We start from the raw sequence: 57,671 nt of genomic DNA on the forward strand, positions 1-57,671 counted from the left end.
CACCAGGTCCCGGCCGCGGCCCCCTCGTCTTGCGAGTCGGCCTGGGCGGAGACCCCTCCTTCGAGGACGCGCTCCGACGAACCGGCCGCGCCCTCCGGGAGGCGCGCAAGTTCGGGCGCGTGCCGTTCGCCACCCTCGTGGAGGCGCTCCAGCCACCGAGAGACCTCAGCCGCACGCCCTTCTTCCAGACCCTGTTCCAGTTCCGTGACGCGCGCGAGGCGCTCGACCTGGTCCCCGGCCTGAGAGTCACGCCACACGTGCCGCGCGTGGGGACCACCCCGGTGGACCTGACGCTCGCCGCGACCGCGACCCAGGAGGGACTCCACCTGCGCGTGGACTACAACACCGACCTGTTCGACGCGAGCACCGCGCGGAGGATGCTCGACCACCTGCGCACGCTGCTCGACGGAGCGCTGACCACTCCGACCAGCACCCTCTCCGCGCTGCGGTTGCTGCCGGCCGAGGAGTGGGGACAGGTCCTCCATGGCTGGAACGAGACGGCCCACGCCGCTCCCTCGGAGAAGTGCCTGCACGAGCTGGTGGAGGCGCAGGCGGCGCGGACCCCGGGGGCCTGGGCCGTCACCGGTCCTGGCGGGGAGCGCACCTACGCGATGCTCGACGAGCAGGCCAACCAGCTCGCGCATCACCTGCGGGGGCTCGGGCTGGAGCGCGAGGACCGCGTGGCGCTGTGCCTGGAGCGCTCGGTGGAGATGGTCGTCGCCATGCTCGCGGTCCTCAAGGCCGGAGGCGCCTACGTTCCGCTGGATCCGGAGTACCCCACGGAGCGGCTCACGCACCTGCTCACGGACAGCGGCGCGCGGGTGCTCATCACCCAGCGGTCGCTCACGGCGCGGCTGGGAACCTCCCCGGCGAAGCGGCTCCTCGTGGACGAGGACTGGCCCGCCATCGCGGCGAACCCGCGCTCGGCCCCGCCCCGGACGACGACGCCCGCGCACCTCGCGTACCTCATCTACACCTCCGGCTCCACGGGGACGCCCAAGGCGGTGATGCTCACGCACCGGGGCATCGTCAACAACCTCACCTGGCGACAGGCGACGTGGCCGCTGAACCCAGAGGACCGCGTCCTGCAGAACCACTCGTTCAGCTTCGACCCCTCCGTCTGGGCGACGTTCTGGCCGCTGCTCGTGGGCGCGCGCACCGTCGTCACCGCCGCGGGGCAGGCCACCGACAGCCGGTCGCTGGTGGAGCTGATGCGCTCCCAGGGCATCACCGTCTACGGCGCGGTGCCGTCCCTCAACTCGGTGTTGATGGAGGAGCCGGATATCGGCCGGTGCACCCGCCTGCGCTACGTGCTGAGCGGGGCCGAGGCCCTCACCGGCTCGCTCCAGCGCAGCATCTTCTCGCGCGTGTCAGCCACGGTGGCGAACCTGTACGGCCCCACCGAGACGACCATCGACGCCACGAGCTGGACGTGCCCGCGCGTGGATGAGCCCGAGGCGGCCCCCATCGGTCGGCCCATCGGCAACACGCGGACCTACGTCGTCGACGCGCACCTCCAACCGGTGCCCGTGGGCGTGCCCGGGGAGATCTGCATCGGCGGCGCGGGACTGGCCCGCGGCTACCACGGGAGGCCCGGCCTGACGGCGGAGCGGTTCGTGCCAGACCCCTTCTCCAGCGAGACTGGCGCGCGGCTGTACCGGACGGGTGACCTGGGCCGATACCGGGCGGACGGCGCCATCATGTTCCTCGGTCGCGTGGACGACCAGGTCAAGGTCAGCGGCTACCGCGTGGAGCTGGGCGAGGTCGAAGCCGCGCTTGGCCAGCACCCCGACGTGCGCGAAGTCGTGGTCGTGGCCCACGCCAGTGGCCCGGACATGAAGCGGCTCGTCGCCTACATCGTGCCCGCGGAGAACGCCGCGCCCCAGGCGCGCGCCCTGTCGACGTACCTGGAGGGACACCTGCCGACGTACATGGTGCCCACCCTGTTCGTCATCGTCAGCGAGCTGCCCCGGACGGCCAACGGCAAGGTGAACCGGCAGGCCCTGCCCGCTCCCCAGGTCGAACGAGCGGAGCCGCTGGCGGACTCCGCCATGCCCCGCTCGCCGCTGGAGGAGGAGATCGCCGCGGCCTTTGGGAATGTGCTCGGCACGACGAGCGTGGGCATCCACGACGACTTCTTCGGCGTCGGCGGCACGTCGCTCATGCTGGCGAAGCTTGCGTCGCGGCTGCTCAACCGCTTCGAAATCGCCATCCCCGTCCACCAGTTCTTCAAGGTGCCCACCGTGGCGGGCGTCGCGAACGTGGTGGAGACCTTCCAACGCGAGGGGCTCGAGGCGGTGCTGATGAATCAGCACGCCACGCGGCTGGACACGGACGCCACCCTGCCCGCCGACATCTCGCCTGAAGGTCTACCCGAGGCGGACTTCCTCGACCCGTCCGCCGTCCTGCTCACGGGCGCCACGGGCTACCTCGGTGCGTTCCTGTTGGAGCAGCTCCTGAAGTGCACCCGCGCCACGGTCTACTGCCTGGTCCGCGCGGACACGCCCGCCCAGGCGATGAAGCGCGTCCGGACGACGATGGAGCAGTACCTCGTCTGGGACGAAGCCCACGCGGCGCGCATCCGTCCACTCGTCGGAGACCTGGCCAAGCCCCGCCTCGGCCTGGACGAGGCGGAGTGGGACGCGATGGCCGGGAAGCTCGACGCCATCTACCACAACGGCGCGTTGGTCAACTTCGTCTACCCCTACTCCGCGCTGCGAGGACCGAACGTGCAGGGCACCCAGGAGGTGCTGCGGTTGGCCTGCCTGCGAAGGCTCAAGGCCGTGCACTACGTCTCCACCATCGACGTGCTGCTGGCCACTCACATGCCGCGGCCGTTCCTGGAGGACGACTCGCCGCTGCACAGCCCGGTGGAGGTGCCCGGCGGCTACACCGGGAGCAAGTGGGTCGCGGAGAAGGTCGTCGACATCGCCCGGCAGCGCGGCATCCCCGTCGGCATCTACCGGCCCGGCCTCATCCTGAGTCACGAGGAGACAGGCGCGACGCAGACCAACGACTACCTGCTGGTCGCGTTCCGGGGCTACGTCCCCATGGGCATCCTCCCGGAGTACCCGCGCATCTTCGACACCATCCCCGTGGACTACGCCGCGAAGGCCATCGTCCACATCTCCCTGAAGCGGGAGGCGTTCGGGCGCTTCTTCCACCTGTTCAACCCGGCGCCCGTCTCCCTGCACCAGTTCTGCGAGTGGATCCGCTCGTACGGGTACGAATTCGACATCGTCCCCTTCGACGAGGCGCGACGACGGGCCCTGGAGGTCGACACGTCCCACCCGCTCTATCCGCTGGTGCCGCTCATCCGCGACGCGGAGGCGGAACCCACGCCGGCGCTCGACCCATCCGTCATCGGTGAACTCCAGCCCGAGATGGAGTGCGCCAACGCGCTGGAGGTGCTGGCGGGAAGCGGCATCCGCTGCCCCCCCATGACCGAGGCCCTGGCGCACCGCTGCATCCAGTACCTGGTCGACGTCGGCTTCCTCCCACCCCCCGAAGCGCTGCGCACCGCCCGCTCGCGACAGGTCGCCGGAACCTGAGCGGCCACGCCCCATCCCTCTCACCGCAAGAGACGAGTCCCAGAATGATCCACCACGTCGAACTGACCCAGCCTGTCCTCCAGTACGTCCGTGACAACTCCCTGCGCGACAACCCCATCCTGCGCGACCTGCGCGAGGAGACGTCTCGCCTGCCGCTGCGCACGATGCAGGTCCCGCCCGAGCAGGGGCAGTTGCTCCACCTGCTGACGCGACTGCTGGGCGCGCGCAAGACGCTGGAGGTGGGCGTCTTCACCGGCTACAGCACCCTGTGCACCGCGCTCGCGCTGCCCGCGGACGGCCGGGTCGTCGCGTGCGACCTGAGCGAGGAGTGGATCTCCGTGGCTCGGCGCTACTGGAAGCTCGCGGGCGTGGAGGAGCGCATCGACGTGCGTCTCGGGGATGCCCACCACACCCTGGAGGCGCTGGTGTCCAGCCCCGAGCGGGGGACGTTCGACCTGGCGTTCATCGACGCGGACAAGGAGAGCTACGAGCACTACTACGAATTCGCGCTCCGGCTGCTGCGCCCGGGCGGACTGGTGGTGCTCGACAACACGCTCTGGTCCGGCAAGGTCGCGGACCCGGCCGTCTCGGACCCGGAGACGGACTCGCTGCGTCGCATCAACGCGAAGCTCCTGCACGACGAGCGTGTGGACCTGAGCATGCTTCCCTTCGCGGATGGGCTGACCCTCGCGAGGAAGCGCTGAGCCCACGGCCCGTCCCATGACCCCGCCTTCCCGCCCCATCGCGAAACGCTCCCCGGAGCCCTCCATCATCCCCGGCGGGCCTGGCGTCGTGCTCGCGTTGGTCCTGCTGGTCGGCGGCAGTTGGGCGGCCCTGGCGCCCTACCAACCGCCCGCGCCTGTTCCCGCCTCCGCGTCAGCCGAGGACTTCTCCGCGGAGCGGGCGTTCGCCCACGTCCAGCGCATCGCTCGCGAACCCCATCCGGTGGGCTCGGCGGAGCATGCGCGTGTGCGCGAGTACCTGCTCGCGGAGCTGGCGGGGTTGGGCCTTTCGCCCGAAGTCCAGCGGGCCCCGAGCGTGGCGGAGTTTCCCACCCCCTTCGGGGTGACCTACCGGTCCGCGGCCGTCGTCCAGAACGTGCTCGCCCGCGTGCCAGGACGCTCCAGCGAGCGGGCCCTCCTGCTGATGGCGCACTACGACTCCGTGCCGGCGGGCCCGGGCGCCAACGACAACACCGCCGCGGTGGCCACCCTCCTGGAGACGGCGCGCGCGCTGACCGCGTCCGCCCAGAAGCCCGGCCACGACGTCTTCTTCCTGTTCACCGACGCGGAGGAGGTCGGGTTGCTCGGCGCGCAGGCCTTCTTCGCCCAGCATCCCCGGCGCCACGCCGTGGCCACGGTGCTCAACTTCGAGGCCCGTGGCAGTCATGGCCCGGTCCTGATGTTCGAGACAGGGCCGGACAGCGGCTGGCTCGTCGACGCGCTCGGCTCGACGGTGCCCACGGCGCTCGCGAGCTCGCTGTTCGACACGGCCTACCGGTACCTGCCGAACATGACCGAGTTCACCCTGTCCAAGGCCGCCGGCATCCCCGGCCTCAACTTCGCGTACATCGACGGCCTCACGGCCTACCACGGAGCGCTGGACCGTCCGGAGAACGTGGACGCGCGCACCTTGCAGCATCAGGGGGAGTACGCGCTGCGCCTCACCCGGCGGCTGACGGACGGCACGCTGTCGCCCCAGGGGACCTCCAGACTGGTCTTCTTCAACGTCGCGGGGCTGGGACTCATCACGTACCCGGAAGGGTGGAGTCCCTTCTTCGCCCTGGGCGCGACGCTCTTCTGGGCGGCCCTCGTCGCGCGAGGACTCCGGGAGAAGACGCTGTCGGCGAGGCAGCTCGCGCGCGGACTGGGCACCTTCCTGCTCGTCTGCGGGGGTGTCCTCGCCATCGCGCTCGCCATCAGCCTCCTGGCTGGCGCGACCCATCCCGAGTCCCGCCGCGCCGGCGACACCTACGGCAGCGGCCTGTACCTGGGGGGACTGCTCGCGGTGACGACCGCCGTGGCCGCGCTGTTCGTCGTGAGGACGGGCCCCCGCGTCGGCGTGCGGGCCCTCACCCTGGCGGCCTGCGGGCCCTGGGCGCTGCTCGCGGTGCTGACCGCGTTCCTCGCGCCCGGACTCAGCTTCCTGTTCACCTGGCCCCTGGCGAGCACGGCGCTCGGGCTGGCGCTGCTCCCCTCCGCTCCCGGCGCGGCGAACTGGCGATGGCCGACGGCGTTGACGTTGTGCGCCATCCCGCCGCTGCTCATCGTGGCGCCCCTCCTCGTCCTCACCTTCGTGGGGCTCACGCCGCGGCTCGCCGTCGTGACGGCGCTGCTCGCCGTCCTCCTCTGCGGACTGCTCGTCCCACTCCTCCACGCGCTGACGGCACTCCGGACCTGGCCGCTGCCGGTGACAACCCTCGCCACGGGGCTTGGACTCGTGGTCCTGGCGAGTCTTCCACGGGCGCCCACCCCCGAGCGCCCCCGGGCGAACAACGTCGTCTATGCGTGGGATGCGGACAGCGGGCAAGCCCTCTGGTTCAGCAGCGACGAGCAGTTGGACGACTGGACGCGGCAGTTCTTCCCCCGGGACGCGACGCGAGAAGGGCAGCTCCCCGCCTTCATGCCGCGCTGGGGCCAGGACTTCCGGTTCGCGCCCGCTCCGGTGCTCGACGCGCCAGCGCCCCTCGTGGAGGCGCTCGAGGACACCGTCACGGCGGACCGGAGGACGCTGCGCCTGCGAATCACCTCCCCCCGGGGAGCGCGCAGCGCGTTGGTGTCACTCCATGGCGCGCCCGTGCTCGCCTATGCCGTGGATGGCGCTCCTGGCCCCACCAGTCCCGCCCTCGCGGGCGACGCGGCATGGACCCTGTGGCTCGAAACCCTGCTCCCCGAGGGCAATCTCCTGCAGGCCACCTTCCCGGCGGCCCAACCCCTCACCATTCGCGTCATGGACCGCACCGACGGCCTGCCTTCGCTGTCAGGCTTCACGCCAACGCGAAGACCCCCGTACATGATTCCCGCACCCTCCCTGGACGTGGAGAACTGGGGCAATGCCACCTACGTCAGCCACGCCCTCCATATTTCCGCCCACCCGGTCGGTTCCACGGCACGGCAATCATTGCCGACCGCCGCGCAGCCCCCAGGGAATGATTGACATTAACGCCTGGATTTACAGGAAAGACCCGAGTAGGTTTTCGAGCAATGCCTCTCACCACGCGTTCGAACAGGATGACGTTGGGAGCAGCCTTCCTGACGCTGACGCTGACGCTCTCGCCAGCGCAGGCGTCGGACGACGCCGCGTCCACGCCCGTGGTGGAGCTGGTGCAGGTGCTCTCCCTTCGCCTTCGGCTGAAGCGGCTGGAGCCACAGGAGCGGCGCGACCTGGAGGAGCGACTCGCGCGCGGCGAGACTCCGTCCCGCATCTACGAGGAGGTCCTGGACCGCTGGTTGACGCGGGACTTCTACCGGAAGCTGTCGAGCGCGTTGGCGTTCACTCCGGCGGCGACGAACTTCTTCGTCGGGACGCTGTCACGCTTCCGTGAAGACGGGCAGTGGGTCTACTACCTGCCCCACACCGTGGGCGCCTCGCGTCCGGAGGGGACCGCGCCCTGTGCGCCCGCCGAACGCAAGTCAGCGCCAGCCTGGTGGGGGCGCGGACAACGCATCTCCATCTGTCAGGACAGCTACCGCCCGGAGAACGCCTTCGACGCGGTCGGCTACTGCGGTGGACAGCCCGAGCCCACCATCCCCACGCCCCCCAGGCCGGGCTGCGGTTGCGGTCCCCTGCTGTTGGGTTGCCTCCCTCCGGACGAGGAGGCGCCGCGCATGGACCAGCGCTTCGTGGAGGCGATGATGAGCGAGGTGACCGAGACCGGCGCTGAGCTCATGTCGAAGGGGCGCCCCTTCGACGAGTTGATGACGACCTCCTCCACCTGGCAGTCCGGCCTGACGCGCTTCCTGTACCTGCGGCGGGAGATGCTGGCGAAGGTGTCCCAGAAGCCCTTCTCCCCCGCGCGGGAGCAGGAGCTGGTGCGGATGCTGGCCACGGTGGACCTGGAGGCCCCGGGCCAGTTCGTCGAGCGCAAGGGCGAATACCAGGGCAGTGGCCTGTTCCTGAACACGCCCGTCATGGCCGCGTTCGTGGGGACCTCCCGCGCGACGATGCAGTTGATGTTGTCGCAGTTCCTCTGCGTGGACTTCCCGGCGAACACCGTGGACAGCGAGACGCTCCTCACCGTCACCGGCGGGCAGCACGAGGGCGTGCGCTTCGAGGTGTACGAGTCCCCCATGCGCAACCAGGGCGCGTGCAGCGGATGCCACGCGCCCATGGACTCGGGCTCGGGCTTCCTGGTGGGCTTGCGTCCGCCCATCTTCGGCTCCATCCCCACCGGCAGACAGGTGGAGGGGGCGCTGTACGTCCACGGCGCCGAGGACTTCCGGGGCAAGGGCAAGGGCACCGCCGCGCTGGCCCGGCTCCTCACCCAGCAGCCCGAGTTCCCCCGCTGCGCTACCTCCCGCATGTTCACCTTCCTCGTGGGGCGACCGCCCCGGAAGACGGCCGAGGAGCGGCGGCTGCTGGAGGAGCTGACCCGGACCTTCGAGCAGAACGGACGGCGGGTCGATGTCCTCATCCGCGCCATCCTGTGGAGCAAGCCGCAGACGGAACCGATGGTGCTCGCGCAATGACCTCCCTCGGTCTGCTGTTCCTCGTCCTGGCGGCGGCGCCGGCGCGTGACGCCGCCGAGGTGCCCCCCAACGTGGCGGTCCTCCTCCAACGCCACTGCGCCGGCTGTCACGATGAGGACAGCTCGCTCGACCTGCGTCAGGTGCCTGGCCCGAGCGACCTGGAGACGTGGCGGGACATCCACAAGGCCGTCGAGACCGGCCGCATGCCTCCCTCCGCGAAGGACGCGGAGGGGCTGTGGAAGGGCCCTGGGACTTCACCCGTCCCGCTGGGGCCCGGATACCGGCAGGAGCTCGCCAGCTCCATCGCCGCGCTGCTGGAGGCCCAACAGCACCCCGCCCCGCCGCGCACGGCCATGCGATTGTCCCTGGACGACTGGCTGCTCATCGTCCGCGAGGTGGCGCATCCGTACATGAGCGCGGGCGCGCTCGAGGCCCTCGTCGCTCCTCGGCTGGAGCTCGAGCCCTCCGCACGCCATCCGCTCATCGCCATGGACGTCTGCACCCGGGTCATCGACACGGACCTGGGGCGCCCCGCCGGAAAGCGGACCCTGGTGGACGTCGCGGAGGGACCTGCCTCGGAGAAGGCGACGGAGGCCATCACGCAGCGCCTTTTCCGGCTCGTGTACCAGCAGGAGCCCAGCGCCGCGGACACGAAGGATGGACAGGCACGCTTCCGCCGCTTCCAGCGCATCGCGCCGGCGACACGCGACGCGGCGGCGGCGCTGTGCACCAGCTATCTGGCCGGCATCCGGGTGCTGCGGCTGGAACTCGCCCCCGCCCCCACGACAGCGAGATGACGACCATGGCCCGTTCCTCACGACGCGAAGTCCTCCAGGCCCTGGCTGGCGTCAGCGGGCTGGCCCTGCTCCCGGCCTGTGGCCTCCACCGCGCGGGCGCGCCCGACGTGAAGTCGACCTCCACGCCACCCGTCGCCCTCCCGCCGCCGTCCACCGCGCGGCCCCACTACTTCGTCCGCATCACCCTCGACGGTGGCTTCGACAGCGTGATGACCGTGGACGCGAAGGACCCCGCCACGGCCGGAGAGGTCGACACCGGATACCGGGCGGCCGAGCGCCTCCAGGGCACGCGCCGCCTGTTCGGGCCGCTCATCGGCGGGCTGCTGCGCCACGACGACGCGCTGTGCCTGGTCCACGGCGTCCGCTACGACACCGTCGCGCACGAGACGGGCGAGGCCATCCTGCGCGCGGGCCACCAGCGACATGGCGCCAGCACCCCGCCCTTCGGCGACGTGCTCGGAGGCCTGTTGCCGGGCAGCGCCCCCATCCCGCACCTCCACATCCAGACCGGCTTCCCGCGGCCACCGCGCCCCCTGGACGCGCTGCCGCTGCCCGGCAATCCGGAGGGCCGCGCCATCCCTTTCGCGGGAGGACTGAGCATCGACCCCGCGACGGTGGAGCTGCTCACGGGCGAGCCTCGACAGGGCCTGTTCGACACGCCCCCCTGGTTCGAGGAGATGCAGGCCCTGCGGCACGAGGAGGCCCGCCAGTGGCTCGGCGGGAGACCGGAGGAGCTCGCCGCGCACGAGCAGACGCTCCAACAGGGCCAGCACCTCCAGCGCCTGCTATCCACCGCGGACCGCCACACGGCGCTTCGTGGAAGTCCGCTGGGGCCCGGCCTCCAGCTCGCCTTCCATGCCGTGCGTGGCAATCACGCCCGCTTCGTCACCGTGCGCTCGCCCCGCGTCTGGTTGGACACGCACACCGACAACGTGGCGCTCCAGTCAGCGCGCACGCGCCCCATCTTCGACGACATCGCCGGCTTCCTGGACCTGCTCCAGCGCGAGCGCAACGCGTTCGGCACGCTCCTGGAACAGACCACCATCGTGATCGCCTCCGAGCTGGGCCGCTTCCCCAAGCTGAACATGGTGCGGGGCAAGGACCACTGGCCCGAGAACAGCTGGATTCTCCTGGGGCGTGGCATCCGCGCGGGCGCGACGGTCGGACAGACGGACGCGAGGTTCCGCGGCGTCTCCATCGACTATCGCAGCGGCAGCACCACCGAGGGGCAACGGCGCCCGCTCGAAATCGACGCGCTCTTCGCCACCCTGCTGCACCTGGCCGGAGGAGATCCGCTCCGCCACGACTACGGGCGGGACATGCTGCTGCACGGCATCCTCGCCTGACGAAGACGACGAACCCCGACAGCTCGCGCGCCCTCCCCAGTGGGTCTCGTCTTGCCTGACGTTCGCTGAACAGAGCCCGAAGTCCACCCGCTGCCCCAACCTATCCGGAGACGTTCATGCAAGGAGCCAAGCAGCCCATCGCGAAACACCTGAAGACCCTGACCGGCCGTGTCGCCGTGGTGACCGGCGCCAGCCGCGGCGCGGGTCGCGCCATCGCCCTGGTGCTCGCCGAAGCCGGCGCCACTGTCTACGTCACCGGTCGAAGCGCCTCTGCCGGACAGACCACCGAGGGGCTCCCCGGCACGGTGGAGAACGCCGCCGAGGAGGTGACGCAGCGAGGGGGGAAGGGAATCGCCGCTCGGGTGGACCACACGAACGAGCAGGACGTGGCCGCGTTCTTCGAGCGCGTCAAGCGCGAGTCCGGGCGGCTGGACCTGCTCGTCAACAACGTCTGGGGAGGTTACGAGCAGTATGACGGCCCCGACTTCGACCTGCCGTTCTGGGAGCAGCCCACGGAGAAGCGCTGGCAGGGCATGTATGTCGCCGGCCTGCGCGCGCACTTCCTGTCGAGCCGGTTCGCCGCGCCGCTGCTCATCGGGCGCAAGGCCGACGCGCCTCCGGGCCTCATCGTCAACACGGTGGGCTGGGCCTACGGCGAGTACCTGCGCAACCTGTACTACGACGTCGCCAAGTCCGCGATCATCCGCATGAGCTTTGGCATGGGGCTGGAGTTGAAGAAGCACCACGTCGCGGCGGTGGCCCTGGCACCGGGCTTCATGCGCACCGAGCGAGTGATGGCCGAGCACGCCAAGGGTCCCTTCGACCTGAGCGGCACCGAGTCGCCCGAGTACGGAGGCAGGGCCGTGGCCGCGCTGGCCGGGGATCCGCGCATCATGGAGCGCAGCGGGAAGCTGTTCACCTCCGGCGACCTGGCGCGCGAGTACGGCTTCACGGACGTGGATGGCAAGCAGCCCGAGGGCTTCCGCATCCCGCCCTACGGGGAGGACGAGGCCCCCCAGAGTACGGGGACCTGAGCACTTGCTCCGTGGGCCCGCCCCGCCATGACGGGACGGGCCCGCCTCCGAGCCTCAGGACTCCAACGCGAAGTCGAACCCCAGCAAGGTGCTGCCCGCCTGCGCGAACCATCCATCCGTGGCGGAGGCGTGCTGGGTGAGCACATGGATGTCGCGGAAGCGCCGCTGGAGGGTGGAGCCGTCCCGGACGGGGCTGGTGCCGCTAGCGCGATAGCAGGCGCTCACCACCTCGGCGGCGGTGTCCACGAGCCACGCGGTGGTGCTTAGAATCTCCGGTGCGAAGCCGGAGGCGGAGTCCGGCGCCTCGACGCAGGTGGTCCAGAAGCGCCCCGAGAGTTCCTGGAGCAGGGCGCGCGCCGCGCGCAGGTCGGATTGGGCTCGCCCCAGCCGGTGCTGGAACTGGGGTGACTCGCGCAGGGTGTGGCGCGCATACAGGCGCTTCTTTCCCGCCTTCGCCAGGGCGACCACGTCGTCGAGCGCAGCCTGCGCGATTCCGACCGCCACCGCGCCGATGTGCAGGCTGATCTGGAGCGGAGGGGCCACGAAGTGGGGGCTGGGGTGGCAGGGGCGGGCCGCGGCGACGTCAAAGGCATACGCCTCCGGCACGAAGACATCCTCGACGGAGATGTCGTGACTGCCACTGCCACGCATCCCGAGGACCTGCCAGTTGTCGAGGATGCGCGCGGAGGAGGCGGGCACCAGCACGGTGCGCAGCGCGGGTTTGCCATCCGTGCCCATCACAGGCTTTCCCGATTCGTCCTTCAGGGCGCAGCTTCCGTAGAACCAATCACTGTGATGGCATCCCGTGGCGAAGTTCCACCGCCCCGTGACGCGATAGCCTCCCACCACCGTCCGCGCCTCTCCCTGCGCCGCCATGGCGCCCGCCGCGACGATGTCCGGGCTCGCCGCGTGGATGGCATCGAACTCCGAGCGTGGCAACACCGCGAACAGATGGGGGCTGCCCACGCCAATCATGGTCGTCCAACCGAGGGAGCCGTCGATTCGACCCAGCTCCTCCAGCACTTCCAGCCCCTCCAGGAGCGACAGGTCGAGTCCGCCATGACTGCGCGGCACGAACATCCGGAACACCCCCGCTGACTTGAGCAGGCCAATCACATCGGCGGGAATCCTCCTCGCCAACTCGATTTCCGCGCCCCGCGCGGAGAGGGATGGTGCGAGTTCGCGTACCGCCTGGAGGACCGCGGACCGACTGTTCGTCTTCACGTGCGACTCCCGGGAACGAGGGACACGAGGCCTTCCACGCAGCGCTCACCAGGGACATCTCCACACCTGGCGCGTGCCTCTGACGCAACTCCTATCATAGACGAGACTAACTAGTAATTCCACCCAAACAGACAACGGCAGCAAAACATTGCCATGTGGGCATAGCCCCATTCCAGATAGACGGGCCCCAACACATGGGACCGGCCATGAAGGTCCTCACTCGTTCTCAGACGTGTCTCCACCCCACCCGTACGCCTCCCATCAGGGCCTGCTCGCCCAGGTCGTTCAGGTCGCCGTGCTCTCCACTCCCGGTGCAGGATGGGGCATGCATGTCACCGAGGACGCACTCCGAAGGTTCGTCGTCTCCCTGAGGAAGGGCGCAGCCGGGACGGAGTCCTCTCCCACCGTACGGGACTTCGCCGAGCGCGCCCACAAGCTCGACCCGCGCAGCCTGGTTCGTGAAGGCACGGCGCTCCTGAAGAAGGAAGAGGACGCCGCCATCGCACGCGTGGTGCTGCGCGCACTCCGAGGCCTGCGGGGAGACATCGAAGAGCATGGCGACCACAGCGAATTCGCCGACGAGGCCTCCTTCGTGAGGCGCGCTGTCTCCACCTGGGAGAAGCGGGTGGATGACGACGGGGAGGACGTGCTGCTCGCCGACAACCTCGAGTCGTCCCTGGTGGCGGTGGTGCCGTCGTCCAGCATCACCCCCGCGGAGGAGAAGGCCTGGAAGGTGCTCGTCAAGAGCCGCCGCCTCGCCACGGCGCTCATGGCCCTCGTGAAGAAGCCCGTCACCCCGTGGTTCGCCGAGCTGGCGGCGGCGTACATCGGGCGCGAGGTGACGCACATCGCGAAGAGCTCGCGCGCCGAGTCCTGGCAGTCAAAGCTCGACGACGTGCCGGTGCTGCTCGGTCTGCTGCCCGAACTGGGCAACCCACCCATCTTCACCCCTCGCGTGCTGCGCGCCGCCAACCTCGTGCTGCTCTGTCACAAGCACGCACCGACGCGTGAGGCACTGGCCGCGATGGGCACACTCGGGCTTCCGCCGCGGACACGGAGGGCGTCGCGCGCATCAAGCGACGGGCCGCGGTGATGGAGGCTGCCCGCGCCGCGAATGCGCGACGGACAACGAAGGCGGCGCCACCGGACAGGAAGACGACGCCACTGGCCAGGAAGACGGCGTCACGGGCCAAGAAGGCGGCGCCACCAGTCAATCAGGCGGCGTCACCGGCCAGGAAGACGGCGTCACGGGCCAAGAAGGCGGCGCCACCAGTCAATCAGGCGGCGCGACGGAAGACGACTCGCGCCTCGACGCGTCCGGCGCCCCGATAAGAGTGGGCCAGCTTGCGAGGCGGGTGGCCACCGCGTGAGGAATCAGGGCGATTCGCGGCCAGCCGCTGTCGACGCCCATGGATGCCCCGAACGCCTCTCCACGGGAGCGGCACACCGCCGCCCTGCCGAACGGCGAGGAAGGGGTCACCCGCCTGCGATCAACCCAGCCGCTGTCAAACCTCATCAATTCTCAGCAACGAGACTCGGTACCCCATCCGCTCCAGGCGGTCATGTGCGTAACTCAGATTGAGCTGACTGAAGAACGGGAGGGAATGCGGCCACTTGGGGTTGCTCTTTGTGATGACCGCGAACACAACTTCAAACTCCGCCGGATTCGGGCGCTCCTGCGGGATCAGACTCTTCAACGTCGGATGGATCTTCAGTACATGATTCCGGGCGTGGTTCCTGAATTCTTGATCCATCCAGAACGCATCCGCCGAGACAACGCCTTGAGAAAAAAGATGGCTGAGTGTCGAGGACCGTGTCTTCCGCTTCACGTGCACGAACTGCCGATCCTTCGTGAGCAGGTCGCAGACCTCGATCGACGTCTTGCCCTCCGCGACATATGAGTTCTTCTTGTCCATCAAGATGAACCCTCGCGACTTGGCGACGTTGAAGTTGTAGTCGTCCTCCCGGTCCGTGCTCTTCGCGGCAGGAAGAATGAGCGTCGACTTCTTGATGGTTCCGACCCGGTCTCTCACCTCATCAGCGAAACGCTTGGCGACTCGGAACCAATCGCCCCCGGAGAGCACGAAGACCTCTCCCTTTTCCTCCGCCTCGAACACAATCGAGTCATACACACTCCACTTGGACACGGGCGCATTCGCCGCGCCAAAGTGAACCTGAACATGGTCTCGCTTGAGGTCGGCGACCGACACCGTTTCATCCTTCGTCTTGAGATAGTCCTCCATCAACAGGTCATGGCGCGGCGTCGGGTCCGCTTCCGTCGAGAACGAAAGCCCCGATGATTCACTCCAGTCGATGACCTCGGGCGTGGCCAGATGGAGGGCGTCGGCTGAGCCTGCCTGAATCTTTTCGATCAACCTGCGATTCAACTCCCCCATCACTGCCTGGTCTCGAACCGACCGGAGATGATCGAACCAGGGGAAGTGCTTCTTGTACTCCTGGCTCTGATAGGCGGCGAAGAGCTCCTCGCTCTTCTCCCCAAGCTGTTCGACCTCCACTTTGGCGCTCAGCGAAAGCGAGTCAGAACCGACTATCAACTTCGCGAACTCCTCACTCTTGGGCTTCCCCGCGATGACCCGGAGGATGTCCTGATTCAGATTGAGAGCGAATGCATCCAGCGGTGAGTTTCGACTCAGTTGCTTTCGCGTCTGCGTCGTCAGGTCCTCGACCTTGCGAGCATCCACGCTCCGCAACTGGGTAGGATCGACCGAGTTCAAGACCACCTTGAGGCCGAAGTCCCGCTCGAAGCAGTCGGCTCGAAGGAGGTTCCGGCCATGTCCTTGCGCGAAGGCGACGATCCTTTTCTTCAGCCGGACAAAGAATACCCCGCACACGTTCTGGTTCTTGAGCGTCGGCAGCTTCTTCGCCACGATCGTCTCCAGGAACTCCATCCACGGAGGTGAGCGCGCCTTCTTCGCCTGGAGGTAGAAGTCAGCCGAATAGGAAAGCCGCGCTGACAACTCCACCTTCTCCACCGCGCTGACGTCCTTGAGACAGTCCTCGGGCTTCTTGAATTCGTCCTTGATCAGCAGCGCGGTCAGATGCCTGACACGTGCCCGACTCTTCTGCATAGGCATACGTCCCCCTATCTGGCGCGCCGCACCTCGACGCGCCAGTTGCACTCGTCATGAACCGAGAAGCACCACGCGGCGAACGCCACGCTCCGTCAACACGACCTCACCCGGCGGGAGTGGACTCCTGAGCCAACTCCCGCAGGTCGAACTCCTTCATCCCTCTCAGGGTGCGATAGCGCTCCGGAAACGCGGTCAGGATGAGCACCTGCAGCGACTCCCCCACCTTCTCAATCAACTCCAGCGCGCGCCGATGGCGGACCGCGTCCGTGTTGACCAGGGCATCATCCAGGACCACGAGCTGCGGCTCCGGCTTCGTCCCTTGCTTCGACAGCATCTCCCCGAGAGCCAGGCGCAGCGCGAACAGGGTCTGCTCCTGCATTCCCCATGAGAAGCTCGCCAGCGACCTCGCCCCGTCGGGAGTCTCCATCGCCGCGTCGATGAACTCCGGCCCCAGCGAGAGCACCTCGTTCCGCCCATCTCCACGGATGTGCTCCAAGCGCGCATGAACCGCGTCCTGGATAGGTGCCACGAACGTCCGGTTCACCTGCTCCTGCCAGTGGCCCACCAACTTTCGGAGAATCTCGGCCGCCTCGGCCCGGGTCTTGAGTTGCAGGTGCTCCTCCGTCGCAAGCACCAGCCGCTCCTCCGCCTCCCCCAATCGCGAGTACACCCCTGCCTCCGCCGCCCGCCCCAGCAACGTCTCCGCGCGGATGATTCGCTCCTGGGCCTTCTTTTCCGCGCCTACGACTCGCTCCCTCGCCTCGTCGAGCTGGCGGCGCTGCGTGGCCGCCCGCTCCTCCGGACGGGGAAGCCGCGCCCTCAACCCCGTCACCATGTTCTTCAGGCGCTCCAGCTCCCCATGAGCCCGTTCGACCTCCGCCCCCAGTTGCTCCAGCGACATGCCCAGCGCATGGAGTTGGGCCTTCATCGTCAGCTCCAGCTCTCGCGCTGTCTGCATCGCGGAGTCCCGCTCCTGGGCCAGACCCCGTACCTGCCTCTCCACCTGGCGGTACACCGCCTCCGCGTCGTCCTTCGCCTTCTCCCGCTCCTTCACCTCCTGCTTGCGGAGCCTCAGCTCCTCGGAGAGCACGACGAGTTCGGGGGTCGGGTACGTGGCCAGGGCGGCCACCGCGAGATTGAGCTGCCCCGCCAGGGTCCCCACCTTCCCCGCCTGCTCGCGACGCTTCTCCCGGAGAGCCTCCACGCTCTCGAAGCCCGCGGCCTCCAGAAACGTCTCCAGCGCGCCTTCGTGCTTCGCCTGCTCCTGGAGTACCGCTTGCTGTGATTCCCACTCCACACGCAACCGCTGCGGACTCTCCACACCATGCTCGTGGAGCCGGCGTGTCAGCTCCTTGCGGAACTTCTCCACGTCCGCCTGGAGGTTCCCGATCTCCTCGGCCCCGGTGCGAACGCGCACCTCCCCGACGCCCTTGATGCGCAGGCTTCCCGCGCTCACGCCCGCGAACAGCTTCTGCTCGGCCTTCGCCAGTTCGTGCCGCTGGACCTGTCCCTCCGCCTCCCACTCGATGCTCCGAGACCCTTCCGCCTTGAAGACGACCTCGATTCCCCGCGCCTCCAGTTTGTCCTGCGCCTGCCGCAGCTTGCGCTCGACGTCCTCCGCGCGCTTGACGTCGGATTCGGACAGCGTCTTCAACGCCGCTGTTCTTCGCCGCAATCCCTCCACGGCGGTCTCCAGCCGCTCCCCCTGCTTGAGCTGTCCATCCAGCCGCTGCTGCTCCACCAGCGCCTGCCGGGCCTTCTCCAGCAGACGTCCGCGCTCCTGCCGCTGCTCCGCCTTCTCCTGCTCTCCGAGCTGCGCCTGGAACAGCTCCCGGGCCTGTCGGAACGACGCTTCCTGGCCAATCAACCCCTCTCGCGCCTTCTGGAGGACCGGCTCCTTCTCCGCCACGACAGCCTGATGCCGAGCCACGTTCTGGCGAAGCGCGAGCAGCTCTCGCTGCTTCCCATCCAGGTGCTCCCATTCCTGGTGCTGGCGCTCCACATCCTTGTCCCGGAGAGCGATCTGCTGCTCCAGCTGCGTCTCCGCCTCCACACGCGCCTGAAGCGCGGAGAACCGCGCCTCGAGGGCCCCCCGCTCCCCAGCGAGGTCGCCCAGCGCGCTCCTCGCCTCCTCCATGTCCCGGGCGTGCTCCGCGCTCGCCTCCTGCTGGGCGCGAATTCCCCGCAGCTCCTCCTCGAGAGACGCCACGAGCGCCGCCTTCAACTCCAGCTCGCTGCCGGTCACCACCTTGCCTTTCTTCAGCGTGAAGAACTGGCGATAGGCGTCCTCCACCCGCTTCAACACCCCTTGCTCCTGCTCGCTCAGCACCGCGACGCCCACCGCCTCCATGAGCCGAGCCTTCAGGGGCGTGTCCAGACCGGGCAGCACATGACGCTCGGCGGATTGACCCAGCCAGAGCAGGCGGGCCAGTCCCCACTGGCCCGGCTTCGTCGCACCGGCCTGCGCTCCTCCGGAGAAGAGGAACCCTCGCGCCATTTCGTCTGCCCGCTGCGAGTCGGCGAGCCGCTCGAACCGCGTCCCCGTCCATTCGTCCAGCAGGCTCGTGGCGTCATCCAGGAACGCCTTCTCCAACCGATAGCGCTTGCCACCGGAGTCCAGCTCCAGTGTCACCCGCGGCGACAGCGTCGTCCCCCAGGGCCGCAGGTTCTGTATCTCCCGGTCCCTCGTCGAGTTCCGGTCGAACAGTGCCCGCGCGAGGGCCAGGACGAGACTCGACTTCCCTGTCTCGTTCGGCGCATGGACGACATGGATGCCCACCCCCAGCCCGGACAGCTCCACGGGATTGCGGAAGCAACGGAAATGCTGAACTCGAAGCCTGCGCAGAATCATCGCCACGCCTCCATCACCAGCTCCGACAAGAGACACCTGGCCGCGATCCGCCCCGCTTCCGAGGCGTCGACCAGCCCGGGAGACAAGGGTCGCGACAACTCCTCCAGGAGCGAAGCCACCAGGGAGCTGGAGGCGACCACCTCGGCGAGCCGTCCCTCCACCTCCGCCTTCGGAATGTCGCGACGCTCGACGGAAACATGCAGGAACGCCCGCCCCAGCAATCCTTCCTTGAGACGGTCCACGACCGGTGTGGCGGCATCCGAGGAGGCGCCCGTGGTGCGAATCCGCAGCAGGGTCCTGGCCGGCTGGGCCGCGTCCTTCATGAGCCCCAGGACACGCGCCGCCTCCCGCTCCGGGTCCTGGCCCAGATCCAACTCCAGGGTGCGCCACACCAGCGAGCCGGTGGGAACGGGGGTCAGCCGAGGCACGTCGCCCCGCGAGGCAATCTCCACGAGCAGCGCCTGCCCCGAGCCATCCTCACCGAACTTCGTCGTCTCATGCGCCCCCGCATAGGCGGTGCGCTCCTCGTGGACGTATTGCCCGTGCCAGTGACCCAGCGCGAGATAGTCGAGCCCCACTCGCGCCACCGCATCCAGGGCAATCGGGAAGTCGTCCAGGGCGTGCTTCCCCTCGATACGAAGGGAGCCATGGGCCACGCCAACGCGGATGGCGTCCACGTCCGCGCGGGCCCGCCACTCGCCCGTTGGATCCTTCATTCCCTTCTTCTGTCGAAGCGGGGCGGCGAGCAGCACCGCCGCCGTCCCTGGAATGGGAACCGGCGCATCTCCATCCAGCATGCGGACATGCGCGGGCCGCTGCTTCCAGGAAGCGCGATGGTAGACGGCGTCAGGCGTCAGCGCGTCATGGTTGCCCGGCAGGACGAACACCGGCGCGCGCGCTCCCTCCAGCACCGCCACCACCTGATGCACGAGCCGGTCCTCGACCAGGTTGTCCTCGAAGATGTCACCCGCGAGCACGACGGCATCCACCTGATGGCTGTTCGCCGCCTGAATGACATTGCGTGCCGCCTCCAACCTCGCCTCGCGCACCGCTGACGCAACCTGGGCGACGTGTCTCGCCCGAAGCCCCATCTGCCAATCCGCGGAATGAAGAATCCTGACCATGACTCACCGATGTGCCGCGAAGTCCAGACGCGGCGGAAGGAGTGTCGCCCCGAACTCGAGCGCGCTCTCTCCACACACCGTACCGACGCACGGGATGGCCAGGACATACCTCCCGAGGAGTAGGCGCCCCGTCCCCGCGACCCACCGGATGAGTGAGGACGCACCCACCCGGGTAGTCAATATCAGACGCATCAATCCATCCTGAGGGCGTTTCATTGTCCGGTCGGCTCCGCTAGGATCGACACCCGCAAAGGCTCACCGCCAGAGTGCCTCGACTCCGACCTGTCCGGCGGAGCTCGGTCCCTTCGCGCGTCCCGAGCCTGGGAGGTAGGGCCTCGGGCAGCGAGGGCACCTACCACTGGAGTGGTAGGGACAGCGTTCTCTCTCTTGTCTATTGAGAGGGCAGACGGTCTGGGCAATCGCGGGGCGCGCTCCCGCATGCAGGGGGATGGACATGGTTTTCGACTCTCGTGAATTCCTGCTGAGGGACAAGGTCATCGCGGCGCTCAACAGCTCCCTGAACCTCTCCGAGGTCATGGAGAGGGTCCGCGGCCTCTTCCTGGAACTGATTCCCGCGGAGTACATGGGGCTGTGCATCGTCGCCCCTGGCCAGCCCATCCCCTACCGGTGGCTGGTTCCCGGCCCTCGCGTTCCGCTCCTGGAGCAGTCCGAATACGACAAGGTGGCCGACGACGACTTCGTGCGCAGGGCGCTGTTGCGCCAGCTCGACACCGTCCTCCGGGACTCGGAGATGGTGTCGCGCAGGGAGCTGGAAGCAAGCCAGCTCTACCAGCGCAGCCAAGAGCTGGAACTGCGACTGGAACACGTCATGGCCGTTCTCATGAACGTGCGCCCGGGCGTCTTCGGCGGCTTCACGCTCTACCGCGACCGCCGACACCCGTTCTCCGAGCGCGCCGTCGCCCTGCTCACCAGCCTCACGCCGCACCTGGCCAACACGGTGCGCAACTGCGGCGAGATGTGGGTGGCCTCCACGGGCGTGCGCCTCCTGGAGCAAATCCACGAGAATGACCGCTCCGCGTTCATCGTGGTGGACCCGCCCGCCCTCGAACGACTGCGCTCACCCCGGGCCACCACGCTGCTCGAGCAGTGGTTCACCCGCTCCGACCTCCACGGTTCCGGCCTGCCCGAGGTCCTCGTGGACCGGCTGGTCGCCCTGACTCGCATGTCCCCGGACGAGCGGCTTCAGGCGAACGTCTGGGTGAGGTCACTCGATGACTCGCACCGGGTGGTGAAGTTCATCGAGCTCCCCGAGCCCCAGGGCCCCAGCCCCTGGGCGCTCATCCTTCACGAGATTCCCCACTCGATTCCGCTCCCCGAGCAGATGAAGCGGCGGCTCACCAGTCGCCAGGTCACCATCGCCCAGGCGCTGCTCAGGAACTGGTCCAACGAGCAGATTGCCCGTGAATACGGCCTCTCCATCGACACGGTGAAGACACACATCCGGGACATCTTCAGCACGGACCGGCTGAACTGCGACAGCCGCGCCGATTTCCTCTACCAGGCCGCCCGCCTGATGAAGCCCATCTGACCCACCACGGGCGGACCCGGCCCTTCCTCCGGACCCGCCCGTGGCGCCCCGTGTCCCTGGCGGCTCAGAACTCCGGCAGGGACAGCAGATTGTCGAAACGACTGCCGTTCGGCACCGACCGCAGATAGGGCGGTCGCGCATTGACGACCTCTACCCGCGCCTCCACGGGCAGGGCCTGAACCCTCGCGTCCCCACCGTCATCAATCCATTCCACCATCTGCTGCCGCGTACTCGTCCCCGTCATGAGGCCCTCACGCCAGCGAACCAGCGCGATGTGCTCGAGTCGTCTGCCGCCCTCGAGGTGGATGTGAGTGATGTAACGCATGAAGCGCCCCCTGGTGTGGATGCCTTGTGTCGACTGGGAGAATGGCGCTGGCCAGGAGGGTCGTCTCTACCTCGCCAGGGGTATGGGAGTTCACCGCTCGCGGAAGAAACCTGGATACACGACGCGCGTCGTGCGAGCAGACAACAGCACGGCGGACTGTTCCTCCACATCCGTCAGCGTCCGGAGCACGGACGTCAGCTCCGCCACATGGTCTTCATCCAGACCTCCGTGGCCGCGCAGGAACGTCACCGCCTTGCCGATGTTCGCAATGGCATCCGCCTGAATCAGGTGCTCCGCGGCCCCGGTCGCGCGCGTCACGGAGAGGTATTCCAGGACATACGCCGTGCCCAGGAACGCGGTGGGAATGCCCGCCCGGGAGGTGAAGAAGTTCCAGCTGGTATAGGCCTCCACCGCCGGAGACGGGCCCGTGGACAGGACCCGCTCCTCCGAGCACCCCAGGTTCTTCAGGTCCGTCAGCAACCAGCGCTCGTGGCCGCGCTCCTCCTCGGCCTTCTGGAGCAGCAGGTCCGCCAGCCTCGGGTGCCGCCCCAGGTGCTTCAGGCGCGTCCCCGCGCCCTTCAGCAGCGGCAGGCTCCAGCGGACGTAGTGATACGTCTGCACCAGGTAGTGGACATAGCCCTCCCGGTCGAGCGTGCCGGCGAACAGGCGGCTTGCGTCAGGATGCGCATCCAGCGCCGCCACGAGCGCGCGGCCCTCCTGCTCCAGCAGGTCCACCCAATCCATCGACTTCGGGCTCTCCATCGTCGTCTGCACGGACGTCTCCTGTCCGGGGCGTGGGCTCCCGGCTGTTGCGCGTTGAAGGTGAAGGAAGAAAAGCGGGTCGCCCTGGGGCTAGCCGGCGCGACGCACGATGCCGTCGAGCGCGCGGAACCGCTCCAGGGTGCTGGCGGGAATCTCGTCGAGCGCGGCGAGGAGCGGCAGGGTGAAGCGGCGGAAGCTCGCGTCGTAGAGTGGCTCCGCGATGAACCGCGCGCCCATCTTCCTGGCGAACAACGAGGGCGCCCTCGGCATCCGCAGCCCGCCCAGGTTTCCCTGTCCCGCGCGCTCACGCTCCATGGGCGTATAGAAGGGGCTGCTGGGGAGGACCGGAGACTCCGAGGGCTCGGAGACCCTCACCCGCCAGCGAGGGCTCACCCAGCCCCGGTGCGCCGCCACCCGGGCGATGAGACTCGCGTCCTCCCTCGAATCCGTGTCCAGGTTCGCCGCGGCGATCCAGTGCGTCACGCCGCGTCCGCGGCTCTCCGCGTAGATGCCCGCCTGCAGGTGCGCCACCGCCTCGGAGTGCCTCCAACGCTCGAGCACACAGAAGCGCGCGGTCTCCGCGAACACCATCCCAGGTCCGCCCAGACCCGACAGGTCCAGCTTCTGCTCCAGTTCGATACCCAGCCGGCCCCCCGTGGCGAGCGCCACCTCCGGGCTCGTCATCAACATCCGCAACGTCGCCACCGGCTCGCGGTCCGCGTAGACCACCAGATGCACCGTGGTCTCCAGCGTGTCGAAACAGCTCACCTCCCGCCTCGACGGCGGCGCCTTTCCGGAAATCAACCTCAGTTCCCCCCCAAAGACAGCCCAGCGGACACGAAGCGCGTCATCGAGCTCTCGCTGGGTGGTGGCTACTCGGCAGTGCATGGACGTCATGGGTTCCCTCTCGAACTCGGGTCGGTCGCGGCGACTCACCGTCTCCTGTCCATTCATTCGTTGCCGGGATCCAAAGTGCGCGGGGCGTTCATTTTCTCCTCTCGCGCGCGGCGGCATACCACCTGGGAGGTACAGACTGACGGACTGATCTCCAGCAACCTTTCATGGAGATGCACAAACCCGCCTCCGTCGAACTCACCAGGGTGGGAACGAACATACATGTCGCAGTCAACCCGAGAGCGGGCAGGAGTTTCCCGGTGAGGAGTGGGGATGAGTTTTCCATCACAAGCGGAGGAACAGGCACTTCATGAGCGCGTCCTTAAAAAGAATGAGTCACTGGCCTCCCAGGACGTCTTCAGGGTCTTCATGGCCCCCATCACCCGAGTGCTTTGCCGCAACCGGAGAAAAACCAAAGAGGAGGCGCACGACGCGGTCTGCGACGTCCTCATGGAGTATTTGGAGAATCCCGAACGGTACCTGGCCCACAAGAGCAAGCTGTCCTCGTATTTGACCCGGAACGCCGAAATGCAGGTCCGGGACATGTACCGCTCCCAGGAGGCCCGCCAGCGCCGAGAAAGGGAATTCGGGGAGGCAATCGAACTTCGCGCGACGGCTCCGAATAGAAGCCTGGAGATCATCGTGGAGGCACGACACCTCGTGGGACAACTCGAACAGGCCATTCAGGAGCAGGACCGGGCCGCCCTCGGGCTCATCCTCCAAGGTGAGCGCTCCACCGACGCCCTGGCCAAGGCCATGAACCTGCCGCAGCTGTCGGAGAAAGAGCTCCGCCGCGAGGTGAAACGGAACCGGGACCGCCTCATGAAGACCCTGGGACGGATCGGGAAGGAGGAGTGAGATGTCGAACCCTGATTGGCTCGAACGGGCCGCCCTGCGTGCCCAGCGCGCGTCCTGGACGCTTGCCTATACACTCGAGAGGTATCGCCAACTGGAGGATCGGACCGAGGCTGAACTCGCGCGGGATCTGGGCTGCACGCGGGAAGTGCTCTACTGGCTGTGTCTGTGCCGCAAACCCGAGGGCCCGGACTTCGATACCCAGGTCACCGCCATCACCGAACGTCATGAAGTGGATCTCCGGGCGCTCGTCGACGTGATTCGACACGTCGAAATCGTGGATGCCCTGTCCGAGCGGGTCGCGGACTCCAACGGAGAGGAACGTCCCATCCAGATGGCCGCGAGAGACCGCGTCCCGGGCGAGAAGACGAGTCCATGACGCCGCTCTGGCTCGAGGAGGCCGTGGAGGAGTGTGGCTTCACGGCCCCCTCGCGCTTCCCACGAAACCTGTCGACGGAGATTCCCTCGCGGCTCTCCGTCAAGGTGGTGGCCCTGCCCCACCTGACGCCGCAAGCCGTGCGGGACTGGCTCTTGCGCCGGGGTATCCGTCAGCCCGTCGAGGGTGACGCCAGTGATTTCCATGGCTGCATGGTGGCGAAAGCCGGACACGGATTCCTGTTCGTGGACAGGTCCGAGGAGAACGCCGAGCAACGCTTCACCGTCGCGCACGAGCTGTCGCACTTCATCCTGGACCAATGGCTTCCACGTCAGCGGGCCCTGCGGGTGTTTGGCGAGCAGATACTGCCGGTGCTCGACGGTCTGCGTAAGCCCACGCCGGACGAGGCCATGACGGCCCTCTTCGAGAAGCTCTCGCTGGGGCCTCCGGTGGACCTCATGGCTCGCGATGCCTCCGGACACTACGCCCGTCGAGCGGTGATGGACTCCGAGTGGCGCGCGGACCTGCTGGGCCTGGAGCTGCTGGCTCCGGCGAAGCTCGTGGTGCCACTGGTGATGGACCTCCCCGCCGAGGAGGCCACGGGCCTGCTGTTCTTCCGGTACGGGCTCCCCCGGGAGAAGGCGGACACCTACGTCCAGGAGTTGCACCGCCGCATGCGCACTCCGCGATTTTCAATCGAGCAGTTCCTGGGAGTGGAGGGAGGGTAGACATGTCGAGCAGGATTCCGCCGGAAGAGATGGGTGAGTTGTTTGGGGATGACGACTATCGGGAGGCATTCGGGGAGGACATGGCCTCCACGCTGGACCTCGACCGATGGTCCACGGGGCTCGACCTGGACAAGGTCATGGAGCGCTTCCGGAGCGAGATTGCCGGCGCCCTGCACAAGGAAGGGCGGCTGCGCACCCTCGTCCGCAACGAGATTCTCCCCCGACTGTCTACCCGCAGCGGCATGCTTCCCGAGGCGGGAGTCTACAAAGTCACGCCAGAAGAGCTGACACTCATCCACGAGCGGCTGCTCTTCCAAGGCAAGGTTGACGCCGTGGCCGGCAGCCATGCGAGCCATGACAGCCTGCCCATCGGCATCTCCCAGATTGGGGTCGGCATCGTCGGCTACCAGGGGAACTCCGGCGCCTTTTCAAAGCGGCTGTTCCGCAAGGAGATGGCCGCGCGGAACGCGAATCCCGCCCAGGAGGCGATGGATTACATCAACATGCGCCAGAACCGCTTCCAGGGGCACAAAGACACCCTGTCCCGGATGGCGCGGCGGGGCATCCGGACCTATGCGGAGCGGGCCGCGCTCTTGAGCAAGTCCTCGGCGGAGTGGCGGATGGGCATCGGGAATCCCTGCGCGCACGAGCTGCTCTCCGGCTCTGGGTACATGACCCTGCTGGAGCGCTCGCTGTCCGTGCTCCAGCGGGTCATCCATGAACACAAGAAGTTCGTCTTCGTCTCCGGCTCACTCCAGGACCGGGGCTTCCTGACGATGGGCTTCGCGCTCGACGCGGGCGAGTACGCGCTCCTCGAGACGCTCCAGAGCGATGGCGAGCACATCGTCAGGGGCTGGGAGTACGGAGGACGCAGCAAGCGCATGGCCTGGGACTTCGTGCGCGACTCGAGTTCGTGCGTCGTGAAGGGGCTGTTCCGAATTTCAGACCACTCCCCTCCCCGCCTGTTCTACGCGCACCGTGAGCACGTGCACGAGGCCGCCTGGGTGGCCATGGCCGACAGCGTGCTGCGTCCCGAGCGGGGCTTCCCCCTGCTGCTCGACGTCGCGGAGATGTCCTGCCGCAGTGCCTTTGGCGACGACGGCTTCCTGGGGCTGGTCCATGACGCCTACGCCCAGGCGGGAGCCAACCTCCAGTTCTTCAGTGAGCGCGGGATGCGCCGGTAGGGGGGAGACAACCATGTCCAATGATGGCAAGGGACCAAGGCCACCAGGTCCGGGGCTGTTCGAGAACATTCCGAGTCGTCCACCGCACGGACTGAACGGACACACGGCGCCACTCCCGTCGCTCGGAGGACCTCGGGGTGAGTCGCCACATCAGACTCCGCTGCCCTCGGGCGGTGAGGACAGAAGACTTGTGCCTCCAGGTCAACCGTCACGCGCGGCCCCCACGACGGTGCGCAGGCCCGCTTCGCCCCCGGAGACGCCACCGGCGTCCGCGCGGGAGGGGCGCGGCGACGTCGTCCGTTCGACGCCACCCGAGGCCCGTGCCGCGCTCGAGGAGCTGAGGAACGACACGACGGCGTCGCAGCTCGACCCCGAACTGGAGCTGGCCGCGGGCTTCACCCACTTCGACACCGCGTCCAGCGAGGACAACCTCGTGACCATCCTGCTGGCCCGCGACGACCTCCACCTGCTCGCCTCGCAGACGCTGGTACGGGTGAAGTCGCGCGAGGACAAGCGCACCTATCTGGGTGTCGTCGTCCGAGGCCCCTTCACGGAACCCAACGCCGTTCCCGCCAACTCGACGATGGCCATCGGCGTGGTGACGCACGGAAAGAAGCTCACCTACACGTTCGACTATCACGGCCGCGCGGAGGTGGAGCTGTTGGGTGAGGAAGTGGAGGGAGTCCTGAAGCCTCCCCGCTTCCGGCCACGTCCCCAGAGCCCCGTGTTCGTGCTGGATGACAAGGAGAGCGAGCGCGTTCTCGGTGTGGGCGGAGACCTGTGCCTGGGCGTCGTCGTGGGCTACGAGCGCATGGAGGCCCGCCTCAATGCGCGCGACAAGTCCGTGCTGCCGCGGCACACCGGCATCATCGGTACGACGGGTGGCGGCAAGTCCACCACCGTGGCCACGCTCATCCACCGCGCCCAGGCAGAGGGCATCGCCACCGTCGTCTTCGACGTGGAGGGCGAATACACGCATGTGGATGAGCCCACGGACCACGCCGCCATGCTGGAGGCCCTCAAGCGAAGGGGCCTGCGACCTCAGGGCGTCAGGGACCTGCACCTCCACCATCTGACGGGCCGATCCAGCCGCAACCCGCGCCACAAGAACCTGCACCGCTTCGCCCTGAACTTCTCCAGCCTGTCGCCCTATGCCCTGGCCGAAATCCTGGACATGTCGGACGCGCAGCAGGAGCGCTTCCTCAAGGCCTATGACGTCACCAAGCTGCTCCTGGAGGACTTCAAGATCTTCCCGCTGAGCGACCAGGAGAAACAACAGGCGCTGGACGTGGACGAGCTGTCGACCGGCTACCCCCGGATGACCATCCAGCACGTGCTGGACGTCGTGAGCGCCTACATCTACAGCCTCAGTGACGAGGGCCGCGCAGAGGCAAAGCCCCGTGCTCGTGCCTCGTCACGACGCAAGGAGCCGCTACTGGAGGCGCTCGAGGGACTGGACCCGGCGCCCGAAGAGGACTCGCCTCCGCCAAGCCACGCGCTCTCGCTCCACAGCGAGTTCAAGAGCAACCCGGGGATGGTCATGCGCCGGGTGATGGCCCAGAGCAGCAGGGCCGAAATCAGTTGGAAGGCCCTGGCCAGCAAGCTCCACCGCCTGCGACGGCTCAACATCTTCGACGTGGGGACCGCGCCGGGCGTGGCCTACAACTCGATGCTCGCGCCGGGACGCGTGTCGGTCATCGACCTGTCGGACACGGACTCACCCCAGCTCAACAACCTGGTCATCGCGGACATCCTGCGAGGACTCCAGGAGGCGCAGGAGGCACGCTACGAGAAGGCGAACAACCAGGACCAGGCCGTCACCCCGGTGCTCATCATCATCGAGGAGGCGCACGAGTTCCTGTCGGCCAGCCGCATCAGCCAGATGCCCGTCCTCTTCGAGCAGGTCGCCCGCATCGCCAAGCGCGGACGCAAGCGTTGGCTCGGGCTCGTCTTCGTCACGCAGCTGCCTCAACACCTCCCCAATGAGGTGCTGGGCCTGCTCAACAACTTCATCATCCACAAGATGACCGACAGCTCCGTCATCTCCCGCATGCAACGCACGGTGGGAAGCATCGACGAGAGCCTCTGGAATCGGGTGACCCGGCTCGCCCCAGGGCAGGCGCTGGTCTCCTTCAGCAATTTCGCCCGTCCGCTGATGGTGGCAGTCGACCCCGCCCCCGTGAAGCGCCTGCTCGTCGACTGAGCAGCGCGAGGGAAACGCAGTCGACGAAGTTCAATCATCATCAACCAGGTCGCAGCCAGCGACCGTAACAGCCCTCGGACACCGGAGCCCCGAGAGGCAACAGAGATGATTCACCTTCGAAACATTCCACTGGCGGACGACCGTGAGGCCAGTTGGGGGCGCGCCTCCAGGCGCCCCCAGCACGACATCCCGCATCTCACGTGCGCGGGACTGCTCCTCGCGAGCCTGGGGCCCGCCGTAGCCGCGCCCCGCTCCGAGTGCGGCGGCCTCCAGTATCGCCGCGACGCCGAAACCGTTCCGCTCGCTCGTCACCGACGAAGCGTCGATGGCCACCGGCCCCCCGCAGATGATGGTCGACCAACTCGTGAGCCAAGCCGACAACACCGGCCTCACCTTCAATCGTTGACCATCACCTGCGCCCCGCCGCTCTCGTGCGGCTCCTGAGTGCCCGGGCTCGCCTTCGAGAACAACATCGTTCCCCAGGCCGAGGAGCCATCAGCACTTTCTTCTACCCGTTGCCACACCACCTCCACCGCTGTCCTCCCCAGGAAACATCTGTGCCCTCATCCCGACTCTTGCGCTGCCTTCAAGCCTGTCTATTCCTCGCCCTCGGGGCCCATTGCGGCGAACCGCCCGCGCCCCCGACAGAGGCCTCCCCTCCGCCCGCGTCCCTTTCGAAGCTGGAAGAGGAGCCCACCACCCGCCCCCGCTTCGTCCCGGGCCGAGTCCTCGTGAAGTTCCGGCCAGCCCCCCAGGGCAAGGCCTCTTCCGTCAGCGCGCCCATGACGCTCCATGGCCTGACGTTCCAGCAGGCGGACGTCCTTTCCGGGGGCACGGAGCTCTGGACGCTCGCGTCCAACGAAGCGCTGACGAACAAGTCCGTGGCCGAGCAGGAGTCCCTCACCACGGCCGCCGTGGAGGAGCTCCGCCTGCGCTCCGACGTGGAATACGCGCACGTGGACCCTTACATGGACTACCTGTCCGAGCCCGTTGACCCGTACTACGGCCTGCAATGGCACTACCCCGCCATCCACCTGCCAGAGGCCTGGCAGACCGTCACCGGCAACGTGAAGATCGCCGTCCTGGACTCCGGGCGGCTCGCGCACCCGGACCTCGATGATCGCTGGGGGCAAGGCTACGACTTCGGCTACGAGCAGCCGAATGTCTCCGACCCGGACCCGACCTCCGACGGCCGATGGCACCACGGCCTGGCGGTGGCAGGAATCCTGGGCGCGAAGTGGGACAACTACGGCGTCGCGGGAGTCTGCAGGGATTGCCCTCTCATGCCCGTGAAGATCTCCTCGACCGCCGACCGCCCCATCATGAGCAACGTGACCAAGGCCATCAACTGGGCCGTCCTGAACGGGGCCAAGGTCATCAACATGAGCTTCGGAACCCTGGAGCCCACTGAAGAGCGCTGCGTCGACTTTCCGTTGTTGCAGCAAGCCGTCACCAATGCCATCCAGGCCGGCGTGGTGGTGGTCGCCGCGGCGGGCAATGACAATCGCGACCCCAGCGTGGTGATACCCGCGTCCTGTCAGGGGGTCATCACCGTGGCGGCGACCATGCCGAACGGGCACCTGGCCCCCTACAGCAACAGGGGTCCCCGAGTGACCATCACCGCGCCCGGCGGAGGCCCGGATGTCTACGGCAATGGGCTGCTCTGCGACGACCCCACTCCGATGGGGCCCTATAATGGGCTGGGTGGAAGCGTGACGGCCTGGGCCGTGTCCAAGCCCGGCCCCACGGTGTTCGGGGCGGACTTCTGCCACCGCTACATCTCCGGCACGTCCTTCGCCGCGCCCCACGTCGCGGGGGTCGCCGCGCTCATCATGACCCAGCGCCCCCACTGGACCGTCGCCCAGGTGACCCAGCGGCTCCTCCAGTCCGTGAATGCCGTCCCCGGATGCCCGGCGAACACGTGCGGCGCCGGCATGCTGGATGCCTCCAAGGCGGTCATCACGCCCCTCCTGATTCCCTCCCCCACGTGTGAGTCGATTCCCGGCACCGCGACGAACACGAGCACCTTCTCCTGCACCGTCCCCTGGCCCTTTGGAGGAGTCACGCCCTACACCCAGTCCTGGTCCAGCATCGCCAACCTCACCATCGAGAACTCCACCTCCATCTCGGTGGCGGGCACGTGCACGCCGGGCACTGACGCGACGGTGAGATTCACCGTCAGCGACAGTGAGGCAACCACCCTCTCACGAGATGTCAGCTTCCGCTGCGCCACGCCCGCCCTGGACGCGAGGATTGTGTTCCAGCGGGTCGACTCCACCATGCAGGCTGACCGCATCTACAACATCACCGTGATGATTCAGAACACGGGGACCGAGCCCTGGACCGCCGCGACAGGGTTCAGGCTCCAGGCCATCGAGCCCGTCACCAACACGTCGTTCTGGGGACTGGACCGCGTCCAGTTGGAGCCCGGTGAGGTCATCAGGCGCTTCGAGACCAAGACCTTCCTGTTCGCCATCAGGACGCCGTACGAGTTGGGCACCTATCCCTTCCAGTGGCGGATGATGAAGGAGGGACATGGCCTGTTCGGTGCGCCCTCGTTCTTGACTCAAATCAACGTCACGGTGCCGTTCCGGGACTCGGCCTTCGTCCGTCAGTCCGTGCCCACCTCGGTGGTGGCGGGGAGCACCTTCCACGCCACCTTCACGATGAAGAACACGGGCAGCGACACCTGGACCATGGCCACGTTCTATCGGCTGGGCTCCCAGCCGGCGACGAGCAGCGTGTGGGGACACCAGCGCATCTACCTCAACCCGACGGACTCGGCGGCTCGCGGTCAGGAGCTGACCTTCTCCACGATGCTCACCGCGCCCACCACGCCCGGTCCCTACACGATGTACTGGCGGATGGTTCAGGATGGGTTCGACACCCCGGTCTACTTCGGCGCATTCACCGAACCCATCACCATCAACGTCACGCTGCCGCCGCGGGACGCGGTCGTCGTCAGCCAGTCCGGCCCCACCACCGTGATGGCGGGCACTTCCTTCGTCTACGACGTCACGTTGCGCAACACGGGCACCCTGCCCTGGCGCGCCGACACCGGCTTCTCCCTCCGCAACCTGTTCCCCGAATGGAGCAACTCCAACGGAGCCCTGGCCCCCGGCGAAGAGGTGGCGCCCGGCGCGGAGAAGACGTTCCACGTCACCGTCAACGCGCCCACGCAGGTCCGCTCCTACGCGCTGCGGTGGCAGATGTGGCAGACCCAGGCCGGAGGCTTCGGGCAGGCCTCGCCGCTGACCTTCATCCAGGTCATTCCTCGCACCGACGCGACGTTCGTCGGGCAGACGGTCCCCGCTCGCGTGGAGCCTGGGCAGAGCTTCCCCGTCACCGTCACGATGAAGAACTCGGGCGACACGACCTGGGGTGACAGCGCCATCGTCCACCTGGCCCCGCTCCCCAATCTCCAGGGCAACAACTGGGGGCACGTGTCCGTCACCCTGGAGCCGGGGGACCGCGTCAAACCCGGCGAGGAGCGGACCTTCAGCTTCACGGCCACCGCGCCCACCACGACCCAGGGCCCTCATGCCTTCCAGTGGCGGATGCGCATGCAGACCGCACCGGGGACCTTCAGTCACATGGGTGAGTCCTCGGCCCTGGTGAACATCCTCGTGGCGGACCGCTGCTACTGCCCGCCCGGTGATGTCTGCCAGGACGTCAACTGCACGCCGCCGGTGGAGATGTAGCCCCGAGCGCGCAAGCGAAGCCCGAAGAACCCCGCCGCGCGCGCCCTTTCACACAGGGACGCGCGCGGCGCGGCGCGAGAGACACTCCGCTCACGGGAGTTCTCCCGAGCCACGCGGTCGGAGTCGGGCGTCGTGAGGTGGACAGGACCACGCCCTCGGGGCGCGATGGGCGCCGTGCCTCGCACGCACCAGTCTCCTGGGCCTGTCCACGAATGGAGCAGGCCCATGCAGCGCAGGAACTTCCTTCGACTCACCGCGATGAGCAGCGGACTGCTCGTCCTCGGGCCCGGCTTCTGGCGTGCGGCCTATGCGGCCCCCTCGCGGCCCGGCCCTGGCCCCTATGGCGCCCTCACCGGGACACCGGATGCACAGGGCCTGCGACTTCCCGCGGGCTTCACCTCTCGCATCGTCGCTCGCACGAACGAGGTCGTCCCTGGCACGGACTACACCTGGCATGGCAGCCCCGATGGTGGCACCTGCTTTCCCACCAGTGACGGAGGCTGGGTCTACACCTCCAACAGCGAATTGCCCCTGCTCGGCGGTGCCTCCGCGCTCCGCTTCGACGGCGGCGGTGGCGTGGTGGGCGCGTACCGCATCCTCGGTGGGACGATCGCCAACTGCGCGGGAGGGCCAACGCCTTGGAGCACGTGGCTGTCCTGTGAGGAATGGGATGGCGGACACGTGTGGGAATGCGACCCGCTGAATCCCTCGCAGGGCCAGCGTCGCGCCGCGCTGGGCACCTTCGCGCATGAGGCCGTGGCGGTGGACCCCGTGGGACGCCGGCTGTACCTGACGGAGGACCGCCCCCATGGGCGCTTCTACCGCTTCACGCCGTCCCAGTGGCCGTCGCTCGCGGCGGGCACACTCGAGGCCGCGCGGTTGTCCGGCAACGCGCTGGAAGGAACGGCGTCCTTCAGCTGGACGAAGGTCTCCGCGTCGAGCCCCGCGTGGCTCCAGACCGCGCGGTTCTGGACCACCGCGTTCGATGGCGGCGAGGGCTGCTGGTACGACAGCGGCACCGTCTACTTCACCACCAAGGGGGACAACCGCGTCTGGGCCCACACGCCCTCCACCGGACAGGTGGAGATCCTCTACGACGACAACCTCTTCCCGGACTCACCCCTGCACGGCGTGGACAACGTCACCGTGTCTCGCTCGGGGGACCTCTACGTGGCCGAGGACGGGGATGACCTCCAGCTCTGCCTCATCACCCCTCAGCCGGAGCGCGTGGTCTCGCCCTTTCTCCAGCTCGAAGGCCATGGAGGCTCGGAGCTCACCGGTCCCGCGTTCAGTCCGGATGGGCACCGGCTGTACTTCAGCTCGCAGCGCGGCACGAACGGCCAGGGCGTCACCTTCGAGGTGCGTGGGCCCTTCCGCTGAAGACACACCCGCGCGGCGCGGTCATTCCTCGCCGCGCGGGGCCGTCACGACGGGGTTCGTCAGGGCGAGTAGTAGAACGCCGAGCCCCAGAAGAAGCCCGACTTCCCACTGGGAGGCGTGCCGAGGTAGCAGTTGGCGCCGTCGAACCAGCCCGCCTCACACACATTGTTCGGGCCGCGCGTCATGTAGTAGTTGTTGGCGTGCATGAAGGGCGAGCCGTCACCCGCCGGCATCGAAGCCACGTAGCAGTTGGCGCCATCGAAGGTCGCGTCGACAGTGGTCCCGTTCCAGACAACGTCGCCCGGGCACGCGTCCCCGGCCACGAACACCACGAAGCTGGACGAGCAGACCGTCTGGCCCGCGGTGTTGGCGACATTCATGGTGACCGTCGACCAGCGGCCCGGGAGCGCCCCGGGGGCCATGATGAAGCTCATATACATCGTCGTCGAGGAGCCGATGAAGCCCTTCGTGCCATTGCTCCAGCTCACGCCGGGCACCGCGCTGAACGCCATGTTGATGAGTCCCGCGCTCCCCGAGAAGGACGCGGTGATGATGTACGTCCCGTAGGCCAGCCCCGAGACATTGATGGTGTCGGAGTACGCCGCGCCAGGGGTCACGGTGGTGTTGGTCGGCCAGCTCGTACACTGGGCGTCCGCGCGACCGGGGGTAGCTACGACGAGCGCCATGGCCACGGCGGCCCCGAACAGCCAACCGCGAGACACACCACTGCGCGAGAGCAACGCTGAGGATGCAACGGACATACGGCCTCCTGGTGAAGTGAGACCCGCACTCTGCTGTGATTGAGCCGCCAAAGACAAGCCTGAATACAAATCATTCACGATGAGCCATCCAGGCCCTGTGACATGCCATGCTACAAGTCTGGCGTCGGCGTCGGGAATGAACAACAAAGACACTGTCTCTGTAGCACCCGACGCTACAACCAAGACATGTCCGTCAGACGGCGTGCGTCCCAGGCTCGCGAGAAGGTGTCGACGACACGGAGCTGACACACGCAAGCCCCGGCCGCCGCGAGAGACCGTCCTTCTGACTTCCCGGGAGGAGGTAGGGCCGGGCCTTCACGTACGGGCGGCCCCCGCGACGCTCGGACGCCCGCTCGGCGGGTGCCCACCATTCCCGAGCCGACGGCGGCCTGGATCGTCTACTCTGCCCCTTCCTCGGAAAGGTCGGTGCTTGTCGCATGGGTGGTGGTCGTGAGCTCTCGCCAGTTCTCCTCGTGGGCGCCGGAACCGGCGAAGCCACGTGCGGCATCCTCTACCTGGCAAGCTACCTGCGACGCGGCGGCATCGAGGCCTTCGTGCGGCTGTACGACGGCGATGAGACGGACGCGGAGGTGGTGGCCTCGTTCGAGCGCCTCGTCGCCCGGGTTCGCCCACGACTGGTCGGCATCAGCCTCAAGTGGTTCCACCACGTGGACCGCGCGCTGCTCATCGCCCGGACGCTCCGGAAGATAGACCCCGGGATTCGCATCGTCGTGGGCGGCAACTCCGCGTCGTACTGGTGGAGGGAGCTGCACGCGTTCGACTTCATCGACCATGTCGTCCTGGGCGATGGCGAGGTGCCGCTGCTGGCCATCTGCCAGGGCGAACCCTCCCCGCCCAACTGCGTGACGCGCTCCCCCTCGGGAACGTCTCGCAGGCTGCCCCTGTCGTACATCCAGGGGGCCACCAACACCGAGGACATCTACTACTCGCACTTCAACGAGCTCTTCCTGAGCCAGTTGGACCGCAACTCGTTCTCCGGTTGGGTCGCGCCGGGCAAGGGCTGCGGAGAGAACTGCCTCTACTGCGGCGGGGCCCGAGGCAACCAGAAGGCGGCCTTCGGGCGCGCGAAGCCGTTCCTGCGCTCCGAGCAGAGCGTGCGCCGGGACCACCAGGAGATCGCCCCCCAGACGTGGCAGATGCGCTACGACTTCGCGGGCAGCACCGCGGAGTTCCTGGGGAGCACCTGGGCGGGCGTGGACCTCTCCAAGCACTGCTGCACGTACTTCCTGTGGGGCGTGCCTCGCCTGGAGCTCGTCGCCGAGCTGGCCCGGACCTTCAAGCGCGTCTACATGGTCATCGACATCGGCTGCTTCTCCGAACAACAGCGCCTGGAGCAGATGGGCAAGGGCCTGCTCAAGCCGTGCGCGAAGGACCGGGAGCTGCTCGACGTCATTGACGCCTGTCACCGCCATCCGAACCTGGACATGGAGATCTCCGGCATCGGAGGCCTGCCCTTCACCAGCAAGGCCGCGCTGGCGGAGGAGCTGCGACTGGTGGAGCGCGTCATCAGCCTCGACTGCGTGGTGGGCTATCAACGGCTCGAGGCGCAGCCCGGCGCCCTGGTCACCGAACATCCCGCGCGCTTCGACATGGTGACCGAAGCGAAGACGTTCACGGAGTTCCTCGACTACTTCGAGCAGCGCGAGCCCGGCGACGTGTCGGTGCCGATGATTCGCTTCCGGGACGCGGAGCTGGAGGCCGCCGTGCAGCGCAACTCCGACCAGGTGGACGCGCTCGCCTGGAAGCACCGCGACACGCGGCGCAGCGTCGCCGTCAATGGACGGACGCGGCTGCTGAACACCTCGCCTTCGACTCAGCGATTCACGCTGGGGGACTGGCTGGGACACCACCGTGCTCCCGCCAAGGTGGCCCAGGAGCCCGTGACGGTCCTCCGCTCGGTCGACGGCATCACCCTGACGTGCGCGCCGACGGTGAGCCCTCGCAAGTTCTCCGACCCGACACTCGTCCAGGGACAGGACGGGGCCATCCTGCTCGCCGCCCTGGCCGCCTTCGAGCAGCCCGCGACGGTCTCCAGCGCCGTGACACAACTGGGGACGAAGGCGCGGCTGGACCCGCACTCCGCGCGCGAAGTGATTGACCACCTGGTGGACGGCCGCTTCCTCCAGCCGGCGTAGCCGCGACGGGTCAACATCCGAGCCGCCCACGCCCCAGAAAGGGCGCGTCGACGCCAGGAATCTGGCGTATGGAGCCACCCATGGCGCGGAACATCGATGGAACCGAGATCAGCCGGGTGATGCGGGCCGAGATGGCCCAGCAAGTCGCGGAGCTCCAGGCCGCGGGAGTCACCCCTGGCCTCTCGGTGGTGCTGGTGGGCAACAACCCCGCGAGCCAGGCCTATGTCGCGAGCAAGACGCGCGCCTGTGAGACGCTCGGGATGAAGGGCCAGACGCTGAACCTGCCCGAGGACGTGTCCAAGGAAGAGCTGTTCGCGGTCATCGACCGGCTGAACTCGGACGCGACGGTCCACGGCATCCTCGTCCAGCTCCCCCTCCCCGCGCACCTCCCCTACAAGGCCGTCCTGGAGCACATCCACCCGGACAAGGACGTGGATGGCTTCCATCCCCAGAACGCCGGGCTGGCCTTCGTGGGCGACCCGCGCGCCTTCATCCCCTGCACCCCCGCTGGCATCCTGGAGATGCTGCGTCGCGAGAACATCCCGACCCGGGGCAAGCACGTGGTCATCGTGGGACGCAGCCTCATCGTCAGCAAGCCGCTGGCCTCGCTCCTGATGGCCCCCGGCCCGGACGCCACCGTCACCATCACCCACCGGCACACCCCCGACCTCGCCGCGTTCACCCGGCAGGCCGACATCCTCATCGTCGCGGTGGGCAAGCAGAACCTCATCACCGCGGACATGGTGAAGCCCGGCGTGGTGGTCATCGACGTGGGGCAGAACCGCGTCCCCGATGCCAGCTCGGCGCGAGGCTTCAAGATGGTCGGCGACGTGGACTTCGACGCCGTCAGCCAGGTCGCCGAGGCCATCACCCCCGTGCCGGGGGGCGTCGGCCCGATGACCATCACCATGCTGCTCGCGAACACCCTCCAGGCCGCGCGGGCCCGCGTGACGCGAAGCCAGCCGTCGTAGGGCGGGAGTCCGCGACCGGGAGCCAGCAGGAGACACGGGGGCGCGCCACGTCCTCGGAGGCCACGGAAGAAACCCGGTCTCCGGGTGAATATCCGCCCGCGCATTTCGTCGGGAAGCGCACAAAAGCTCGCTCCCTGGCACGCCGGGCCGGCCTGTGCCTCCTCGTGAAACTCCCCCATGAAGAACCCTGTCCTCGCCGCTGTCGGGCTGTGCCTCTGGCTTGTCACTCCTGGCACCGTCCTCGCCGCACCCCGCGCCTTCGACTTCTCCTCCCGTGGACGCTCCACCCGAGTGACGGAGTCCCGGCCCTTCTTCGGGCAGCGCCTCATGGCGGAGGGCAACCGCCTGCGCGCCCTCTCCGTCGATGGACACACGTCGAGCAGCGATGTGATTCCCACCCATGTCTGGCTGGTGCCCTTGATTCTCACCGGCGCGGGGCTCGCCGCCGGCATCGCTGTCTGCGCCGCGCACGACGCGGGCGGCGAGGGCTGTGGGACCAGCTTGCTGACGGGCATCATGTTGGGACTGTCGCTCGGAGCGGGCTATCTCAGACTCGTCACCGGGTCCGACTGGGACTGGGAGGACGACGAAGCCGCCGCCACCCGCACCCGGCTCAGCCTCCCCCTGAAGCTCACGCCTTCGCTGGGTGTCATCAATGACCGGGCGGTGCTCGGACTCGGGGGACACTTCTGACCTCGGGAATCCGTCACATTTCTGTTTCGGCGTTGTTCTTGTATCGCCTGATGCCACAGTGGCCACGCCACCGTAGCCCAAGACGACACAGCCTCCACGACTCCGGGCCTTGACGCCATTCACTGGCATGACCGGTGCTTGTTCGGCGCCTCGCTACAATCCCTCGCGAGGCCCACATGATCAGCGCTCCGTCTCCCGTCGTGACGCGTCATCCTCCAATTCCCCCACCGCGCCGTGTCGAATCGCGCGGCCAAGGGCTTCGACTCACCGTCATCGCCCTGGTCGCCACACTCATCCTGATGCCGCCGGCGGAGTCCTTCGCGGCGACCGTGACCTTCTGCACGCCCGCCATCGTCCCTCCCGGTGGCAACTTCGTGAGCTACAACGGCATCTACTCGGGCGCCCTGCCGGCGGGCAGATACCGCATGAGCGCCTCCCAGTCGGGGACCTTCGCCATCAACAACCTTCTGGTCACCTGGAATGGCCTCTCCATCGGAACCCTTCAAGACATCGCGGGCAGCTCGAGGGTGTATTTCAGCGGCAATCTCCCTCCGAATGCGCCTCGCGGCCAGACGGCGACGGTGACGCTCCGCATCCACGACGCGAGCGGCCAGGAGGTGGATACCAGCACGACGACGGTGACCGTCGAAGGGCAGAACGACGGTTGGCGGAAGGTCTGGACCGCCACGAACCAGTCGGGACCCGCGGGCTACGCGAAGCACTACATCGGCGACTTCAACGGCGACGGCGCAGAGGACCTCCTGGGCGTCTCCACGACGTGGATGACGCTGTTCCACTTCCGCAACAACGATTGGGAATGGGGCTGGACCAACCAGGGTAACCCGGCGGTGGGCAATGGCATCTTCGCCGTCAAGGACAACCTCATCGTGGGCGACTTCGACGGGGACGGAAAGGACGAGGTGCTGGGCATCGGCGCGGGCGTGACGCTGTTCAACTTCGACAACGGCAACTGGAGCCCGAGTTGGAGCAACAATGGCAGCACCACGGACCCCATCTACCAGTCCTCACGCAACGGCAACTACCTCGTCGCCGGCAACTTCGACCTCTCGGGGAACAGCGGGAGCTCGCTGGCCAACAAGGATGAGCTCGTCAGCGTGGCCGTGACTGGACTGGTCAGCATCTTCCGACTCAACTCGAACGGCCTCGGCTGGGATTGGGTCTGGATGTCGGGCTCCAACCCCACGGCCTCCGCCCTCTATCCCTATCGGGCGAACCTGCGAAACGGCGGCGACACCAACGGAGATGGTCAGGACGAGCTGCTCGGGCTGTCGAGCTGGGCGACGCTCTTCAACTACCGGAACAGCACCTTCGAGTGGATGTGGAGCACGGCCAACGCGACCCACATCGGCGGCGCGGCCTATCCCCAGGGCCCGAATGACGTGTGGCTGGCGGGCAACATCGACCACGTCGACGCCAAGGACGAGTGGTTCTTCATCCAGAACGGCCCCACGGCGGACTGGGCCGTCACCGAGGACTTCGAGGCCGGCCAGCCCACCTGGAACTGGTCGAACCACAACTTCTCGCCCTCCTCGGCCTCCATCGGAGACTGGCCCCTCACCAGCGTGGGAGGGAGCCTGGCCCGATATCAGCTCATCCGCACCGTCGCGGGCCAGCCCAAGCTCCTCATCGCACGCCGGACGGTCTGCCAGAACACGGACATGGGCCTGTACGCCATGTCCAATGTCTTCGCTGACTACTGACGGAGAGGCCTCCTCAGAAGCCGTCCAGCACCAACTTGCCCTTGGCTTTGTGTGACTCCAGGAGCTGGTGGGCGCGACGCAGGTTCGCGGCATCGATGCGACCGAAGTGCTCGCCCACCGTGGTCCGCAGCGTGCCCGCGTCCACCAGCTTCGACACCCGCTCCAACATGTCGTGCTGCGCCTGCATGTCCGGGGTGCCGAACATCGAGCGGGTGAACATCAGCTCCCAGTGGAGCGACGCGCTCTTGCGCTTCAGCTCGCGCACGTCGATGGGTCCCGGGTCGTCGATGACGCCGAGCCGGCCCTGGGGCGCCAGCGCCTCCACCAACTGCGCGTAGTGCCGGTCCGTCTGGTTCAGGCTGGCGATGAACTCCACCTGCGGCACGCCGATTCGCTTCAGCTCCTTCGCCAGCGGCTGATGGTGGTCGATGACGTGGTGCGCCCCCAGCTCGCGAACCCAGTCCTGCGTCTCCGGCCTCGAGGCCGTGCCAACCACCGTCAGCCCCGTGAGGCGCCGCGCAAGCTGCACCAGGATGGAGCCCACTCCACCCGCCGCGCCCACCACGAGCAAGGCACCTGTGCCCTTGCCTTCTGGAACCTGGAGCCGGTCGAAGAGCAGCTCCCACGCGGTGACGGCCGTCAGCGGCAGCGCCGCCGCATCAGCGAAGCCCAGCGACGCCGGCATGTGGCCCACGATGCGCTCGTCCACCACGTGAAGCTCACTGTCCGTTCCTGGCCGGGTGATGGTGCCCGCGTACCAGACGCGCTCCCCAGGCTTGAACAGCTTCACCCCGGCCCCCACCGCGCGAACCACGCCCGCGGCATCCCAGCCCAACACCTTCACCTCTCCCGGAGGCGGAGACGCGCTCGCGCGCACCTTCACGTCCACGGGGTTGACGGAGATGGCGCGAACCTCGACCAGCAGGTCTCTCTCACCGGGGACAGGGTCTGGCAGCTCCACGTCGAGCAGCGCTTGGGGGTCCGACGCGGGAAGAGGCTGGCGATAACCGACGGCTCGCATGGAGGCTCCTGAAGGCTTGTCGAACAATTCAACGCCATTGAACGTCCGGTGTCTCGGTCAACCCGCAGCCGAACTTCACGAGGGCAGCCCTTTGCGTCCAATCAAAGACACTCATTCCAGGCACACGGGACTTCTCCCGACATGTGAACGCAAACAGTCCGCCAGCGGATGGACCGCCTCTGGGGAATCCGTCTCCAGGGCACCTCTCCCGTCGCAATGCCACCATCCCCACGCCACATGCGCCTGGGACGGGCAGAGGAGACAATCCCATGCAATCGCACACGTTCGGCCGGAATCCCCGTCGTTTCATCCGCTCAGGGCTGCTGGGCCTGGGCTCCTTCCTGGTGCTCGGGCTCGCGACGGCGACAGTGCTGCTGACCCCCTCCGAGGCCTCGGCCGAGGACACCGCCGCGTGTCCCTGGTCGGGTGTCCTCTGCCTGTTCGACGGGCCTGACTTCACCGGCGCCGTCTGGAATGTCATGGCCTGGCCGCCGGGTGGGGCGGGGACGTGCGTGGGCCTGCCCGAGCACGGCTGGGAGGACCGGGCCGTCTCCGCCATCAACACGAACGACGAGGCCGCGGCGCTGTTCCCCCACGAGAACTGCGAGGGTTATCCCCAGATGATTGAACCGGGCGCGCAGGTCAGCCCGCTCGACTTCGCGCCCAAGAGCGTCTGGGTCTACTGAGTCACCCGGCGCGCCGCGAGCCACGCCCTCGGCTCGCGGCGCACCCGCCCTGCGTGGGCTCCAGCTTTCCAGTGCCAGTCCTCCCGCGCCAGGTCTCGAAATCGAGCCGGCCGGCCCCACACGCCAGGATGCGAGGGGCGCGCACGGAGCCTTCCGTCACGTCGCGCCCCCGTCCGAACCTCCGAATAGACAGACACCCCGCGAGGCGCCGTCCTTCGCCGCGAGTCACCGCGGAGGTGCATTGGCCCCAGCCCGGCTCTAGGCTCGGTCCCACGTGACTCCTCTTCGCCCCCCAAGGACAGCTTCCCGGATGACGCAACACGTCGAAAGGCATGCAGGACTTCGCAGGCCTCTTGTTGTTGACACTCCGCCAACAAGTTCCCATCATCACCGACACAGGAGCAATGAGGCCCCAGCCATGAGCTACCAACACATCCGGTTCTCGGTCGCGGATCGGATCGCCACCCTCGAGCTGAACCGACCCGAAGCGCGCAATGGCTTCACGGTGACCATGGCGGACGAGCTGGCGGACGCGCTTTCCCAGGCGGACGCCAATGAAGCCGTGCGCGTCGTCGTCCTCACGGGGGCCGGCAAGGACTTCTGTGTGGGGGCGGACCTGAGCGGGCTGTCGTTCGAGGTCGCCAACAGCGCCCCTCCAGAGAACGGCTGGGTGGAGCCGGCGACGCGCGTGACGCGCCAGTTGTTCGCGCTGCGAAAGCCGGTCATCGCCGCCGTGCGGGGCGCCGCGGTGGGCGTGGGCTCCACCATGTTGCTGCCGGCGGACTTCCGCCTCGCCTCCAAGGACAGCCGCTTCGGCTTCGTGTTCAGCCGACGGGGCATCTATCCGGAGGCGGGCTCCAGTTGGTTCCTGCCTCGGCTGGTGGGCATGGGCCGCGCGCTCGACTGGATGGTGAGCGGCCGGCTCATCCCCGCCGAGGAGGCGCTGAGCGCGGGGCTGGTGCGCTCGCTCCATGAGCCCGACGCGGTGCTGGACGCCGCGTACACGCTGGCGCGCGAGCTGGTGGAGACCACCGCGCCCGTGTCCGTGGCCGTCATCCGTCAATCCCTCTACCGGATGAGCGCCCTGCCCTCCCCCGAGCAGGCCTTCGCGCTGGACAGCCAGCTCATCGCGACGCTGGGCCAGAGCCCGGATGCCATGGAGGGCGTCATGGCCTTCCTCCAGAAGCGGCCGCCGTCCTTCGCCCGCACCGTGGAGCAGGACCTGCCCACGTTCCTTCCGTGGCGGGAGCGTGAGTCATGAGCCCCGCGCCCGCGCCTCGCTGGAAGCGACTGGAACCGGACGCGCGCAGGGAGCAGATCCTCGAGTGCGCGATGCGCCTGTTCGGCGAGCGGCCCTACGCGGACGTCTCCACCACGGACATCGCCAAGGAAGCCGGCGTCGCCCGGGGGCTGCTCAACCACTACTTCGGGCAGAAGCGGGACCTCTACCTGAAGGTCGTGAAGAGGATGCTGCTCATGCCCGGCCTCGAAGAGAAAGTCAGCCCGACGGGAACCCTGCGCCAACGCGTGGAGCGCAGCGTCGAGTGGTACCTGGACACGGTGGCGACGCACGGAAAGACGTACGTCGCCGTCACCGGCGCGGGCAGCATCGCGGACCCGGAGGTCGAACGCATCATCTCCGCGGCGGACGACGTGGCCGCGGCGAAGACGCTCGAGTTCCTCGGCATGAAGGTGGAGGTCGGCAGCGACGTCCGGCATCGCGCGATGATGCGCTCCTACGCAGGCATGGTGAAGGCCACCATCCGCGAATGGATTCGCGGTGGCACCCTCTCTCGCGAGGAGGCGCACCTGCTCCTGAGCGAGTCGCTCATCACCATCGTCCGCGACGTCCTCCCTGAACTCACCTCACCCCAAGGTCGCGCCGAGCGGGGTGACGCTCCCGCCGTCAAGCCGGGAGCCCCGCGCGAAAAGGACGAAGGATGACCCAGAAACCACTCGCGGGACGCACGCTGCTGATGTCCGGAGGAAGCCGTGGAATCGGGCTGGCCATCGGCATCGCCGCGGGCCGGCTGGGCGCCAATGTCGTGCTCCTGGCGAAGACCGACACGCCGGACCCCCGGCTGCCGGGCACCGTGCACACGGCCGCGGACGAAATCCGCGCCGCGGGTGGCCATGCGCTCGCCGTGGTGGGCGACGTGCGTGAAGAGGCCGACGTGCAGCGCGCCGTGGACGAAGCCGTGGCGCGCTTCGGTGGCATCGACTTCTGCGTGAACAACGCGAGCGCGCTCGCGCCGCTGAAGACAGACGAGTTGCCGCTCAAGCGCTTCGACCTGATGCAACAGATTCAGGTCCGGGGCACGTTCCTCCTGACGCGCACCGCGCTGCCGCACCTGCGCCGCTCCCCTCACCCGCACATCCTCTCGCTGTCGCCCCCCGTCAACCTGGCGCCGCACTGGCTGGGCAAGCACCCGGCGTACACCATGGCCAAGTACGGCATGACGCTGCTCACGCTCGGGTGGGCGGCGGAGTTCGCCGAGGCCGGCATCGCCGCCAACGCGCTCTGGCCCCGGACGCTCATCGCCACCGCCGCCGTGAAGAACCTGCTCGGGGGCGACTCGTCCATGCAGCGGGCCCGCGCGCCGGAAATCATGGCGGACGCGGCCGTGGCCATCCTCCAGCGCCGGCCCCGTGACTGCACCGGGCACACGTTCATCGACGAGGACGTCCTGCGCGCCGAAGGCATCACCGACTTCAGCCGCTACGGCGGCGGCCCCGACGTGATGTTGGACCTGTACGTCGACCCTTGAAGTGGAAGCCCGCTGAGAGTCGTTGGCCATCGCAGTGCTGGAGGTGCCCATGGGTACGTCGCTCGCAGACCTGGAGGCGCAGTGCCAATCCCTGGCGAACAAGCTCACCCTGCCGCTGTTGCTCAAGCGCAACGCGGAGGAGTTCGCGGACGCCCCCGCCCTCAGCGCCGGTGACTCCACGCACACGTGGGTCCAGTTGCGTGCGCGCACCGCCGCGCTGTCTCGCGGGCTGGGGGCACTCGGCCTCCAGCGCGGCGAGCGGATGATGATCATGATGTCGAGCCGGCCCGAGCACTGGCTCATCGACTATGCCGCCGTCCACCTGGGCGCCATCCCCTGTACCGCGTACCAGACGCTGAGCAGCGAGCAGGTAGGCTACGTCGCCCAACACAGCGCGGCCACCGTCGTGGTGCTGGAGGGCGCGGAGGAGGTCGCCCGCTGGCGGCCCATCCTCAAGTCGCTCTTCGCGCTCAAGCGCGTCATCGTCATCGACGCGGCGGCGGTGCCCGCGGGCGACGCCCGCTACGTCTCCTTCGCGCAGTTGGAGGCCGACGGAGGACGGCTGCATCAGGAGGACCCCAGGGTCTTCGAGGAGAGCTGGCAGAGCATCCGCCCCGAGGACCCCATCGCGATGATGTACACCTCCGGCACCACCGGAGACCCCAAGGGCGTGGTGCTCAGCCACCGCAACGCATTCTATGAAGCCGTCGCCGTGGACGTCGTGGTGCCCACGCCGATGCAGGTGCCGTCCATCGCCTACCTGCCGCTGGCGCACATCGCCGAGCGCGAGCTGGGCCTGTACCGCCTGCTCTACAAGGCGATGCACGTACACATCTGCGCGGACCCCGCGGGCGTGGTGCCGCTGATGGCCAAGGTGCGGCCCCCCGCGTTCTTCGGCGTGCCGCGCGTCTGGGAGAAGCTCGCCGGCGGCCTCAAGGCGAAGCTGTCCACGCTGGAGGCACCCCGACGCGACGCCATCCTCGCCGCGCACGCGACGGCGCTGGAGGCCTTCCGGCTGGAGGGCTCCGGAAAGAGCGTGCCGCCGGAGCTGGCGCAGAAGGTCGCCCTGATGGAAGAGAAGGTCCTCAAGCCCCTGCGCGCGACGCTGGGCCTGGACGCGCTGACGTGGGCGAGCAGCGGCTCGGCGCCCATCCCCGTGGAGGTGCTCGAGTACCTGGGCGGCTTCGGCATCAAGGTGCTGGAGGTCTGGGGCATGAGCGAGACGACGGGCTGCGCCACCATCAACACGCCCTCGGAGTTCCGCGTGGGCGCGGTGGGCCGCCCCATCCCCGGGCTTCAAGTCCGGCTGGCCGCGGACGGGGAAATCTTCGTGCGAGGGCCCGTGCTGTTCCTGGGCTACCTGAGCGCGGACGGGCGGATTGAGAGCCCGGCGGACGCGGACGGCTGGCTCGCCACGGGCGACATCGGCACCGTCGATGACGAGGGCTACCTCACCATCACCGACCGCAAGAAGGAGCTCATCATCACCTCGAGCGGGAAGAACATCGCCCCGTCCCGCATCGAGGGAATGCTGCGCGCCCACCCGCTCGTCGGTCAGGCCATCGCCATTGGCGACGGCTGGCCTTTTGTGACGGCGCTCATCTGCCTGGACGCGGACGTCGCGCCCACGTGGGCCAAGGCGCGGGGCCTGCCGCCCCAGTCGCTCCTGGAGCTCACCCGCGAGCCGGCGGTCCGCTCCGAACTGGAAGCGCTCGTGGCCTCCATCAATGGCCGGCTCTCCCGCGCCGAACAGATCAAGCGCTTCGAGGTCGTCACGGAGGCCTGGGGTCCCGCGACGGGCGAACTCACCCCGACGCTGAAGCTCAAGCGCCGCGTGATTCTCAAGCAGTACGCGGAGCGCATCGCCACGTTCTACGAGAACGCCTGACACACCACCCGCCGCCTCCCTCACGAGTCCCCATGCATGCGAGAACTCCGGAGCAAGCGTCCTTCGCTGCTTCCATCGACGCGTTTTGTCGCGCCAGGACGGGCACCCGCGCGCAGCGCGACGCGCTGACCCAGCACGGCGTCGAGGCTCACAATCCCCGGCTGTATGCCGAGATGGCCGAACTGGGCTGGCTCGGCGTGGGCATCTCCCCGAAGTACGGCGGCTCCGACGGCGGCATGGCCGAGATGTGCCTGTTCGCCGAGCGCACCTCGTACGGACTCGCCCCCGTCGGCGGCTACATCACCACGGCCGTCGCCGCGAGCCCCTACGCGAAGTTCGGCAGCGAGGCGCAGAAGGAGAAGGTGCTCACCGGCATCACCCGGGGCCGCGTGGAGGCCATCTCAATCTCCGAGCCCGACGCGGGCTCGGACGCCGCCGCCATCACCTGCCGCGCGACGCGCACGAGCGGAGGCTTCCTCATCAACGGTCAGAAGACGTGGTGCTCCAACGCGCACTTCGCCGACCACCTGCTGCTCGTCGCGCGCACGCAGTCCTCGGGCTCGCGGCACGAGGGGCTCACCATGTTCTGCGTCCCCACGGGCACGCCGGGCGTGGAGATTCGCGGCATCCCCACGCTCAACGGCAAGGAGGTCAACGACGTCTTCTTCACCGACTGCTTCCTGCCGGAGGACTCCGTCGTGGGCAGGCTGGACCAGGCCTGGCCCCAGCTCATGTCGGGCCTCAACAGCGAGCGGCTCCTGCTCGCCGCGTCCATGCTGGGTCGGGGCCGGCGCGCGTTCGACGACGCCGTCACGTACGTCAAGGAGCGCAAGCAGTTCGGCAAGCCCATCGGCTCTTTTCAAGCGCTCAAGCACCGCATCGCCGACCTGGCCACGGAGCTGGAGTGCTGCGAGCTGCTCATCTACCGCGTGGCGCAGATGGCGGACGAAGCGCCCGACCGGATGCTTCCCCGCGAGGCGTCCATGGCCAAGCTGAAGACGACGGAGACGGCCAAGCGCGTGGCCATCGAGGGTGTTCAGATGATGGGCGGCTACGGCTACGCGACCGAGTACGACATGGAGTCGCACCTGCGCGCCACGGTCATCTCCACCGTCTTCGGCGGCACCAGCGAAATCCAGCGCGACATCATCGGCAAGACGTTCGGACTGTAAGAGCAACTCACGACGGAGCGAGACAGACAATGACGGCACGTCCTCGATGGAGCTCTGACGAGCTCGAGCAGGTGCGTGGCCTGGCGGCCACCTATTTCACCAAGGAAGTCCTCCCCAACGTCCCCAAGCACGTGGCCCAGGGCCACCCGGACAAGGCGCTCTACCGCCGTGCGGGCGAGCTGGGTCTTTTGTGCATGTCCATTCCCGAGGCGTACGGCGGCGGCGGTGGCACGTTCGCCCACGAGGCGGTGCTCACCGAGGAGCAGGTGCGCGCCGGAGACCCGACCATGGGCTTCGCCGTGCACTGCTCCATCGTCGCGCACTACGTGCTCGCGTACGCGTCCGAAGCCCAGAAGCAGAAGTGGCTGCCCCGGCTCGCCAGCGGCGAGTGGGTAGGCGCCATCGCGATGACCGAGCCCGGCGCCGGCTCCGACTTGCAGGCCATCTCCACCCGCGCCGTGCGTGAGGGAGACTTCTACCGCGTGAGCGGCTCCAAGACGTTCATCTCCAACGGCCGCGTGTGTGACTTCCTCATCATCGCGGTGCGCACCAGCGACGTGAAGGGCCATGCGGGCATCTCCCTGGTGTGCGCCGAGGTCTCCGACACCACGCCCGGCTTCGGGCGGGGCCGCATCCTCGAGAAGCTCGGCGGCCATGGCCAGGACACCACGGAGCTGTTCTTCGACGACCTGCGCGTACCCGCCGTCAACCTGCTCGGAGACGAGGAGGGCAAGGGCTTCGCGCAGCTCATGTCTCAGCTTCCCCAGGAGCGGCTGAGCACCGCCATCCTCGCGCAGGCGAGCATCGACCGGGCCGTGGACCTCACCGTCGAGTACACCAAGCAGCGCCAGGTGTTCGGTAAGCCGCTTTTCGCTCTGCAGAACACGCGCTTCGAACTGGCGGAATGCGCGACGTTGCGGAGGGTTGGCCGGGCGTTCCTCGACGAGTGCATCGAGCGGCACCTGGCGGGCGAACTGGACGTGGCGTCCGCGGCCATGGCCAAGTACTGGCTCACGGACCAGGCGTGTATCGTCGCGGACCGTTGCCTTCAGCTTTTCGGAGGGTATGGGTACATGAAGGAATACCCCATCGCCCACCTGTTCGCGGATACTCGCGTCATGCGCATCTTCGCCGGCGCCAACGAGGTCATGAAAGAGCTCGTCGCCCGTTCGCTGTAGCCCACTCCCACACCAAATCCCAAGGAGGCTCCCGGTGAGCCAGGAAGCATTCATCTTCGACGCGGTCCGTACTCCTCGCGGCAAGGGCAAGAAAGGCGCGCTGCACGGCACCAAGCCGCTGTCGCTGCTCGTCGGGCTGGTGGACGCGCTCAAGAAGCGCCACCCGAACCTGGACCCCAAGCGCATCGACGACGTGGTGCTCGGCATCGTCTCGCCCGTGGGAGACCAGGGCGCGGACATCGCCCGCACGCTGGTGCTCGCGGCGGGGCTGCCGGAGACGGTGGGCGGCGTGCAGCTCAACCGCTTCTGTGCCTCCGGCCTGACGGCGGTGAACATGGCCGCGCAGCAGGTGCGCTCGGGCTGGGAGCAGTTGGTCATCGCCGGCGGCGTGGAGAGCATGTCGCGCGTGCCCATGGGCTCCGACGGCGGCGCCTGGGCCATGGACCCCGCCACCAACTACGACACGTACTTCGTGCCGCAGGGCATCTCCGCGGACCTCATCGCGACGATTGAAGGCTTCACCCGCGAGGACGTGGACCGCTACGCCGCGCAGTCGCAGGAGCGCGCCGCCAAGGCCTGGGCCGGCGGCTACTTCAAGAACTCCGTCATCCCCGTCACGGACCAGAACGGCCTCACCATCCTGGACCGCGACGAGCACATGCGGCCGGAGTCCACGGTGGCCTCGCTCGGCCAGCTCAACGCGTCCTTCGTCGGCATCGGTGAGATGGGCGGCTTCGACGCGGTGGCGCTGCAGAAGTACCACGAGGTGGAGCGCATCGAGCACGTGCACACCCCGGGCAACTCCTCCGGAATCGTCGACGGCGCGGCCCTGGTGCTCATCGGCTCGGAGAAGGTGGGCAAGGAGCTGGGCCTGACGCCGCGCGCGCGCATCGCCTCCGTGGCGACGTCCGGCGCGGACCCGACCATCATGCTCACCGGCCCCCTGCCGGCCACGCGCAAGCTGCTCGACCTGGCGGGCCTGTCCGTGAAGGACATCGACCTGTTCGAGCTCAACGAGGCGTTCGCCTCCGTCGTGCTCAAGTACCAGAAGGATTTGGGCATCCCGAGCGACAAGCTCAACGTCAACGGTGGCTCCATCGCCATGGGCCACCCGCTGGGCGCCACGGGCGCGATGATCCTCGGCACCATGGTGGACGAGCTGGAGCGCCGCAAGGCGCGCCGCGCCGTCATCACCCTGTGCGTCGGCGGTGGCATGGGCGTGGCCACCCTCATCGAGCGCGTCTGAACCCCCTTTGACTCACCTTTCGACAAGATTCGAGCGAACCCCATGAGCGAGCAGAACACCATCCGCTGGGACAAGGATGCCGACGGCATCGTCATCTTGACGCTGGATGACCCCAACCAGTCCGCCAACACCATGAACGCCGCGTACATGAAGTCCATGCGCGCGACGGTGGACCGGCTGGCCAGGGAGAAGGCCGACATCACCGGCGTCATCCTCACCTCCGCCAAAAAGACCTTCTTCGCCGGCGGCGACCTGAACGACTTGCAGCGCATCCGCAAGGAGGACGCGAAGCAGGCGTTCGAGTTCGGCCAGGAAATCAAGGCGCACCTGCGCACGCTGGAGACCCTGGGCAAGCCCGTGGTCGCCGCCATCAACGGCGCGGCGCTGGGCGGAGGGCTGGAGATTGCCCTGGCCTGTCACCGCCGCATCGTCGCGGACGTGAAGGGCGCGCAGGTGGGCCTGCCGGAAGTCACGCTGGGCCTGTTGCCCGGTGGCGGCGGCGTGGTGCGCACGGTGCGCATGCTGGGCATCGTGGACGCGCTGATGAAGGTGCTGCTCCAGGGCCAGCGCTACCGCCCGCAGGAGGCCAAGGAGGTGGGCCTGGTGCACGAGGTGGTGGACTCCGTGGAGGCGCTGCTGCCCGCGGCCAAGGCGTGGATCAAGGCGAACCCGACGGCGCAGCAGCCGTGGGACGCGAAGGGCTACAAGATTCCGGGCGGCACGCCGTCCAACCCCGGCCTCGCGGCGAACCTGCCCGCCTTCCCCGCCAACCTGCGCAAGCAGATCAAGGGCGCGAACATGCCCGCGCCGCGCGCCATCATGGCGGTGGCCGTCGAAGGCACGCAGGTGGACATCGACACCGCGTTCACCATCGAGTCGCGCTACTTCACCGAGCTGGCCACCGGCCAGGTCGCGAAGAACATGATTCAGGCGTTCTTCTTCGACATGCAGCACATCAACTCCGGTGGCGGCCGGCCCAAGGGCTACCCGCAGCACACGGCGAAGAAGGTCGGCATCCTCGGCGCCGGGATGATGGGCGCGGGCATCGCCTACGTCTGCGCCAAGGCGGGCATCGACGTGGTGCTCAAGGACGTGAGCCAGGAGTCCGCGGAGAAGGGCAAGCAGTACTCCGTGAAGCTCGTGGAGAAGGCCGTCCAGAAGGGCAAGTCCACCAAGGAGAAGGGCGACGCGCTCCTGGCGCGAATCACCCCGACGGCGGACCCCGCCGCGCTCAAGGGCTGCGACCTGGTCATCGAGGCCGTGTTCGAGGGCGTGGAGCTCAAGCACAAGGTCTTCCAGGAGGTGCAGGACGTCGTAGCCCCCGACGCGGTGCTGGCGTCCAACACGTCCACGCTCCCCATCACCCTGCTGGCGGAGGGCGTGAAGCGCACGGAGGACTTCGTGGGCATGCACTTCTTCTCCCCCGTGGACAAGATGCCGCTGCTGGAGCTCATCGCCGGCAAGAAGACGAGCGACGCGACGCTGGCGAAGGCCATCGACATCGCGGTGCAGATTGGCAAGACGCCCATCGTCGTCAACGACAGCCGGGGCTTCTTCACCAGCCGCGTCATCGGCACGTTCCTCAACGAGGCCATCGCCATGGTGGGCGAGGGCATCTCCCCGGCGTCGATTGAACAGGCGGGCCTGCAGGCGGGCTACCCCGCGGCGCCCCTGGCGCTGATGGACGAGCTCACGCTGACCCTGCCGCGCAAGATCCGCCTGGAGACGAAGGCGGCCGCGGAGGCCGCGGGCCAGACGTGGGTGGAGCACGGCAGCTACGCCGTGGTGGACGCGCTCATCGACAAGCACGGGCGCAAGGGCCGCTCCACCGGGTCGGGCTTCTACGACTACGTGGATGGCAAGCGCGCGAACCTGTGGCCGGGGCTCGCCCAGCACTACACGAAGCCGGGCCACACCATCCCCTTCGAGGACATGAAGGAGCGCATGCTGTTCGCGGAGGCCATCGACACGGTGCGCTGCTTCGATGAAGGCGTGCTGCGCTCGGCGGCGGACGCCAACATCGGCTCCATCCTGGGCATCGGCTTCCCGGCCTGGACGGGCGGCGTGGCCCAGTTCATCAACGGCTACGAGGGCCCCGCTGGCACGGGTCCGCGTGGCTTCATCACCCGCGCTCGCGAGCTCGCGCAGCGCTACGGGAAGCACTTCCTGCCGCCCGCGTCGCTCGTCGAAAAGGCCGAGCGGGGCGAGTTCCTGAAGTAGCCGCGCGAATCTCACGCAAGGAGAAGTCCCATGGCCCAGGGTTCCACCCGCCTCGCCGCTGTCCCGTCTTCGTTCGATGCGAAGGCGCTCGTCGAAAAGCAGCGTGCCTACTTCGAATCCCGCGTCACGCTCCCGCTCGCGTGGCGGCGGGCGCAGTTGGAGACCCTGGGCCAGACGGTGCGCAAGTACGAGGCGGAGATTCTCTCCGCCCTCAAGTCGGACCTGAACAAGAGCGCGGAGGAGGCGTATCTCACCGAGGTCGGCAGCATCTACGGGGAGATCAAGAGCGCGCTCAAGCACGTGAAGTCGTGGATGAAGCCCCGCAGGGGCTCGGCACCCATCGTCATCCAGCCGGCGCGGGCCTATCAGTACTCGGACCCGCTCGGCGTGACGCTGGTCATCGCGCCCTGGAACTACCCCTATCAACTGTCGATAGCGCCGCTCATCGGGGCGCTCGCCGCGGGCTGCACCGCCGTGCTCAAGCCCAGCGAGTTGGCCCCTGCCACGTCGAGCGTGCTCTCCCGGCTGCTGTCGGAGGCGTTTCCGGAAGAAGTCGTCGCCGTCGTGGAGGGGGACGCGGAGACCAGCCGCGCCCTGCTCGCGGAGCGGTGGGACCTCATCTTCTTCACCGGCGGCACCCAGGTGGGCCGCGTGGTGGCCGAAGCCGCGGCCAAACACCTGACGCCCACCGTCCTGGAGCTGGGCGGCAAGAGCCCCTGCATCGTGGACCGGAGCGCGGACCTGGAGGTCACCGCGCGCCGCATCGCCTGGGGCAAGTACCTCAACGCGGGCCAGACGTGCATCGCTCCGGACTACGTGCTCATCCCGCCCGAGCTCAAGGAGCGCTTCACCGCGCTGGTCCAGAAGGCCGTCACCGGCTTCTACGGCGCCGACGCGCGCACCAGCAATGACTACGGCCGCATCATCAACCCCCGGCACTTCGAGCGGGTCTCCGCGCTCGCGGGGCACGGGAAGGTGGTCTTCGGCGGCGAGCGCGAGGCGTCCTCACGCTTCTTCGCGCCCACCGTCATCACCGACGTCCCCCTGTCCAGTCCGCTGATGCAGGACGAGATTTTTGGTCCCCTCCTCCCGCTGGTGGACTGCCCGAGCATCGACGAGGCCATCCGCTTCGTGCGCTCGCGGCCCAAGCCGCTCGCCCTCTACAGCTTCGCCAAGGACTCGGCCGTCAACGAGCGGGTCCTCACGGAGACGTCGAGCGGCGGCGCCGTGGTCAACGACGTCTGCGTCCACTTCGCGGCGGAGGGCCTGCCCTTCGGCGGCGTGGGAGAGTCCGGCGTGGGCGGCTACCACGGCCAGGCGAGCTTCGATGCCTTCAGCCACAAGAAGAGCGTCGTGAAGCGGCCCTTCCTGCTGGACCTGGCCATGCGCTACCCGCCGTACGTGGGCAAGCTCGGCCTCTTCAAGCGCCTGATGTAGCCACGGCCCCCCGGGGGTGTCCTCCCGGAGGGCCGCCGTGCTTCACCACTCACCCGTGACAGGCTGAAAGGCCCGTCACGGGTGAGTCGTTTTCAGAGCGTCTTCATGTACTCGATGAGGGCCCAGCGCTCGCTGTCGGTGAGCGACTGGGTGAAGTCGTGACCCTCGTTGCCGAGCCCGTACAGGTGCGAGTTGAAGATCATGCGGGAGCGAATCTGCTTCTGGGTGATGGGCGGCGGCGACTGGTACGCCAGCGAGTTGTAGTTGGCGACGACGTTCGCGATGTTGGCGAACAGCACGTCCAGCGTGGCCATCTCATGGCTGCACGGGATGAAGGGGTCATTGGCCGGGCGATCTCCACAGGCCAGCGCCGTCACCTTCCAGCCGAGCTTGTTGAAGTCGTAGGAGGCGTGGCTCGGGTCGAAGCCCGCGTTGGTGCCCAGGTTGTTGGTGGAGGTCTGCTGGCGCTTCCACACCTTGGGACGGTCCGACGGCTTCAGCACGTCCCAGAGGGTGGGCACGCTGGAGTTGTGGAAGTACGGGGCGGAGGCCCACGCACCGTAGAGCGGCGTGGCCACATAGCCGAACGGCTTGATCCACGCGTTGGGCCCCTCGGGCGAGTACACGGGCCCCATGCCGTTGTCATACGCGGCGCGCGGCACCCGGCGCAGGGCGCTGCTGATGGGGTCGTCGTAGAACGGGCCGTGGTTGGGGTGCTCGTCGTTGTAGGCGAGGAAGGACGTGTTCCACGCCCTGCGCTTGCGCTCGTCCGCCATCAAATCCTTGCGGGCCGGGTCCGTGCGGATGGTTTCAATGGGGGTGATGACGCCGGAGATGCCCTTGAGGCGCGGGTCGGGCAGGTACGCGGGGTTGACCGCGTAGCGCGGCGAGTAGACGCCGTGGCAGCTCGCGCAGGAGCCGTTGCCCGGAGTCTTCGGAATGGTGGCGTTGGCGCCATTGGCCCACAAGTCACGCTCGTGGAAGAGGACCGCGCCCTGCTCGGCCAGCGCGGTGTTGATGGCCTTCGGGTAGGCGGGGGGCGACATCGAGACGAAGAAGTTGTCGTTGTCCTCGAACTCGGCGGTCAGCGCGCGGCGCTCGGCCGCGTTGCGCCCCAGGTTGGCGACGGCGAACGCCATCTCCGAGCGGACGTTGTCGGACGTCAGCGCGCCATCCCAGAACTGGCGCGTCTTGAACGCGCGGTACCACCAGTTGGGAGCGCGGGACATGCCACCGGCATGGGTGGGGAAGTACTCGAGCAGGCTGGGCACCATCGCCAGCGAGTCCATGTCGAAGAGCGCGGGCAGCAGGTCGACGATGCCAATGGCGTCGCTCATGCCTCGGCCCACGCTCCAGGGCACGGGGGCAATCTGGAAGATGTTGCCCACCACGGTGGAGCGGAACATGTCGGACTGGATGAGGCCCGCGTCCAGGGCGTCGTTGGAGCGGCCCCACACAAAGCCGGCTTCCGACTCGGTGCCCAGCCGCGAGTCATGGCAGCCCGAGCAGGTGGAGGCGATGGCGCCCGTCCAGCGGCCGTTGGAGTCGCGCTCCTGCACCAGGCCGAGCGGGAGCTGACCGCTGCCGCCGTTGGTGAGGTTGGGGTTCTCCCAGGGCATCGGATAGGGATTGCGGAACGGGGCCTTCGACATCCCGTAGCGCTTGATGACCTGCTCGTCGAAGTCCGAGGGGCGGAACAGATATCCCCACAGCGTGTACATGCCGTAGTACGCGGTCGCCGTCGAGAAGGGCTGGAAGTACGCCCGCGTCTCGATGTTCTTCTTTCCGCGGGCGACGCTCGCGCGGAACTCTCCACAGTTCGTCGGGTTTGGCGCCAGCGTCGTCACGAACGGCGGCGGCGGGTTGTGCAGGTCCACCCAGTACGCGTTGAACTGCACCGCGGCCCCCGGCTTGTTGATGCCCGGGACAACGAGGGTTCGGGGGTCCACCGGCAACGGCGTGGAATCCGGCTGACCCTGGCACGCCGCCCCGAACGGAGAGCGGTTGGCCGTCACATCCAACAACGGCGGGTCCGCGGCCTCCGCCCGGGTGACGACCAGGGCCAGGAGCAAGGAACTCGAAAAAGCCCACTGACGACTTCGGTGCAGTCGCATGCGCGCAGCCCTCCACTACTTATTGGCACTCTGACAACAGCGCGATACTTAGGCCCCGGAGTGAAGGCGCACAATACGCAGCGCGTCAGCGAATCCGGGATTGGGGGGTTTTCGACGACCTGTCGCCTCAAGGCAGGGCCGCCCCGCTTCAGCCTCAATCACAAACTCATCATCCGCCAGCGAGATATTCCGTGTTGCGGAATATCCGAAGTCCGTCGTATCAAGGAGGTCACACCGCCCCCTCACCGGGGAAGACCTCCGTGCACCTCGACGCTCGCTCCTCGCCCCCTGTCCTCCCCTCGCTGGAAACCGGGTCCTCCCGGAGCGCCGACACCGCGAGGCCTCCTTCCACCGGGAGCATCCCGTCGTGGCGGCGCTGGGTCTGGCTGCTCATCCTGCTGGGCCTGGCGCCGGGAGCGGAGGCGAGCTCACGCTTCGAGCTGGACGCGCCGTTCAACGTCGGGCTGGACCGCTCCTACGTCTTCTTCTCACCCAACCGGATCCGCCGGGTGGGAGACCCGGAGCCCTCGCACCTGGTGTTCGAGGCCCAGGTCGCACCCAATCTCTTCCTGCCTCAGCTCCACATCGGCCACGCCACCCCCACGCTGGGTGAGTACATCCTGAGCGCGGTGGTGACGCCGAACATCCGGCTGCGCATGCTGGCGCAGGAGTCCAGCCCTGTCATTCCGCCGTCCTTCATGCCCAAGCTGACGCTCCAGGCGGCGCACTTGTGGAAGCCCTGGCTGGATGACCAGGGCAAACCCAGGCGAATGGCCTTGTCGTTCATCAACGTCTCGGTGGGGCATTACTCCAATGGCCAGGCGGGGTGCTTCTACGCCAACCAGAGCGAGGCCGAGGGAGGCTGCGCGTCCGTCGAGGGCGAGCTGCCACTCAATGAGACCAGCGGCGACTTCTCCACCAACTTCATCCGGCTGGAAGCCCAGTTCCGGCTCATCGAGAACATCGACCTGGCCCGTCGCTCCGCCTGGAGCTTCGGCGTGGGGGCCTTCATCGAACGCAATTCCTCACTCGCCTTCGGCGGCATCACCCCGGAGATGCGCGAAGTGTATGGCGATGGCCATGTCGGCTTTGGCCTCCTGGTGGAGCGGCTGTGGTTCGAGCACCGCTTCCGCGTGGAGGGCAACGTCAACGGCCCCTTTGGAGAGACACCTGGCCAGCGGTGGACCTTCAACGTGGAAGCCGCCGCCCTCCCCCGCTGGGGCGCGGGCTTCGGCGCGTTCGTCCGGTACGTGCACGGACAGGACTACCTCAACATCCTCTTCCTGGAGCCGGTGAGCCTGGTCCAGTTCGGCCTCATCTTCGAACTGGGCCCTGGCCTGCGCGCCAGGAGCGGCCCGTCCGGAGACCCGCTGGGTCCGACATGAGCACGCGGGGCGTCAATTCCTCCCACCTTGCCAGACCTATCCCCACGCTTGCCTTTGGCATTTATGTGTCCTGACAGCTCCTCAATCCCTGCATTCCGCGCCATGATGCCAACATCGCTGTCGGGGAGGCTCGCGATGTTCAACGTCATGCAGGTCGCAAGGCAACTCAAGAGCGCGGTGCTGGCGGACCCTGAGCGCTTCTATACGAACGAGACGGGCGCCTGGGTGACGGGGCTTCCAACGCCACAAGAGATTCGCGTCAGCACCGGACGGGAGCCGTTCTGGATCAACCTGGGCTACTGGCGTGACGTGGAGCGGGTGGACGAGACGAACTGCGAGCGCGTGGGAGAGCTGTTCATGGCGGCCCAGGCGCAGATGGCGCACCTGCTCGCCCGCACGGCGCGGCTGGGCGAGCGCGACTCGGTGCTCGACTGCGGCTTCGGCTATGCGGACCAGGACATCCTCTGGGCGGAGACGTATCGCCCCGCGCGCATCGTCGGCGTCAACGTCACGCCCAAGCAGGTCGACATCGGCCGGGAGCGCCTCAGGCTCACCGGGCTGGACGGCGTCGTGAAGCTGGAATTGGGCTC

At 67.9% G+C, this 57,671-nt stretch carries 42 protein-coding genes (2 of these 42 running past the window's edge); 32 read left to right on the forward strand and 10 right to left on the reverse strand.

Annotated features, from left to right (window positions below):
- The 7 genes from HUA74_RS19015 to HUA74_RS19045 form a co-directional block, all read left to right on the forward strand.
- Positions 1 to 3,551: the 3' portion of a non-ribosomal peptide synthetase gene (locus tag HUA74_RS19015; protein ID WP_174455629.1), read on the forward strand. The gene continues 922 nt to the left of window position 1, outside the view; the window shows 3,551 of its 4,473 coding nt (coding positions 923–4,473); its start codon lies beyond the left edge, outside the window; the stop codon is at positions 3,549 to 3,551.
- 44 nt (positions 3,552 to 3,595) lie between these two features.
- Positions 3,596 to 4,255: a class I SAM-dependent methyltransferase gene (locus HUA74_RS19020; protein ID WP_141645739.1), complete on the forward strand. Its 660-nt coding sequence runs from the start codon at positions 3,596 to 3,598 to the stop codon at positions 4,253 to 4,255.
- A 16-nt stretch (positions 4,256 to 4,271) separates the two neighbouring features.
- A complete protein-coding gene (locus HUA74_RS19025; RefSeq protein ID WP_174455630.1) occupies positions 4,272 to 6,707 on the forward strand; it encodes a M20/M25/M40 family metallo-hydrolase in 2,436 nt (811 codons plus the stop codon).
- Between the two features lie 74 nt (positions 6,708 to 6,781).
- Positions 6,782 to 8,239: a DUF1585 domain-containing protein gene (locus tag HUA74_RS19030; protein ID WP_174455631.1), complete on the forward strand. Its 1,458-nt coding sequence runs from the start codon at positions 6,782 to 6,784 to the stop codon at positions 8,237 to 8,239.
- Positions 8,236 to 9,036, forward strand: a complete 801-nt coding sequence (locus HUA74_RS19035) for a hypothetical protein (protein WP_174455632.1) — start codon at positions 8,236 to 8,238, stop codon at positions 9,034 to 9,036. The genes HUA74_RS19030 and HUA74_RS19035 overlap by 4 nt, the downstream gene beginning before the upstream one ends.
- Positions 9,037 to 9,041: 5 nt before the next feature.
- On the forward strand, positions 9,042 to 10,382 hold the full coding sequence (locus tag HUA74_RS19040) for a DUF1501 domain-containing protein (RefSeq protein ID WP_174455633.1): 1,341 nt from the start codon (positions 9,042 to 9,044) through the stop codon (positions 10,380 to 10,382).
- Positions 10,383 to 10,498: 116 nt separating this feature from the next.
- A complete protein-coding gene (locus HUA74_RS19045) occupies positions 10,499 to 11,416 on the forward strand; it encodes an SDR family NAD(P)-dependent oxidoreductase (RefSeq protein WP_174455634.1) in 918 nt (305 codons plus the stop codon).
- A 54-nt stretch (positions 11,417 to 11,470) separates the two neighbouring features.
- Here the strand turns inward: HUA74_RS19045 and HUA74_RS19050 are convergent, their stop codons facing one another.
- On the reverse strand, positions 11,471 to 12,640 hold the full coding sequence (locus HUA74_RS19050; RefSeq protein WP_174455635.1) for an acyl-CoA dehydrogenase family protein: 1,170 nt from the start codon (positions 12,638 to 12,640) through the stop codon (positions 11,471 to 11,473).
- 325 nt (positions 12,641 to 12,965) lie between these two features.
- On the opposite strand from HUA74_RS19050, the gene HUA74_RS19055 reads away from it, so the two are divergent.
- Complete coding sequence (locus HUA74_RS19055) at positions 12,966 to 13,733, forward strand: hypothetical protein (RefSeq protein ID WP_174455636.1); 768 nt, start codon at positions 12,966 to 12,968, stop codon at positions 13,731 to 13,733.
- A gap of 412 nt (positions 13,734 to 14,145) precedes the next feature.
- Here HUA74_RS19055 and HUA74_RS19060 read toward each other — a convergent pair whose 3' ends face one another.
- The 3 genes from HUA74_RS19060 to HUA74_RS19070 all read right to left on the reverse strand — a co-directional run bounded on the left by HUA74_RS19060 (position 14,146) and on the right by HUA74_RS19070 (position 19,707).
- Entirely contained in the window at positions 14,146 to 15,729 is a 1,584-nt protein-coding gene (locus HUA74_RS19060; protein ID WP_174455637.1) for a DUF6119 family protein, read from the reverse strand.
- 106 nt (positions 15,730 to 15,835) lie between these two features.
- On the reverse strand, positions 15,836 to 18,583 hold the full coding sequence (locus HUA74_RS19065; RefSeq protein WP_174455638.1) for a hypothetical protein: 2,748 nt from the start codon (positions 18,581 to 18,583) through the stop codon (positions 15,836 to 15,838).
- Positions 18,580 to 19,707, reverse strand: coding sequence for a DNA repair exonuclease (locus HUA74_RS19070; protein WP_174455639.1), 1,128 nt, complete (start codon positions 19,705 to 19,707; stop codon positions 18,580 to 18,582). The genes HUA74_RS19065 and HUA74_RS19070 overlap by 4 nt, the downstream gene beginning before the upstream one ends.
- Positions 19,708 to 20,161: 454 nt before the next feature.
- On the opposite strand from HUA74_RS19070, the gene HUA74_RS19075 reads away from it, so the two are divergent.
- Complete coding sequence (locus HUA74_RS19075) at positions 20,162 to 21,256, forward strand: LuxR C-terminal-related transcriptional regulator (protein WP_174455640.1); 1,095 nt, start codon at positions 20,162 to 20,164, stop codon at positions 21,254 to 21,256.
- A gap of 64 nt (positions 21,257 to 21,320) precedes the next feature.
- On the opposite strand, the gene HUA74_RS19080 is transcribed toward HUA74_RS19075, so the two are convergent.
- The 3 genes from HUA74_RS19080 to HUA74_RS19090 all read right to left on the reverse strand — a co-directional run bounded on the left by HUA74_RS19080 (position 21,321) and on the right by HUA74_RS19090 (position 23,240).
- Positions 21,321 to 21,581: a DUF3892 domain-containing protein gene (locus HUA74_RS19080; protein WP_174455641.1), complete on the reverse strand. Its 261-nt coding sequence runs from the start codon at positions 21,579 to 21,581 to the stop codon at positions 21,321 to 21,323.
- Between the two features lie 90 nt (positions 21,582 to 21,671).
- The gene (locus HUA74_RS19085; RefSeq protein ID WP_371745690.1) at positions 21,672 to 22,355 is read right to left on the reverse strand and encodes an iron-containing redox enzyme family protein; all 684 of its coding nucleotides are present in this window, start codon (positions 22,353 to 22,355) and stop codon (positions 21,672 to 21,674) included.
- A gap of 78 nt (positions 22,356 to 22,433) precedes the next feature.
- The gene (locus HUA74_RS19090) at positions 22,434 to 23,240 is read right to left on the reverse strand and encodes a GNAT family N-acyltransferase (protein WP_174455642.1); all 807 of its coding nucleotides are present in this window, start codon (positions 23,238 to 23,240) and stop codon (positions 22,434 to 22,436) included.
- A gap of 270 nt (positions 23,241 to 23,510) precedes the next feature.
- Here HUA74_RS19090 and HUA74_RS19095 point away from each other — a divergent pair, with 270 nt between their 5' ends.
- The 7 genes from HUA74_RS19095 to HUA74_RS19125 all read left to right on the forward strand — a co-directional run bounded on the left by HUA74_RS19095 (position 23,511) and on the right by HUA74_RS19125 (position 33,664).
- Entirely contained in the window at positions 23,511 to 24,095 is a 585-nt protein-coding gene (locus tag HUA74_RS19095; protein ID WP_141647512.1) for an RNA polymerase sigma factor, read from the forward strand.
- Between the two features lies 1 nt (position 24,096).
- The gene (locus HUA74_RS19100; RefSeq protein ID WP_141647513.1) at positions 24,097 to 24,471 is read left to right on the forward strand and encodes a hypothetical protein; all 375 of its coding nucleotides are present in this window, start codon (positions 24,097 to 24,099) and stop codon (positions 24,469 to 24,471) included.
- On the forward strand, positions 24,468 to 25,196 hold the full coding sequence (locus HUA74_RS19105) for an ImmA/IrrE family metallo-endopeptidase (protein ID WP_141647514.1): 729 nt from the start codon (positions 24,468 to 24,470) through the stop codon (positions 25,194 to 25,196). Before HUA74_RS19100 ends, HUA74_RS19105 begins: the two co-directional genes overlap by 4 nt.
- 2 nt (positions 25,197 to 25,198) lie before the next feature.
- On the forward strand, positions 25,199 to 26,380 hold the full coding sequence (locus HUA74_RS19110) for a hypothetical protein (RefSeq protein ID WP_141647515.1): 1,182 nt from the start codon (positions 25,199 to 25,201) through the stop codon (positions 26,378 to 26,380).
- Between the two features lie 190 nt (positions 26,381 to 26,570).
- Positions 26,571 to 28,583 (forward strand): ATP-binding protein, encoded by a 2,013-nt coding sequence (locus HUA74_RS19115; protein ID WP_371817263.1) that lies wholly within the window; start codon positions 26,571 to 26,573, stop codon positions 28,581 to 28,583.
- A gap of 731 nt (positions 28,584 to 29,314) precedes the next feature.
- Positions 29,315 to 32,284 carry a S8 family serine peptidase gene (locus tag HUA74_RS19120; RefSeq protein ID WP_174455644.1) on the forward strand — a complete coding sequence of 990 codons (2,970 nt, stop codon included), beginning with the start codon at positions 29,315 to 29,317 and terminating at the stop codon, positions 32,282 to 32,284.
- A 225-nt stretch (positions 32,285 to 32,509) separates the two neighbouring features.
- Positions 32,510 to 33,664 (forward strand): alkaline phosphatase PhoX, encoded by a 1,155-nt coding sequence (locus HUA74_RS19125; protein WP_174455645.1) that lies wholly within the window; start codon positions 32,510 to 32,512, stop codon positions 33,662 to 33,664.
- 59 nt (positions 33,665 to 33,723) lie between these two features.
- Here HUA74_RS19125 and HUA74_RS19130 read toward each other — a convergent pair whose 3' ends face one another.
- Entirely contained in the window at positions 33,724 to 34,425 is a 702-nt protein-coding gene (locus HUA74_RS19130; protein WP_174455646.1) for a hypothetical protein, read from the reverse strand.
- 437 nt (positions 34,426 to 34,862) lie between these two features.
- Here HUA74_RS19130 and HUA74_RS19135 point away from each other — a divergent pair, with 437 nt between their 5' ends.
- The 4 genes from HUA74_RS19135 (at position 34,863) to HUA74_RS19150 (ending at position 39,966) form a co-directional block, all read left to right on the forward strand.
- Positions 34,863 to 36,581 carry a radical SAM protein gene (locus tag HUA74_RS19135; protein ID WP_141644973.1) on the forward strand — a complete coding sequence of 573 codons (1,719 nt, stop codon included), beginning with the start codon at positions 34,863 to 34,865 and terminating at the stop codon, positions 36,579 to 36,581.
- A gap of 80 nt (positions 36,582 to 36,661) precedes the next feature.
- Complete coding sequence (gene folD, locus HUA74_RS19140; RefSeq protein WP_141644972.1) at positions 36,662 to 37,552, forward strand: bifunctional methylenetetrahydrofolate dehydrogenase/methenyltetrahydrofolate cyclohydrolase FolD; 891 nt, start codon at positions 36,662 to 36,664, stop codon at positions 37,550 to 37,552.
- A gap of 177 nt (positions 37,553 to 37,729) precedes the next feature.
- A complete protein-coding gene (locus tag HUA74_RS19145; RefSeq protein WP_174455647.1) occupies positions 37,730 to 38,245 on the forward strand; it encodes a hypothetical protein in 516 nt (171 codons plus the stop codon).
- 176 nt (positions 38,246 to 38,421) lie between these two features.
- A complete protein-coding gene (locus tag HUA74_RS19150) occupies positions 38,422 to 39,966 on the forward strand; it encodes a VCBS repeat-containing protein (RefSeq protein ID WP_254625136.1) in 1,545 nt (514 codons plus the stop codon).
- Positions 39,967 to 39,979: 13 nt separating this feature from the next.
- On the opposite strand, the gene HUA74_RS19155 is transcribed toward HUA74_RS19150, so the two are convergent.
- Positions 39,980 to 40,987 (reverse strand): zinc-binding alcohol dehydrogenase family protein, encoded by a 1,008-nt coding sequence (locus tag HUA74_RS19155; protein WP_174455648.1) that lies wholly within the window; start codon positions 40,985 to 40,987, stop codon positions 39,980 to 39,982.
- Between the two features lie 269 nt (positions 40,988 to 41,256).
- Between HUA74_RS19155 and HUA74_RS19160 the strand changes: the two genes are divergently transcribed.
- The 10 genes from HUA74_RS19160 to HUA74_RS19205 all read left to right on the forward strand — a co-directional run bounded on the left by HUA74_RS19160 (position 41,257) and on the right by HUA74_RS19205 (position 53,582).
- A complete protein-coding gene (locus HUA74_RS19160; RefSeq protein WP_174455649.1) occupies positions 41,257 to 41,673 on the forward strand; it encodes a peptidase inhibitor family I36 protein in 417 nt (138 codons plus the stop codon).
- 418 nt (positions 41,674 to 42,091) lie between these two features.
- Positions 42,092 to 42,934, forward strand: coding sequence for an enoyl-CoA hydratase-related protein (locus HUA74_RS19165; protein WP_174455650.1), 843 nt, complete (start codon positions 42,092 to 42,094; stop codon positions 42,932 to 42,934).
- The gene (locus tag HUA74_RS19170) at positions 42,931 to 43,617 is read left to right on the forward strand and encodes a TetR/AcrR family transcriptional regulator (RefSeq protein WP_174455651.1); all 687 of its coding nucleotides are present in this window, start codon (positions 42,931 to 42,933) and stop codon (positions 43,615 to 43,617) included. Before HUA74_RS19165 ends, HUA74_RS19170 begins: the two co-directional genes overlap by 4 nt.
- A complete protein-coding gene (locus HUA74_RS19175; RefSeq protein ID WP_141644967.1) occupies positions 43,614 to 44,441 on the forward strand; it encodes an NAD(P)-dependent oxidoreductase in 828 nt (275 codons plus the stop codon). The genes HUA74_RS19170 and HUA74_RS19175 overlap by 4 nt, the downstream gene beginning before the upstream one ends.
- A gap of 49 nt (positions 44,442 to 44,490) precedes the next feature.
- A complete protein-coding gene (locus tag HUA74_RS19180; RefSeq protein ID WP_141644966.1) occupies positions 44,491 to 46,329 on the forward strand; it encodes a long-chain fatty acid--CoA ligase in 1,839 nt (612 codons plus the stop codon).
- Positions 46,330 to 46,361: 32 nt separating this feature from the next.
- On the forward strand, positions 46,362 to 47,501 hold the full coding sequence (locus tag HUA74_RS19185; protein WP_174455652.1) for an acyl-CoA dehydrogenase family protein: 1,140 nt from the start codon (positions 46,362 to 46,364) through the stop codon (positions 47,499 to 47,501).
- Between the two features lie 29 nt (positions 47,502 to 47,530).
- The gene (locus HUA74_RS19190; protein WP_174455653.1) at positions 47,531 to 48,679 is read left to right on the forward strand and encodes an acyl-CoA dehydrogenase family protein; all 1,149 of its coding nucleotides are present in this window, start codon (positions 47,531 to 47,533) and stop codon (positions 48,677 to 48,679) included.
- A 34-nt stretch (positions 48,680 to 48,713) separates the two neighbouring features.
- Complete coding sequence (locus HUA74_RS19195; RefSeq protein ID WP_141644963.1) at positions 48,714 to 49,925, forward strand: acetyl-CoA C-acetyltransferase; 1,212 nt, start codon at positions 48,714 to 48,716, stop codon at positions 49,923 to 49,925.
- A 42-nt stretch (positions 49,926 to 49,967) separates the two neighbouring features.
- Positions 49,968 to 52,145, forward strand: coding sequence for a 3-hydroxyacyl-CoA dehydrogenase NAD-binding domain-containing protein (locus tag HUA74_RS19200; protein WP_174455654.1), 2,178 nt, complete (start codon positions 49,968 to 49,970; stop codon positions 52,143 to 52,145).
- A 30-nt stretch (positions 52,146 to 52,175) separates the two neighbouring features.
- Positions 52,176 to 53,582: an aldehyde dehydrogenase family protein gene (locus tag HUA74_RS19205; RefSeq protein WP_174455655.1), complete on the forward strand. Its 1,407-nt coding sequence runs from the start codon at positions 52,176 to 52,178 to the stop codon at positions 53,580 to 53,582.
- A gap of 92 nt (positions 53,583 to 53,674) precedes the next feature.
- Here HUA74_RS19205 and HUA74_RS19210 read toward each other — a convergent pair whose 3' ends face one another.
- Positions 53,675 to 55,696 carry a hypothetical protein gene (locus HUA74_RS19210; protein WP_174455656.1) on the reverse strand — a complete coding sequence of 674 codons (2,022 nt, stop codon included), beginning with the start codon at positions 55,694 to 55,696 and terminating at the stop codon, positions 53,675 to 53,677.
- A gap of 260 nt (positions 55,697 to 55,956) precedes the next feature.
- Here HUA74_RS19210 and HUA74_RS19215 point away from each other — a divergent pair, with 260 nt between their 5' ends.
- Both HUA74_RS19215 and HUA74_RS19220 read left to right on the forward strand, forming a co-directional pair.
- Complete coding sequence (locus HUA74_RS19215; RefSeq protein ID WP_371817264.1) at positions 55,957 to 57,081, forward strand: hypothetical protein; 1,125 nt, start codon at positions 55,957 to 55,959, stop codon at positions 57,079 to 57,081.
- A gap of 135 nt (positions 57,082 to 57,216) precedes the next feature.
- On the forward strand, positions 57,217 to 57,671 hold the 5' portion of the coding sequence (locus HUA74_RS19220; protein WP_141644959.1) for a cyclopropane-fatty-acyl-phospholipid synthase family protein. 514 nt of this gene lie beyond the right edge of the window; only the first 455 of its 969 coding nucleotides appear in the window; the start codon lies at positions 57,217 to 57,219; its stop codon lies off the right edge, out of view.

It is taken from the genome of Myxococcus sp. CA051A (assembly GCF_013336705.1).
Lineage (GTDB): Bacteria > Myxococcota > Myxococcia > Myxococcales > Myxococcaceae > Myxococcus > Myxococcus llanfairpwllgwyngyllgogerychwyrndrobwllllantysiliogogogochensis.

Coding starts and splice junctions, on each gene's coding strand:
- folD (WP_141644972.1), top strand. CDS start 36,662: ATGGCGCGGAACATCGATGGAACCGAGATCAGCCGGGTGATGCGGGCC.
- HUA74_RS19030 (WP_174455631.1), top strand. CDS start 6,782: ATGACGTTGGGAGCAGCCTTCCTGACGCTGACGCTGACGCTCTCGCCA.
- HUA74_RS19090 (WP_174455642.1), bottom strand. CDS start 23,240: ATGACGTCCATGCACTGCCGAGTAGCCACCACCCAGCGAGAGCTCGAT.
- HUA74_RS19065 (WP_174455638.1), bottom strand. CDS start 18,583: ATGATTCTGCGCAGGCTTCGAGTTCAGCATTTCCGTTGCTTCCGCAAT.
- HUA74_RS19145 (WP_174455647.1), top strand. CDS start 37,730: ATGAAGAACCCTGTCCTCGCCGCTGTCGGGCTGTGCCTCTGGCTTGTC.
- HUA74_RS19100 (WP_141647513.1), top strand. CDS start 24,097: ATGTCGAACCCTGATTGGCTCGAACGGGCCGCCCTGCGTGCCCAGCGC.
- HUA74_RS19135 (WP_141644973.1), top strand. CDS start 34,863: ATGGGTGGTGGTCGTGAGCTCTCGCCAGTTCTCCTCGTGGGCGCCGGA.
- HUA74_RS19020 (WP_141645739.1), top strand. CDS start 3,596: ATGATCCACCACGTCGAACTGACCCAGCCTGTCCTCCAGTACGTCCGT.
- HUA74_RS19070 (WP_174455639.1), bottom strand. CDS start 19,707: ATGGTCAGGATTCTTCATTCCGCGGATTGGCAGATGGGGCTTCGGGCG.
- HUA74_RS19165 (WP_174455650.1), top strand. CDS start 42,092: ATGAGCTACCAACACATCCGGTTCTCGGTCGCGGATCGGATCGCCACC.
- HUA74_RS19060 (WP_174455637.1), bottom strand. CDS start 15,729: ATGCAGAAGAGTCGGGCACGTGTCAGGCATCTGACCGCGCTGCTGATC.
- HUA74_RS19200 (WP_174455654.1), top strand. CDS start 49,968: ATGAGCGAGCAGAACACCATCCGCTGGGACAAGGATGCCGACGGCATC.
- HUA74_RS19160 (WP_174455649.1), top strand. CDS start 41,257: ATGCAATCGCACACGTTCGGCCGGAATCCCCGTCGTTTCATCCGCTCA.
- HUA74_RS19190 (WP_174455653.1), top strand. CDS start 47,531: ATGACGGCACGTCCTCGATGGAGCTCTGACGAGCTCGAGCAGGTGCGT.
- HUA74_RS19095 (WP_141647512.1), top strand. CDS start 23,511: ATGAGTTTTCCATCACAAGCGGAGGAACAGGCACTTCATGAGCGCGTC.
- HUA74_RS19125 (WP_174455645.1), top strand. CDS start 32,510: ATGCAGCGCAGGAACTTCCTTCGACTCACCGCGATGAGCAGCGGACTG.
- HUA74_RS19110 (WP_141647515.1), top strand. CDS start 25,199: ATGTCGAGCAGGATTCCGCCGGAAGAGATGGGTGAGTTGTTTGGGGAT.
- HUA74_RS19045 (WP_174455634.1), top strand. CDS start 10,499: ATGCAAGGAGCCAAGCAGCCCATCGCGAAACACCTGAAGACCCTGACC.
- HUA74_RS19150 (WP_254625136.1), top strand. CDS start 38,422: ATGATCAGCGCTCCGTCTCCCGTCGTGACGCGTCATCCTCCAATTCCC.
- HUA74_RS19185 (WP_174455652.1), top strand. CDS start 46,362: ATGCATGCGAGAACTCCGGAGCAAGCGTCCTTCGCTGCTTCCATCGAC.
- HUA74_RS19180 (WP_141644966.1), top strand. CDS start 44,491: ATGGGTACGTCGCTCGCAGACCTGGAGGCGCAGTGCCAATCCCTGGCG.
- HUA74_RS19105 (WP_141647514.1), top strand. CDS start 24,468: ATGACGCCGCTCTGGCTCGAGGAGGCCGTGGAGGAGTGTGGCTTCACG.
- HUA74_RS19080 (WP_174455641.1), bottom strand. CDS start 21,581: ATGCGTTACATCACTCACATCCACCTCGAGGGCGGCAGACGACTCGAG.
- HUA74_RS19205 (WP_174455655.1), top strand. CDS start 52,176: ATGGCCCAGGGTTCCACCCGCCTCGCCGCTGTCCCGTCTTCGTTCGAT.
- HUA74_RS19040 (WP_174455633.1), top strand. CDS start 9,042: ATGGCCCGTTCCTCACGACGCGAAGTCCTCCAGGCCCTGGCTGGCGTC.
- HUA74_RS19130 (WP_174455646.1), bottom strand. CDS start 34,425: ATGTCCGTTGCATCCTCAGCGTTGCTCTCGCGCAGTGGTGTGTCTCGC.
- HUA74_RS19025 (WP_174455630.1), top strand. CDS start 4,272: ATGACCCCGCCTTCCCGCCCCATCGCGAAACGCTCCCCGGAGCCCTCC.
- HUA74_RS19170 (WP_174455651.1), top strand. CDS start 42,931: ATGAGCCCCGCGCCCGCGCCTCGCTGGAAGCGACTGGAACCGGACGCG.
- HUA74_RS19035 (WP_174455632.1), top strand. CDS start 8,236: ATGACCTCCCTCGGTCTGCTGTTCCTCGTCCTGGCGGCGGCGCCGGCG.
- HUA74_RS19055 (WP_174455636.1), top strand. CDS start 12,966: ATGCATGTCACCGAGGACGCACTCCGAAGGTTCGTCGTCTCCCTGAGG.
- HUA74_RS19075 (WP_174455640.1), top strand. CDS start 20,162: ATGGTTTTCGACTCTCGTGAATTCCTGCTGAGGGACAAGGTCATCGCG.
- HUA74_RS19155 (WP_174455648.1), bottom strand. CDS start 40,987: ATGCGAGCCGTCGGTTATCGCCAGCCTCTTCCCGCGTCGGACCCCCAA.
- HUA74_RS19175 (WP_141644967.1), top strand. CDS start 43,614: ATGACCCAGAAACCACTCGCGGGACGCACGCTGCTGATGTCCGGAGGA.
- HUA74_RS19210 (WP_174455656.1), bottom strand. CDS start 55,696: ATGCGACTGCACCGAAGTCGTCAGTGGGCTTTTTCGAGTTCCTTGCTC.